Raw genomic sequence first — 56396 nt, 5'->3', positions numbered from 1 at the left:
GATGTGCCCGAGCTTCTCCGCCTGCTTCCGGTTGAGGATTTGAAGAAGTTTTACAGTTCCACGCTTCAAAGCCTCGCTGAAAAACAGCAGGAGGATCAAAGCCTGCTTCATACGCTGTCCGTCTATTTAGAAACACACTGCCAAATCTCCGAGACGGCAAAGCGTCTGTACGTTCATCGCAATACGGTCATCTACCGCCTTGAAAAATGTGAGGATCTGCTGGGCAAAAGCTTAAAAGATCCTGAAACGACGATGCGTTTGCGTCTGGCCTTACGGATGCAGCGGCTGATCAGCTAGCATCCGTCACATAATCTTACAAACTAAATCGTTTTTCGTCACTTCCAGCAATAATGCCTGTCTTTTTCAGCTACTGTACCCAATGACACCCAAAAATCAGCACGCTATCATGTTACTAAAGTTCACATACAAGGAGGGACTATGTTGAAACAAAGATCGTTTGCGGTGTTTTCTCTTGGCCTTCAGCATGTGCTGGCCATGTATGCAGGTGCGATTTTAGTGCCCCTGCTTGTCGGCAGGGCGCTGAATGTAACCTCTGAACAGCTGTCTTACCTGTTAGCGATTGACCTGTTAACGTGCGGCATCGCGACGCTTTTGCAGACCTTGCGCGGCGCACACATCGGCATCGGGCTTCCCGTCATGCTGGGCAGTTCATTTGTGGCCGTCACTCCGATGATCGCAATCGGCGCCAATTACGGCATTCACGCGGTTTACGGTTCCATCATTACAGCCGGTGTGTTCATCTTTTTGTTTGCGCGTTTTTTCGGCAAGCTGACCGTGTTATTCCCTCCTGTCGTAACAGGAACCGTTGTGACCTTAATCGGCCTTTCACTTGTTCCGGCAGGTGTGAAAAATATGGCCGGCGGCGAAAAAATAAACGGCAGCGCCAACCCCGAATACGGTTCGCTCGAAAACCTTCTTCTCTCTGTCGGCGTTCTTGTTCTGATCTTAGTCCTCAACCGCTTTCTCAAAGGGTTTGCCCGAACGCTGTCTGTTCTGATCGGAATCGCCGCCGGAACAACGGCAGCAGCACTCATGGGCAAAGTCAGCTTTTCTGCTGCTGCTGAAGCCCCGTTCTTCCAAATCCCGAAACCGTTTTATTTCGGAGCCCCTTCATTTGAAATCGGACCAATCTTAACGATGCTGCTCGTCGGAATGGTCATTATCGTCGAATCAACCGGCGTTTTCTACGCAATCGGCAAGATATGCGGCAGATCTTTAACCGAGAAAGATCTTGTCAAAGGCTACCGGGCGGAGGGAATCGCCATTCTCATCGGCGGATTGTTCAACGCCTTTCCTTATAACACCTTTGCGCAAAACGCCGGCTTATTGCAGCTGACGAAAGTGAAAACAAGAAATATCGTTGTTACAGCAGGCTGTATCCTTGTCTGTCTCGGGCTGATACCGAAGATTGCCGCCCTTGCTTCTGCCGTTCCTGCTGCTGTACTTGGCGGCGCAACCGTTGTCATGTTCGGCATGGTGATTGCCTCAGGCGTTAAAATGCTCAGCACAGCGGATCTCAAAAACCAATACCACCTCTTGACCATCGCATGCTCAATCGCACTCGGCATCGGCGCCAGCACGGTCCCCGGGATTTTTGCTGAATTCCCCGCTCCAATCAGAATTCTGGTCAGTGACGGCACCATCACCGGCAGCCTGACCGCCATCTTTTTGAATTTATTTTTCAGCCTGCGCGGCAAAAAAGAAAAAACAACACAGAAAACTGAACTTCCGGCATTAGATCATACACTCGCATTAGAAAAAGAGGTGTGAAAAAGATGAAGAAACATCAAAATGCCTTTCAGCTGGCGATACTCGGACTTCAGCATATGCTTGCCATGTATGCGGGAGCCATTCTCGTTCCGCTCATTGTCGGAGCGGCGATCGGGCTGAATGCGGGGCAGCTGACATATTTAATCGCGATCGATTTGTTCATGTGCGGGGCGGCGACTCTTTTGCAGCTGTGGAAAAACCGGCTTTTCGGCATCGGCCTCCCCGTTGTGCTCGGATGTACGTTTACCGCGGTCGGCCCGATGATTTCCATCGGCAGCACATACGGTGTCTCAGCCATATACGGCGCCATTATCGCCGCAGGGCTGATTATCGTCGCAGCCGCGGGCTTCTTCGGAAAGCTTGTCCGCTTTTTTCCGCCTGTCGTGACCGGCTCAATCGTCATGATCATCGGCATCAGCCTGATTCCGACGGCAATGAATAATCTGGCCGGAGGTGAAGGAAGCAAAGACTTCGGCTCACTGGACAATGTGCTCCTCGGGTTTGGCGTCACGGCTTTTATCTTATTGCTGTTTTATTTCTTTACAGGCTTTATCCGCTCCATTTCGGTTTTGCTCGGCCTTATCGCAGGTACAGCGGCCGCATTCTTCATGGGAAAGGCCGATTTTTCTAATGTCATGGAGGCGTCCTGGCTTCATATTCCGTCTCTGTTTTATTTCGGCATGCCGACCTTTGAGCTGCCGGCTGTTGTGACGATGGTTCTCGTTGCGATTGTCAGTCTGGTCGAATCGACAGGTGTTTACTTTGCGCTTGCCGATATCACAAACCGCAGGCTGTCCGAGAAGGATCTGGAAAAGGGCTACCGGGCGGAAGGCCTTGCCATCGTGCTTGGCGGCTTATTTAACGCGTTTCCCTACACAGCTTTCTCGCAAAATGTCGGTATTGTCCAGCTGTCAAAAATGAAAAGTGTCAACGTCATCGCCGTCACGGGAATGATGCTGATGGCAATCGGCCTGGTTCCAAAAGCAGCGGCACTGACAACAGTGATTCCAACCCCCGTTCTCGGCGGCGCGATGATCGTCATGTTCGGCATGGTCATTTCTTACGGGATCAAAATGCTTTCCAGCGTTGATCTCGACTCCCAAGGCAACCTGCTGATTATTGCCGCTTCCGTCAGCTTAGGGCTCGGCGCAACGACAGTTCCCGCGTTGTTTTCATCTCTTCCGGGAGCGGCTTCAGTCTTGGCAGGAAGCGGAATTGTGATCGGCAGTTTGACGGCCATTGCATTGCACGCTTTTTTTCATACCAAACAGCCGGATCACGCTGAAATAAAAACGTAAAGGAAGATGCCAATGTTCACTATCGATGACCTGAATCAAATGGAAAGACACACACTGACAGACACGCTGGGATCTATTTTCGAACACTCTTCATGGATTGCGGAGGAAGCTGCGGAATTACGCCCGTTTTCTTCCCTTTCTGACCTTCACCGCAAAATGGCCGGCATTGTAAAAGCCGCGGACCGCCAGACGCAGCTTGATTTAATCAACAAGCATCCCAGGCTCGGAACAAAGAACATAATGAGTGATGCCTCAGTAAGCGAGCAGCGAAACGCAGGGCTCAGCAAACTTGAACAAGAGGAATACGAGGAGTTTCTCAAGCTGAATGAACACTATTATGAACGCTTCGGCTTTCCTTTTATTTTAGCGGTAAAGGGGAAAACGAAACAGGACATTCACCGGGCCCTAGTGAAAAGGCTCGAGAACGAACAGGAAACCGAGTTCCAGCAAGCCCTTATCGAAATTTACCGCATCGCCCGCTTTCGGCTGGCTGACATCATCACTGAAAAAGGAGAGACGCAAATGAAAAGAACCATGTCTTACGGCAAAGGAAATGTATTTGCATACCGAACGTTTTTAAAACCGCTCACAGGAGTAAAGCAAATCCCAGAATCATCTTTTGCCGGGAGAAGCAATACCGTTGTCGGCGTTGATGTGACATGCGAAATTGGCGGAGAAGCCTTCCTGCCGTCATTTATAGACGGGGATAACACCCTCGTTGTGGCTACAGACTCAATGAAAAACTTTATTCAGCGCCATTTCGCTTCCTATGAAGGGACTACAATTGAGGGATTCTTACACGATGTGGCTCACCGATTTTTAAATACGTATTCTCATATGGACACGATTACTCTGACAGGCGAAGAGATTCCATTTGAAGCAATGCCCGCATATGAGGCGCAAGAGCTCCGCACAAGCCGGCTCGTTTTCAGAAGATCGCGCAATGAACGGGCTCGTTCTGTGCTGAAAGCGGAACGAATCGAGGATACCATAACGATTAAGGAGCAATACAGCGAAATCATAGATCTCCAGCTCGTCAAGGTGAGCGGCAACTCCTTCGTCGGCTTTATTCGCGACGAATATACGACTCTCCCCGAAGACGGCAACCGCCCGCTGTTTGTCCATCTAAACATTGGCTGGCATTATGAAAACACAAATGACGCATACGCTTCTGATCCCGCCCGCTACGTCGCCGCTGAACAAGTCCGCGACTTGGCAAGCGCCGTATTTCACGAGCTTGAAACCCCTTCAATCCAAAATTTAATCTATCATATCGGCTGCAGAATTTTAACGAGATTCCCGCAACTCACTGAAGTCAGCTTCCAATCTCAAAATCACACATGGGACACAGTCGTGGAAGAAATTCCGGGGTCCAAAGGAAAAGTCTACACCGAACCGCGCCCGCCATTCGGCTTCCAGCGTTTTACCGTGACAAGAGAAGACGCCGAGAAAGAAAAACAGAAAGCCGATGAAGCCTTAGGGAGCCTGAAGGCTTGATGGGAAAGCTGACGACCCATATCTTAGATTTAACCTGCGGCAAACCCGCGGCGAACGTAAAAATCGAATTGAAGCGGCTGGGCGGCGGAGGCTTTAGGAAAGAGGCATACACTAACGATGACGGCAGAGTCGATGCGCCGCTTCTCGCAGGTGAAGAGCTGGTGTCCGGAGAGTATGTGATGGAGTTTCATGCAGGGGACTATTTCGCGAGTAGAAACGTGAACACAGCCGCTCAGCCGTTTTTAACCATCGTCACCGTCAGGTTTCACATTGCAGATTCTGATGCGCATTATCATATCCCGCTTTTGCTGTCGCCGTTTGGTTATCAGGTGTATAGGGGAAGTTAATTAAAAGGAAGCCCGCCGGTGAGGCGGGCTTCTCCAAGTATGTCTTACACTCTTTTTACTTGGCGGCATTCACAGCTACAAGGAAAGAGATGTATTCACTGCTGTTTGTGCATGAATGAAAGCCGTATCAAATAATGGCACTTCAGAATCCTCGGCTTTTACTAATAATCCAATTTCAGTACATCCGAGAATAATCCCTTCTGCACCTCGATCCACCAAATGATTGATAATCTTCTTATACATGGTTTTAGACGACTGTTTGATTTCGCCTAAACACAGCTCCTGATAAATAATATGATTGATTACTTCTCTTTCCTCATCAGCAGGCACAATGACATTGATATTGTGAGACTCAATACGTGATTTATAAAAATCTTGTTCCATCGTATACTTCGTTCCAAGTAAACCTACTGAACGAATACCTTGTCTTGTGATTTGATCGGCAGTTGCATCTGCAATATGTAAAATAGGGATGGTGATCATTTTCTGGATATAGCCAATCACTTTATGCATGGTATTTGTACATATGACGATAAAATCTGCACCGGCTTTTTCTAATGATCTCGCAGCCTCCCCCAAAGCTGCACCCGCCTTATCCCAAGCCCCTTCAGACTGATAGTGTTCAATCTCTTTAAAATCAACACTGTATAAAACGCATTTTGCAGAATGCAGCCCTCCTAGTTTCTTTTTTATCTCTTCATTGATCATTCGATAATATTCAGCCGAAGATTCCCAGCTCATTCCGCCAATAAGGCCGATCGTTTTCATATCACCACTCCTGAATTTTTCTCAGAATATAATCAATTATTCTAAAGTATCGATTAGTCTTATACAATTATTGATTTTCAGAAATGGCCTGCGGGGAAAATATCCCGAAGTTTTTTAGATACTAAAAGTCCGCTCTTAACAGCCGAACTCCCTTTTCCCTCTGTTGAGCTCTCTTCTAATCCTCCAAGCCGACCGCATAATTCCGCCATACCCGGTACACCGGCACAAATTCCCTGCCAGCCCTTCTTCTATGTCTTCATCTGTGGGATGCGGGTTTTCTTCGAACAATGCTTTAAGCGCAATGATCATTCCCGGCGTACAGTAGCCGCATTGGAAGCCGCCTTCTTCCAGGAAAGCGGTTTGGCACATGTCCAGCTCTTCTTTTTGAAGCCCCTCGATGGTTGTGATGGAATGGCCGTCTGCTTGATAGGCCATCGTCATGCACGCATTGGCAAGCTTCCCGTCAATTAAAATGGAGCATGCTCCGCAGCGGCCGATTCCGCAGGACACCTTTGTCCCGGTCAGCTGAAATTCCTTTCTAAGCAAATCACTCAGACGTGCCGTGGGAATGGCTGAAATCTCCCGCTCCTGCCCATTTACGGTCATTTGGTACTGTCCCTTTTTTACAGGAAGTGATCCAGCTTCTTTTACGTCCATTGCTTCAGCCCCTTTCTGTCTATCGCTTCAAGCAGCTCTTCTCTTGAAATCGGCAGCTTGTTTATCCAGCAGCCGACCGCATCATGGACAGCCTTTACAATAGCGGGAGTGATAGCGATCGTTCCGATTTCGCCAACTCCCCTCGGGCCATATGCGTCTCCCTTCATCAGTTCTTCTATTGCGATCACCTTCATGTTAGGAACATCTTTGACGACAGGGATTAAATAGTGATCGAGATTTTCCGCGGCATAACGGCCGTCCGTCATTTTGGCCTCCTCCATCAGCGTATAGCCGAGAGCCATGGCGGCGCCGCCTTCAATTTGGCCCCGATAACCCTGCGGACTGACAATCGGCCCTGCCGCAATAGCATGCTCACAATCTATCACTTTGACATCACCTGTTAACAGATCCACCTCCACTTCAACGGCGGCTGCTCCGAATGAGTAGAGAAAATGTCCGCCATCCACAGGATCAGGCGTTGTCGGAAAGTCAAATGCCGTTTCCTCTGCCAAAGGGCCTTTTTCAGCCAGCTCCTTATACGTCACCATGAGTGCCTCTGTGTGTTTGTCACGCAAGCCTTTAGCGCCGGGAATAAGGTTTTCCGCTGAACAGCCGCTCCATTCTGCCGCCCGTTTTTTCAAGCGGGAAAGAAACGGCTTCTTCAAACGCTGAATTGCGTGCCATACCATGCTTGTGCCGCGGGATGCCGTGGAGGAGCCTGACTTCGGCACCTTTGCGGTATCCCCGATCACAATGGAAATATCCTCTGCGGCACAGCCAAGCTCCTCTGTGACGATATGTTCAATCGCGGCCAGAATGCCCTGTCCGCATTCTTCAAATCCGAACGAAGCTGTGATTTTGCCGTCACTTGAAAGGGACAAACGGCCTCCCGCCGCATCCATTCGGCCATACCCCAGCCCGCCGCCGTGCATTGTTATTGCCGCTCCCGTGCCGCTCCGTATATACCCGGAGTACCGGCTTTTTCTTGTGAGAATGGGAGATTCAGAAATGGCATTTAACACCTTTGCCGCTCCGTCAGTCGGTGCAATCCGATGCTCCAGCGGCCCTAAGTCATACGGTTTTCTGATATTTTTTCTTCTCAGCTCCAACGGGTCGATACCAAGCCTATCACTGAGACGGTCGAGATGGGTTTCAAGGGCAAATGTGATTTGATTGCCGCCAAAGCCCCGGAATTCTCCCGCCACCCCGTTATTCGTAAACACAGATATCCCTTCCGTCCGGATATTCGGAATACGGTACGGCCCCGCGGCATGCTCGACAGAAAAATCAAGAACAGCGGGCCCAAGTGTGGCGTAAGCACCTGTGTCCGCTACAATTTTCACGTCATGAGCCAAAAGCTTTCCTGTTTGATCAGCTCCCGTTTTTATTGTCACCTTCATCGGATGGCGCTTAATGCCAGAACGTACAGATTCCTTTCTCGTCTGATGAATTTTGACAGGGCGTCCGCTTTTCAGGGCCAAAAGCGCGGCATACGGCTGGATATTCAGCTCATCCTTTCCTCCGAACGAGCCGCCCATCGGACTCGACACCACCCTGATCTTCTCTTCAGGAATGTCAAAAATACGAGCAAGCTGGAAACGGTCTTTATAGCCGTGCTGTGTTCCTGAATACATCGTAAAGCTCCCATCATCCTCCGGAACGGCTGTGCCTCCTTCCGTTTCCATATACGTATGCATCTGCCGGGGCAGCTCATAGGTTTCTTCAAGAACTGTGTCACACACCCGAAACCCTTCTTCCGCATCACCGTGTGCAAAACATGCACGGTGCAGAATGTTGCCGTCCTCGTGCAGTTTATGCGCGTCCGGCAGAAGCGCTTTTTCCGGTGAATCAATGACCTCCAGTTCTTTATATTCAACGTGAATCAGCTCCAGCGCAGCCTCCGCGATTTCCTCCGTTTCCGCAGCCACGGCGGCAATCGCATCCCCGACATACCGTACTCTGTCCTCGCATAAAACCGGCTGATCAGGGATGACTATGCCAAATCGGTTTAATCCGGGAACATCTTTATGAGTGACGACAGCCCGCACACCTTCCATTTCTTCAGCTTTCATGGTGCAAATCGACACAATCTCCGCATGAGGATAAGCGCTTCTTAACACCTTGCCATGCAGCATTCCGCGAAAGCTGAGATCGGTCATATATTTCAGTTCCCCTGTGACCTTTTCTCTTCCATCCGGCCTGACTCTTGACGGTTTGTTGATCATCATTTATTCCCCTCCCTCAGCCATCAGCTCTGACATAATGACGTTAGCAGCCGCTTTTTTTCTGTATGCCGCTGACATAAAAGCATCTGCGGAAAATGGCAGCTCATGGATAAGCGTTTCGTACAGCTCGTGCGGATCACACCCTGACGCCATCCGCTTCGCTTCACTTTCCAGTAATCTTTCAGGTGTAATATCGGCATGGCCGGCAGCGAGACGAATGCCGCCGTCTTTCAAAAAACGTCCGGCCACAACAGCAGCCGCTCCTGTAAAAGCCTGGCGCCTCCCAAGCTTGCGGTAAAACACACGCTCTCCCTCCGCACGCGGGATGATGACACGCGTGACGATAGCAGCTCCATCGTTTTCATTTGCGAGCCAATCGCCAAGCGGCAGTCTGATCAGCTCGTTTTGATACACGACAAGCTCCGCATCAAGCACGAGCAAGAGCGGAAGCAAATCGCCGATTTTACTCGCGATGTTTCCGCCAATTGTGGCCCGGCTGCGGACACCCGGTGCGGCGACGGCGGAAGCAGCGTCGCTGAAACAGCCAAGCGCACTTTTGATGAAAGGATGCTTTCTGCATTCATTCAGTGTCGTGAGCGCTCCGATCGACACGTGGGTGTCACTGACGCTGATCCCCCTCATCTCTTCAATTCCTTCCAGACTGACAAGGTGCTGTTTCGGAAGAATTCCCTTATCCCACTGAAGCTGAAGCAGTGTGCTGCCCGATGCGGCACACACATCCGGGGCAAACTGCTCTAGAAGCGAATAGGCTTCATCGAGCGCTGCCGGTTTCCATAATTGAATGTTCATCCTCGCTTTTGGCACTTGCCCGTTCATACCATCACCCTCCTCACCATCTCATATTCCTCCGGTGTATCAATATCGTTCAGCTCCGCGTCTTCCTTTGCCTCCAAAACGGCTCCTCTTCCAAGCTGCCCGTTTTTCAGAAGTCTGCGGGCCCCTTCATCTCCCTTTAGCTTCTTTATATAAGGAAAACACGCTGCTGAGAAATAGATTGGCGGGGCAGGAGCGCCTAAAGATGAAGACACGGCAAACGACTCAGGTGCCATTGCCACAAGGGCATTGAGATGATCAACGGAAAGCTGCGGCTGGTCGGCTAACAAAATGACAACGCCGTCCGCTCCCATGCTTTCCGCTTTTCTCACCCCGCTGCTGACTGAATGCCCTTGACCTTTTTCTGCGTCTCGACAAACATGCAGATTCCAGCGTTTTCGAAAAGGCGGAGCGTGATAGGGTGCTCCCATCCATTCAAGGGAAGCATGTTTTGTCCGCTCGACGATCAGCACGTGATCAAGGCCGGACAGAAGAGCCGTTTTCAAGGAAAGCGATCCGATGGTTTCTCCTTTTAGCGGCAAAGCCAGCTTGTTTCGGCCCATCCTTTCGCTTTTGCCGGCAGCGAGAAACACGCCGATCAGATAGGGGCTTCTCATACAACCGCCAGCCGTTTTCTTGTTTGAATGATTTCGGCAACAACGCTGACGGCAATTTCCTCGGGGCCTTCCGCACCGATTGACAGCCCGACCGGACTGTAAAAGTGAGCCGGCGGCTGTTTACCGTTCAGCAGCCGCTTCGTGCGATTCGCCGAACCCAACAAACCGATATAATGAAGGTGTTGAGAAAATAAAAAGTCGATGATCGCTTGATCGTGCTGAAAATGGTGGGTTGCCACAACGGCTGCATCCTGCGGTAAAAACTGAAATTCACTGAGCATTTGTTCCGGAAAAGCGGTGATCAGCCGATCCGCTTTTGGGAATAGAGAGGATGTGCAATAAGCGGGACGCCAATCTGTCACGATCACAGAAAATCCTGTATCAGCCGCCAAATTGGCAAGCGGCACAATATCCGGTCCCGCTCCGAACAGAATGAGGCGCGGCTTCGGTTCAATCCGCTGCATAAACAGGTTGGCAGATGGATCAAAATGAGGTAAATGAAGCGCAGAAACGGTACGTTGTATGTCTTCCAGAGGCGCGCCCGGCCAATTCCCGAAATGCCCGTTTTCCGTCAGAAATAAAGAACGGGAGGAGTCAATCTGCGTAACGGCTGTTACTGCTTTGCCAGCATGAAGGCAGTCTCGCACTCTTTCATAGTGCCGTCTTTTTTCCTGAGTGATTGCTTCCGCATGAATATGAATCATGCCGTTGCACCCTGCTCCCATGCCCCAGGAAAGATCGTCCTCCGCCCGCATATCATAAGAAATCAGCGCTGACGTCAGCTGATCACCCAGCTCACTGATTCTGTGGAATAAATCTTCTTCCACACATCCGCCGCTCAGCAGGCCGACCCTTTCCCCATTTTTCTTAAAGAGCATAGAGGCGCCTGCTTTTCGATATGCGGAACCTTCTACTTGAACAATGGTCGCAAGCACAGCCTCTTCCTGATCTTCCAGGAGCGCATCTACCATCATGTGCAAATTTGCCAATGCTGTATCCCCCTCTCTTACATTGCTGTGAGAATCAACAAGTTCAGCGTGATTTTATAGGTAACTTGTATAAAGAATAGATGATGGAAGAAAAAATGACTCATGCTTCGTCAGAAAATACAACACGGAGAAAGAAGATTTGTAAAAAGAGTCAAACGGAGAAAAACGGATTGGAGAAATAGCACATCATATGACTAAAAAAGCTTGCGGAGATTCCGCAAGCTTTTCTTTATACCGCCGCCTGACGGCCGGCGTTTTCATACACGTCAAGCGCCGCTTGGAGTGCCTTTCCCGCTTCGATCGCTGCACCATGCCTGAGCAGCACAGCCTCCAGCCCGGCAAGCACGAACAGCACATTTTCTTTTCTGCAGCTGTAGCCCATCGTGCCGATTCTCCAGATCTTTCCCGCCAGCGGACCGAATGAGCTGGCAATTTCGATGCCGAATTGCGCCAGCAGCATGCGGCGGACAGACTCGCCGTCAATGCCGTCCGGAATTTCTACACAGGTGACAACAGGCATTTTGCAGCTGTCATCTCCAAACGGATTCAGCCCCATGGCCTGAATCCCTGCCGCTAATGCGTTCTCATGGCGGCGATGGCGCTCAAAGCGGGCTTCAAGACCTTCTTCAAGCACCAGCCTGACACCCTCACGCAAGGCATAGAGCATCGTTGTCGCTTCTGTATGATGATTGAGCCGTCTTTCGCTCCAATAATCCTCAAGCTGGCTCAAATCAAAATAATTGCTTGTGATCGGCCGGTTTCCCGAAAGCGCTGCCCTGTCCGCTTGTGTCGCGATCCCGCGCTCCACCTTTTTACGAGCCGCAATCACATCCGCCACCCGCTCATTATATGTAATCGGCGCCATTCCCGACGGAACAGACAAGCATTTTTGCGTGCCGCCGATGGCCGCGTCAATCTTCCATTCATCCACCTTTACCTCGCAGCCGCCGATCGTCGCGACTGCGTCGACAACAAACAATGCATTGTGTGCGCGGCAGGCTTCGCCGATTGCTTTCAGCGGGTGGATCCTCCCTGTCGATGTTTCGCCGTGCACCATAGCCACGATTTTCGGCTTCACTTTTGTCATTTCCCGTATGATGTCCTCCGGGTCAAAAACCGTTCCCCATTCGCACTCAAGCGTATGAACATTTGCCCCGTACCGCTCGGCGATTTCAGTCAGCAAATAACCAAAGCGCCCGTAAATGGGGATGAGCACATCATCTTCAGGTTCAATGATACTCGCCAGCACCGCTTCGATTCCCGCCCGTGACGTGCCGTCAATCGGGTATGCCCAGCGGTTTTTTGTTTGAAACAGCTCCCGAAGCATTTCCATCGTTTCATTCATGATATCCGTAAACGCCGGATCAAATTGTCCGACAACAGGGGTGCTCATCACTCTTAATACACGCGGATCCACCTCAACAGGGCCCGGCGTCATAATCGTTCTTAACGGCGTGCATAATTCTTTTCTGCCTGACACAGCCATTCCTCCTTTATCAGTAAGCCAGTTTGTATAATAAATCAGTCAGTGCGCGGACGCCGATCTCAAGCTGTCTGGCTGAGGTATATTCCTTCGGTGAGTGGCTGATGCCGCTTCGGCTAGGCACAAACAGCATACAAGCCGGATGGCGCCGTCCGATCATTTGCGCGTCATGCCCTGCTCCGCTCACCATTTCCTCACAGCTGATGCCGTTTTCTGCCGCCGTTTCAAAAGCCGCATCCTTCAGCCTTTTATCCATCGGCACAGGTTCTATCCGCATATATTCATCAATCACGGTGTGAATTCCTTTTTGATGGCAAATTCGGTTGATCAAAACAGCCATGTCTTCATGAAATTGCTTCAGCACGCGCTGATTTTGATGGCGTATATCGATTGAAAACTGCACGCGCCCCGGGATGACATTGGCTACATTGGGTTCGGCCGTTATTTTTCCGCATGTCAGCCGGAGCTCATCCGGCTGCTCTTCCGCGCGCAGCAGCAGTTCATGAATGATGCGGCTGCCGGCTGCGAGCGGGTCCTTGCGCCATTTCATGGAGGTGGTTCCTGCGTGATTGCATTCTCCTTCGAGCGTGACGAGATATCGTCTCTGCCCCGCAATACTTGTCACGATGCCGAGATCCCGGCCTGACATTTCCAATGTCTGCCCCTGTTCAATATGCAGCTCAACAAATGCGCTGATATCTGTCCTATAGGCTGACTGAAACACACCTTTGCCAAAACCGCTCTCATGCATCGCTGTTTGGAGGGAGACTCCCGACTCGTCTCTTGGCTCTTTTGCATCTTGTTCTGAAAAAACACCCGTCATATTCCCCGACCCCCAATAGGTCATTGGAAAACGGCTGCCTTCCTCCTCACATAAGGAGACCGCCTCGAGCGTTTTTTTCGGCGCTCCGTATGTTTCCTTGAGCTGCTTTAACGCAAGCATTGCCGCCAGAACGCCATAGGCGCCGTCATACTTTCCCCCATTGATGACAGTATCAATGTGCGAACCGGTTACAATCACTTCATCCGGAGACTGGGTGCCCGTAAGCCTGCCGAAAACATTGCCGACGTCATCGAATCTTGTTTCAAGCCCGAATGAAGACATTTCCGTCTTCACTGCAAGCTGTGCGTCCATCCACTCTTTTGTGTACAAAAGCCTCGTTACACCGCCGTCTGCTGATGCGCCGTATTGGGCGAGCCATTCAATATAATCTGTGATGCTGTTTTTGACTGAAAGCTTCTGCTTCTCCATGTACTCCCCCCTCTGGCCGTTATGGTGACTTCATTATAGAAGGAGGAACACGACAGTTCATTGACAGATTAACCAAAAAAACGTTTATTTTTTGGTCACAGTATCTCATGTAAAGCCCAAAGAAAACACAGTAATCAGCCGCAATGAATGAAGGAACCAGCGAGAGGAAAAAAGGAGGACAAAAAACCTTTCATATGAACAAGCAAGCTTACAGGAGAAGCGCTGCGGAGATCGCGGGACGGATGAAAACAGAAATGCCGGCAGCTTGCCTCCCAACTGAAGCAAAAACCGGTCCTCAGGATATCCCCCAAAGGAACCAATTTACAATTTTAATGAAAAATATACAAAATGACACTTCTATCCTTTATATCAATTTTAGATAATAGATATGAGTTGATAAAAGGAGGGCAAGCGATGACAAAAAAAGCATGGTTTCTGCCGTTCGTCTGTGTATTACTGATTTCCGGATGGTTTGCGCCGGCAGCTTCAGCAAGCGCGCAAACCGCATTAAGCCTGAATGACCGATTGGCGTCTTCCCCTTCAGGAAAAATGAGCCTTCTCTCATTAGCCGCACCCGCAGCACCTTATACTGACATTGACACCTATTATGAAGGGGCTGACGGAAAAACAGGGAAATCGCTAAAAAGCGCCCTGCACCGCATCATCAGCGGACACACGATGCTGTCCTACAGCGAAGTGTGGAACGCACTGAAAGAAACCGATGAAGATCCGGCAAATCCGAATAACGTCATCCTGCTCTATACGAATGAATCACGGTCCAAAAACTTGAACGGCGGCAATGTCGGCGATTGGAACCGCGAGCACGTCTGGGCGAAATCCCATGGCAATTTTGGTACGGGCAAAGGACCCGGAACTGATATTCACCATTTGCGACCGGCTGATGTCCAAGTTAACAGCGCCAGAGGAAATATGGATTTTGACAATGGCGGCACTGAATATAAGAAAGCACCCGGAAATTATTATGATGGCGATTCATGGGAACCCCGTGATGATGTTAAAGGCGATATTGCCCGCATGCTGTTTTACATGGCTGTCCGTTACGAAGGTGATGACGGCTATCCTGACCTTGAGCTTAATAATAAGACAGGCAACGGCTCGGCTCCTTATATCGGCAAACAATCTGTCCTGCTCGACTGGAATAAACAGGACCCGGTTGACGACCGTGAGCGAAAAAGAAATGAAATCATTTATGAGAAATACCAGCACAACCGCAATCCATTTATCGACCACCCTGAATGGGCCGGCGACATCTGGCCGTAAGAAAAAGGTGCTCCTGAAAAGGAGCACCTCAGATTGGGTAACTGATCAAGTCGGTAATGTTAATTGAAAGAACAACATACCGCGAACTGGAACTCAAACAGCAAAAGGAACTCCTGAATAAAGTAAAGCATGATATGAATACACCTTTAACTGCTGTCAGACTGCACTTATTTTGCTTAGAAGAGTTTGCGCATTCATATATTGTAAAGGCAGAAAAAAGCTGACAAGTGATTCCGTCAGCTTTCTCTTGAATGTCAGGCTGCATCATCCCTTTGTCATGTCCGCTGAAGAATTCGATGCATGATCTCATGTTCAATCTGGATGAGTGTGCTGTCGGACAAGGAGCGGGGGCGTTTGGCGCGGATCGGGATGTCGAAACTGATTTCTCCGTCTTCGATCATGATGACGCGGTCAGAAAGGCGGACCGCTTCCTGCACATCGTGTGTGACGAGCACAGCTGTAAATCCATTTTGTTTCCATAGCTTTTCTATCAATTGCTGCATGTCGAGACGGGTGAGGGCATCCAATGCGCTGAGCAGTTCATCCAGCAGCAGAAGGGATGGCTTTCTGATGAAAGCACGGGCAAGGGCAACCCTTTGCTGCTGTCCGCTAGACAGCTTATACGGCCAAGCGTGGCGGCAATTCCACAATCCGACTGCTTTAAGCACTTCCTCTGCTTTTTCTGTAAGTTAGGGTTTTATACTCAAAGAAAAGGATGCAGGGATCCCCTGCATCCTAAGTACATTCAGAAAATTTTCAGCCTCTAAACATTAATTAATTTAGAAGAATTATTATTACTAATCAGTCGAAAACAAATATTAGCGTGTCCATTTACTTGAATTTACAGTTTGAAGTAGTTCCGAGTGTTTCCAGTTATTATAAAGTTTCACTTTTACACGAGTTGAAGCAGATTTTTTAGCGATATTTGTAAAAGTAACATTCAGTTTTTTGCCGTATGAAGCGTTACCGGAAGCAGTATCAATAGTCTTCCATGAACCGCTTGTATACCGCTGAAGGTACAATTTACAATAGGCTGCTGTCTCCCATGTACCTGATCTTCCTAATTCAATTGTGGCGTTTACATTTTTGTAGTTATCCGATGTATGTATATATGATTTTGCAGAAACAACTCCAGTATTGTAAGTAAAGCTCGTTGTTTTGCTTACTGCTTGCGCTGATTGACTGAATCCTATAATCAGGCCAAAAGTCATAATACCTGCTAACAATACTGCTACAATATTCTTAGTTTTACTCCTCACATTAAATCCCTCCATTAATAATCATACTTGTAAATAACAAGTCTATTATACATTATAACCTATATTTTCCGATTTTTAAAGACTAAATTCTTTTTGGTTGCATATATATATATCATTATTAAATTTCTAAAAAATCCCTAATTTTATAAGTCAATTTTCCGGTTATTAAACTTTGATATTTTTAATGCCATTTTCGGTAATTTTCTATATAAGCACAAGTAACAAGAGTCTATTTCATGACAGAGTTTATAATTAACTCAAAACAACGATAATGGTTGTGAGGATTTGCAACAAAAAGTTTATACTGGAAATTCACTAAACATTCAATTATTGCAACTGAAAAATTGTCTGATATGTTTAAAGGATGCCACTTTGTGCCGTATGCTACATTGAGAGCAGCATTTCCTTCAGCAGTCTACTATATTTCGACCGCAGCTCCGGAAAGTTTATCCGACTGTTTGAATCAAGATCGCAATTAAAATTGGTCGGCATACGAGCAAATAACCGGCTTCCTAGCCGCAGGATTCAGTGATAGTGCAGACTTATTAAATCCAGTTGCCAGTTGACCTGATTATATCGAGACGTTATTGACATAAACATTCGCTAAATTACTCTGCACGGAACAGAAAACAAGACAAGGCAACTTCTGATAGGGACACTAGCATCCGCCTCACATGGGAAAACAGTCCATTTTGCTCAAATGGAATCAACAGGATCCAGTCGACAGTGAGGAAAAAACGGCGGAACGAGATCATTTACGATGACTATCAGCATAACCGCAACCCGTTTATTGAACACCCGGAATGGGCGGGCGAAATCTGGAAATAGCGTCATCAGACATGAAAAGGGAGCCCCGATCACCAGGCTCCCTTTTTTAATATACGGCGTTTTCAGTTTCGGCATCAAAAAAGACGGCCCTGTCCATATTAACCGCAAGCTGAATGGCATCACCGGGTTTCACCTGTGAAGCGCCGTCAAGTCGGATCGTCAGACGTTCATTCCCGCTTGCCGCATGAACATACATCTCTGCGCCTAAGTTTTCACATACTTCCGCTACAGCGCCGCACACCGCCTCATCCAAGTGCTCCGACCGCCCGGCAAGCGTCAAATGCTCCGGGCGCAGCCCCGCTGTCATCTCTTTGCCGCTGTATCCTTTTTGTACAAGAACAGCCGCTTTTTCTTTCGGAATGGGTAAACGAACGGATGAACCGGTAAAATACCACTGCCTGTCACATTCCTCAATGACTCCTTTTAAAAAATTCATACTCGGAGAACCGATAAAACCCGCTACAAACATATTGGCCGGATAATGATAAATCTCATGAGGGCTTGCGGCCTGCTGAATATCCCCTTCATTCATCACGACAATCCGGTCGCCCATTGTCATTGCTTCCGTCTGATCATGCGTCACATAAACAATGGTCGCTTTTAGGCGCTGATGAAGCTTGCAGATTTCGGCGCGCATCGTCACACGCAGCTTCGCGTCCAAGTTGGAAAGCGGCTCGTCCATCAGAAACACCTTCGGCTCCCGCACGATCGATCGGCCAAGCGCAACCCGCTGCCGCTGTCCGCCTGAGAGTGCCTTCGGTTTTCGCTTAAGCAGATGCCCAATTTCCAAAATATCAGCCGCAGCCTGGACACGTTCTGCAATTTCTTTTTTCGGCAGCTTTCTGAGCTTCAAACCGAACGCCATATTCTCAAACACCGTCATATGTGGGTACAGCGCGTAATTCTGAAAAACCATTGCGATATCGCGCTCCTTCGGGGGCAGATCATTCACCGCGTCTCCATCGATATAAAGCTTCCCCTCAGAAATACTCTCAAGTCCGGCAATCATTCGGAGTGTCGTAGATTTGCCGCAGCCCGAGGGACCGACCAGCACCAGCAGTTCCTCATCTTTTACATCCAAATGAAAATCCTTCACCGCCGTCGATTGGGTGCCGTATGTTTTTTTGATATGGTCAAATGTTAATGATGCCATTAGAAACCTCCTCCAATACTGGAAACCGCCCTATCTTTCTGTTATGTTAAAAATGTTCGGGGTTTCTGACAGATTCATAATAAAAAGCAAATTTGTATTATAACGTCATAATACATATAATAATACTAAGACGCGACAAAGGAGGTCTGTCCCATTGTTAAATAACGGGAGCTCAAAACCTTTATATATTCAGCTGAAACAAATTATTGCGGACGATATCAAGAAGGGCGTTTATTCGCCGGCTGTGAAACTGCCGACTGAAAATGAGCTTTGCGAAACGTACAATGTCAGCCGCATAACGGTCAGAAAGGCCATTCTCGATCTTGTGGAAGAAGGCTGGCTCGTCCGGCAGCAGGGAAAGGGAACGTTCGTTAAAAGTCCTAAACTTAAGCGTGAGCTCATCGCGGTCAACGGCTACTCTGAGTTTATGGAATCAACAGGAAAAAAACCGAAACACCAGGTTCTTTCCCATGAAACCATTGGAGCGCCTAAATCCATCGCCGAAAAGCTTCGCATCGCTTCCGAAAGTCCTGTTCTTGAATTAAAACGCATTTTGTTTCACGACGACCAGCCGCTCTCATTCGAAATCGCCCACTATCCGCTCAGTTTATTTCCCGATATCGGAAAGCATATCAAAAACGGCGTTTCAATGCATGACATTTTGAAACAGCACTATCAGGTGGTACCCACCTATAATACGAAGCTGTTAAATGTCGTATACGCCAAGCAGGAAGAAAGCCGCTATCTGGCTTGTGATATCGGGGATGCGCTTTTTGAAATTGATAAAACCGCTTTTATGTCAAAAGACCAGCCGATTTACAGTTCGCTGTTTTTAATGCATACGGATCGCGTCACGTTTACCATTAACAGTCCCTACGCATAACAGGCATAAAAAACGAGACAATGCTTATCGTATTCTCGTTTTTTCACTGCTTTTCCCGCTGTCCGGCCTGTAGGGATGTCCGTAACCAAACGCTCCGAATCCTCCGCATGTTTTGGCAGCCATCCCGGCGGCCGCGGTTAGCGCTCGCCGAATATTCTGGTGCTCGAAAAAATCGGTGAGAAACCCGGCGATAAAAGAATCTCCCGCACCCAACGTATCTATTATATCAGCTCTCACAACCGGCTGATGATAGACGCGCTCCCCATCCGATAACACCGCGCCATATTCTCCCCTTGTCAGACAGATGATTTTCGCTCCGAATCCGCGGGCTTTTTCGGCAAGCTGCACACATTCACTTTCACTCAAATCACTCCCGGAAAAAAATGCATATGTCACATACGGACAGACCGCCTCTAAATAGGCTTCGTCACGTTTTACGGAGAAGTCAAAGGAAATCGGCACATGGCCGCTCAGCATTGGAAGGTCACGTTCTATCCTGCTGTACACGCTCGTATGCAGCAGGTCATGTCCGGTGATAAATGAGATGTCTTTCTCATGAAAAGCGAGCGTTAGACGCGATTGCACGCCGCCCTTATTTGATCCGGCAAATATCCTGTCTCCCTTTTCATCAAGAGTGACGACTGCCATCCCATTTTCTCCGTATGCCCGGCGGATCAAATCGGTATTCACCTTTTCCAGTTTCAGCACGTTTAATACATGGTCCGCTGCTTCATCACTGCCCAGAATCCCGATATAAGAAGTGTCATGTCCTAAGCGCCGCGCAAGCACGGCCACATTTAACGCATTCCCGCCCGGGTAAAACGTCTCCTGATCCTGATAATAATCCACTACATTATCTCCGGCCGCTATCAGTTTCATCTTTTCATCCCCCTTATCCTTTCACGCTTCCCGCTGCAATGCCGCGGATAAAATATCTCTGCATCAATAAAAAAAGCGCTATGATCGGAGCAGCCGAAATCGTCAGCCCGGCCAGCAGCACGCCCCAATCAGTCTGCAGTGCATCTCTGAACTGCATCAGCCCAGCCGGAATCGTCCGTAAATTTTCATCATCGATAAAAATAATCGCAAACATAAATTCATTCCACGTATGGTAAGCCGTCAAAATGCCTGACGTCGCCAGAATCGGCACACTCATAGGCAAGAATATTCTGAAAAATATTCCGATGCTTGTGCATCCATCCAGGTAGGCAGCTTCCTCAAGCTCTTTGGAAATCGACAAAAAATAAGAACGAATCAGAATAACGGTAAACGGAATACGATAGGCTGCGTACGGAAGAATCAAAGCCCAATACGTATTGTACAATCCCAATGACTGGATAATGGAGTACAGCGGCACAAGACTGACCTGCGGCGTCAGCATCAATCCGCCCAGACAAATGATAAGCACAAATCCTTTTCCTTTAAAATGAAAACGGGCCAGCCCGTATGCAGCCAAAGCACTCACAAATACGGTTATAAAGCAAGTCAGAACGGTCACAATGACGCTGTTCATAAAATAAGCAGAAATCCCTTGGTTCCATGCGGAGACGAAGTTTTCGGGATGCCAAACAGACGGCAGCGACCAGCTGTGCTCAAAAATCTCATCCGAGCTCTTAAAGGCGCTGACCGCCATCCATAACAGCGGATAAGCGATGACAATGAGGTAGATTAAAAGAAACAGCCATACAGACGTTTCCCCGATATACCATTTTCTCGGCTTTCCGGCTGTTCTGACGGTCTGCCGGGAATGATGCAAATCCGTCCTTTCAGGAAGCATCGGCTACCCCTCCTTTCCGGTCTTAAAGAATTTCATCTGAATAAGCGACAGAGCAAGCGTCAGCAAAAGCACCACCGTCGCGATCGCAGAAGCGTAGCCCATCATATCTTTTGTAAAAGCGCTCTTATATAAAAATGTACTCAGCACTTCTGACGCATTGCCCGGTCCTCCGCCGGTCAGAATATACGGTTCATTAAATACGGTAAACGCGCCGGTCAGCGTCATCACCACGGCAACAAACGACATTTCTTTCGTCTGCGGCACCGTAATGTGAAAGAACTGCTGGATTTTGCCGGCTCCGTCCAGCTGCGCCGATTCATATAATTCAGCGGGAATGCTCTGAATTGAGACAATGTACAGCATGGCGATGTAACCGACTGACTGCCATTGAGACACAAAAATGACAGACAGCATAGCTGTGTTTTCATCGCCCAGCCACGCACGGGTCAGTTCATTAAGCCCAACGGCTTCCAGCAGCTGATTCAAAAGCCCGATTTCCGGGTTATAAATAAAATCAAACAACAGCGCAATGACGGTCATGGAAATGACAACCGGGAGAAAAAATACTGTGCGGAAAAACGGCGACCATCTCCTTACCAGCCTGTCTTCCAGCACGGCCGCCAGAATCAGCCCACCGCCTACCTGGCAGATTAGCGATACGGCCGCATACAGCACATTATTGCGGAGTGCTGTGAAAAACACGGGATCATGAAACAGATCAATATAATTTTTAAAACCGATAAACGTCTTGCCGGGCTGAAATGAGCTCCATTCAAACAGACTGAAAAACACATTTTCAAAAATCGGAATATAAACGAAAAGCAAGAAAATCAGCGCGGGCGCGAGAAACAGATACGGAATGAAACGTTTTCGGCTGACCAAGGAAATCCTCATCTCCTTTCTCATGAAATCTGTTCTATTCAGATGACGCTTTGACTTGACGCGCAGCTTTCTGCACGGAATTCATCACCTCGCGCGGTGTCATTGTGCCGCCGAGCATCTGCTGAACGCCTGCCGCATACACATCGGCGATTTCAACGTCAACATCCATATCGAACCATGGCACCATGGATTCGGCGCGGACGATATCCTGCACGGCTTCGCGCTGGATCGGCGTGGAATTGTTCTCTGTCGCCGTTCCCTGAACCGCGCTGTATTTACCGACGTCTTTTATCAGCTTCTCTCCCATTTTTTTCGATGTTAAAAACTGAAGAAATTCCATTGCTTCTTTCGGGTGCTTCGTTTTTGAGGAAATCATAAACCCTTCAGGAGATCCTGTCAGCGCCCGGGGAGATCCCTTTTCGCCGATGATTTTCGGGAAGGGAAACAAGCCCAGGTTGACAGGTTCGACGAGCTTAATTTCCGCCGTTTCCGCATAAATCATCGCCGCTTTGCCGCTTGTAAACTGCTGCCGAACGTATTCGTGATCGACGGAGTTCACATGCTTTGTAAAGTACGGTAGAAGCTCCTGAAGCTTTTCAAGTGCTTTGACATAACCTTCATCGGTAAACTCCCCGGTTTTCGGACTGTAATCCTTTGCCCGCGTTTTTTCATCCACCATACGCTGGTTCAGCGTCCCGATATAATGAGAAATCGTCCAAGGCGCCTTTGTGCCGAAACTGATCGGGATGTATCCGTTCTCTTTCAATTTCTCAGAGACCGTGATCAGTTCATTCCATGTCGCCGGGGGCTTCAGATGTAATTTGTTAAAAATATCTTTATTATAAAAGAATGATTTAGCGTCCATTTGCCACGGAACACCGTACTCTTTTCTGTCATGCGTAAAGGGTTTGATTTGTGACTGTACAAGCTGTGAGGACCAATCTTTATTCTTTTGATAGTAAGACGACAGATCGAGGGCTTTATCTCCTTTGATGAATTTGTAGGCAAACCGGTCGCTCCACGAAAAAAAAATATCAGGGGGACTTGTCGTTCCGAGCATGACTTTCACCTTGTCTTTATAGGAATCGTTTAATACCGCTTCCGTTTGGATGTGAATGTCCGGATGAGTGGCTTCGAATTCTTTAACCGCTTCTTCAAAAAAGCTTCTTTCCGGCTCTTTCGGCCACCTGTGAAAAAACTTCAGGTTCACTTTTCCATCATTGGAACTGCTTTGGCTTGAACAGGCAGCGGATGACAGACATACGGCTAACAGAACGAACAGGCAGATGAGCTTTTTCAGATGCTATTCCTCCTTTGTCACCGGACTATAACGTTATATATCATTATAGTCCGGTGAAAAATAATACGCGTTCTTAATACTCAACTTTCCACATGTATCTTCTATGAGATAAAGGATGATTTCTCGCCTCTGCCAGCTCGTCTGCGTAGCTTCTCAGCACACGGTTGAGGACGAGCGGGGCAAGGTAGCCTTTAACTGAATCGTCAATTGCAGTGAAATCATAAGATGCGGCATCAAGCACAGTGAGCTTTCTGCCATACTTTTTCGAGAAGGAAAGCGCCCGCTCTTCAAGAGGTCTTGTTTCGTCTAAGCCGAGCAGGATAATAAATGGAACGGATTCATCAATGATTTCAAATGGTCCGTGAAAATATTCTCCGGCATGAATGGCGTGGGAATGAATCCATTGCATTTCCATGAGAATGCAGATGCTGTAGGAGTAAGCGACACCGTAGTTTGCACCGCTTGCCATTGTGTAAATGATGCTTTCTTTTTCATGAGCTTTTGCGAATTGCTGTGCGTTGTCAGCTTCCTGCTTAAGGGCTCCTTCATACACAGCCTGTAATTGGTCTAAGCCTTCAATTGCCTGCTCAAATTTCGTGTTTTTTTCTAAAACTTGCAGGGTGCCGAAAACGATTTGATACAAAACGCCATAGTTCGTATTGATCGCAAGCGCCTCATCACCCCAATCGTACTGGGCAACATATTGCGCTTCCTGTGCTAAAGGAGACTCCGGTTTATACGTCATCGCAATCGTAAGTGCGCCTTTGCCCCTTGCAAACGCGGCAGCTTTAACTGTTTCCGGGGTATTTCCCGAATGCGAGCACAAAATAACAAGAGACTTTTCACCAAGCTGAACAGGGTTGCGCTGAATAAATTCGTTTGAGCTGTAAAGGTCTGAGCTGATTGATTTTGACTCCCTGTCAAACACATATTTACTCGGATACATAATGGCCGAAGACCCTCCGCAAGCGACAAAGAAGACATGATCAATGGTTTTCCCTTTCAAATCCTGCAAGAAAGCTTGAACCTCACGATTTACTTTTGCTGTGGCCTGACTCAAATCCTTCACTCCTTATTTTTATTATATAACGTTATATAACATTATATATTGTTATATTAATCGCAATAAAGGTGTGTTGTCAATTATATTTTCTGAAATTTCTAAAATATAAAGCAGGATCGCCTTATTTCCCGCACTCTCTTGACCTGACCCTTAGAGACACGTTTAGAATAAAAGCAGGGAGTGATGCAGAATGAATATAAAAGAAGCTGCCCGGCAGACGGGTCTCACGAAAAAAGCCATCAAATATTATGAGCAGGAAGGTTTAATTACCGTCAGCAAAAACCCTGATAACGGATACCGTGAGTATTCCGCAAAGGATGTAAATACACTGAAAATGATTGCCGCCCTTCGAATGCTGGCACTGTCCGTAAGCGATATTAAAGCGTTTCTCTTAGAGGGCAGCAGCCTGCATGAGATACTGCAGCAGCAGCATCAAAAGCTCAGCCGGCAGATTGAAGGGCTTGAGCAGGAACGGAAACTCACCGAACTGCTGCTCAAACGCGTGGAGGGTGCAGAAAATGTCGATTCCATTTTACATGACATCGGCGAAGTCCAAATAGACGAACCGAAGTATATGGGGCTTCAGCTGAAAAAACTGTTCCCGGGAGATTTCGGAAAATTTATCGCCGCGCTGTTTGAACCGTTCCTCGACTTTTCTATTGATACAGATGAGAAAAAAACGACATGGGCGGAGCTTATTAAAGTATTGGATGATATGGAAGAAGTGCCGGCCGCACACCCGATCATGCAGCTGGTCGGCAGGGAGGATCCGGCTCAGCTCCAGCAGCACAAAGCCCAGCATGACCAATTCATCGAGCGGATTTTGGAGAGAGACCCCGCTACTTGGGACACTCATAAAAACACAATCATTCAGCTCGTAAAAAGAGTGCAGACAGATGAAGAATACAGAGAAAACCTGATTAAGGTCGGGGAATCCGCTTCGGATCTGCCGGCGCTTAAGGCGGGTTCGCCTTTCAGCAATCTCCTTCAAAAGCTCAGTCCGACATATGACAAATACGTGCGCCTTCAGCTTGAACTGAAAAAAGAAGCCGACGAGGAGCTCGGCTTTGATTCAGAGGCATATTTAAAAGAGATGCTGCAAATAAAAAAACGCTAAGGCCGTTTTCCTTAGCGTTTCTTTCTTCAGCTTCAGTGCTGCGCATTAATGCGGTCCACGACATTAGCGATGAGCTGCTCTTTGCCTAAGTCGGAATCTTCGTCAACGCTTGCTACTGTCAAAATGATCGCCGCTACCGCAAGAGCGATCGTCTCAATGGCGGCTGCCGCGTTTAAAAACACCCAAACTGCCGTTGCGCATTGGCCGATGGCCGTTGATTTTCCTTTGTCCATGCTTTTTTTGTCAAATTCTTCTTTCAGCACTTTCGCCATAATCTGCGAACCTTGATCAATGACGCTGTTCACTTTCTCATAATCGCCGCTGTAGACCGCGGCTTTTAACTTTTTAAAATAATCCGGCGATGACTTTTTAATATCAGCGATCACCTGATCGGAAACTTGCTTTAATTCATCCTGATTAATCTTTTTGACAGCTTTGGTATCCCATACCTCGGGAAGAAGCTTTGCGACCTCACCTTGTCCAAAAAAGATGCCGGAAAAAATGTCTTCACCCGAATAAGAGACGGCTGGCTTCGTTTTCGCTGTGGCATGCGGGCCGACTAATGCGACCATTAAAACAAACACCAGCAGCATGGCGGCAGCTGACCTTTTACTTTTAACCATATAATTTCCTCCTTTTCCTTTTATTGAGAAAATTGTATCTGATAAAATAGGGATTGTAATGGTTCAAAGCTACTGTTTTCTCTGCCGGCACCAAAAACAGGACCAAAATACCAGACACTGTAATGGAAAATGAGGTAAGCCCAAGCATGACAGCAAAAATTTCATGCATAAAAATGGATATAAACAAGATCAGGCGCCAATATTTTTTCGGAGCGAACAAAGCGCAGAACATAATGGTTTGCACAATGAGCGTGCCCCAAGTCGGGATGATGACAAGCTTTGACTGCAAGATAAAGTCAAACAGACTGTGAAGCGCATCCGGCAGCCCCAGCATCGGATCGTTCAAATAGTAATAAACGGCGGTGCCGTTCTGCCACTCTTCTTCCATCAGTTTGGCAATGACGGAGTTAAAGTACAGCATCGCGACCTGTATTCTGATGATTGTCAGTGTCGCCCAGCATAAGGAACGGTAATAAGGCTCAAGCGGCCTTTTCTCAAAAGACGCTTCGTACGGAGACCAGTGCCACTTCCGCGGATCAGTTAATGTCAAGGGGAGCAGCAGCAGCGTAAAGACGGCAGCCACCTGATCTCCCCCATCAAGGGTAACGGCGGAGTTTTGGAAGCTGTATGAAATCCACCAGTGAAAAAAACCTGTTAGGCGGGGCCGCCAGCCAATGACAACCAGAATTAAAATACAGATACAAACGGCTTTGACGACCTCAATGTAACGGAATTCGGGAAACAGCAAGAACAGGCTGAACGTATCGGAAAAGCTGAGCATTTGATTTTGCGTTTTAAAGAAGACAGACGCCGGATTGAACAGCAATGTCAGAAGCGTGCCGAGCGCGATTAAACTTCTGGCAAGCCCGTACACATTTGTCCAAGGCGGATTCTTCATCATCCATAAGGTGAGCTGCTTTTTTGCATCCTGAATCAATTGACATCCACTCCGATGTATTTTTTGATGGTTCGTTTCGTTTCAGTATGGCTGCTCCATGCCCATGGGGTAATGCGTTCATATGTAATGATCATTTTTCCTTTCAGCCTTGGGGAGGGAGACTCATTTTTCACCTTCAAAAATGTGGTATCCTTAAAGTCCTGGCCGGCCGTGAAGTCGTTCCACTTTTCTTTGGAAGGCAGCTTTTCCAGCATAAGGCCGAGCTCTATCCCTTGCGTCCGTCCGTAGCGGTTTAAGCCGATCACGTTTTTCAGAGAATTATTCGGCCATCTGAGCTCCTCCCCGGCATCAAGAAGATAGATGTTCAGGCTGTCTTCTCTCGGATCTTTACTGAAAAACCCCCAGCTTTGCGGATAAATCATAGAAACGGTTTTGGATTGATGTTTGGTTAATTGGATGGCGGAGCTTGGCAGTGCCGCGATAACGGTTAAAAACAAAACGATGATCCAGGCGGCCATGATAAAAAGAAAGAATGAAAACATGCCGGTTTGCTTCTTGTCAGTCAATCGAAACCCTCCTATTGTTTGGAAATTTCATTGACATGATTATACACCATTCAACAGGTAAAATATTGATAAATTAGATTTTTCGGACTAATATACTATTATATGTAAAAAAGGAGTGTTCATATGTTTTTGATGAATGATAAGGTGCTGTGGGGAGCGGTGGCTCTCGCCTTTATTCTTTCGATTGTGTTTTATCCGTTGCTTCCTGCTGATATGGCCATTCACTATGACGTGTCGAACCGTCCGAATACATCAATCAATAAAACGGCCGGCGTCCTGATTTTTCCTGTGCTCATGATTATCTGCATGTTATTCAGAAAAAAGGTCGTCCAGCTATTCCTCGTCGTTTACTGTCTGCTGATCGTGCATATTGCAGTGATGTGGCTGGCACTGTAAACATAAAGAAAACCGGAGCCCTTAAGCTCCGGTTTTTCTTATTTATAAAATACTTTCTCAATGTTGTATTTTGACTGAAGGGTATTGATCGCGTACGTTTCGTAAATCTCCCTTTCCATCGGATCATTGACGACACATACTTCAATTTTATACACTTCGTCCCTGTGATGTTTAACAGGCGACACATTGTCTTCAAAATGCTTTTTGATTCTTTGTCTTAATTTACGGGCTTTCCCGACAAACAGCAGCTCATCATGAATGTTATAAAACATAAAGATGCCGCCTTTGTCTCTTGGAATTCGGTGAAAATCAATGAAACCGTAAATCGCTTTAATCGCCGGTTCATTTTCCGACTGTGACTGCTGCCGTTCCGTAATCGTTACATCAGGAGCAGGAAGGTTTATTTTTATCAAAATGGGTCACGTCCTCTTATTCATTAAAGCTCCATCCTATCATAAGAATGCGCCAAAAGCTATTTTTTATTCAAGCGCCCCGGCCGGATCATAAAGGCTCAAATCAATTTCTGTCTGCTGACCGAGCGCGAGTTTCGCCAGTTCAGCCCCCAGATACGGCCCGCTCGTCAGCCCTGAGGCGCCCAGCCCGTTGGCAACGAGAAGTCCGCTGATATTCGGCAGTCTGCCGATGACGGGAAGAAAACCGGGAGTAAACGGCCTGAAACCGACTCTTGTCTCTATCACAGTACTGTCTGAAAGCCCCGGCGCCACAGTTAATGCTTTGTCAAAAATCTCGCGGAGACCGCCGGCCGTCACCCGCAAATCCATGCCGGTATCGTTTTCATGAGTCGCGCCCGCTACAATCCGGCCGTTTGCAAACGCGAGAATGTATTGATCATTTGGAGGCATGACGACCGGCCAGCCGCCCGTATCCTCATCCTGAAGTTCTAAATGAACGATCTGCGCCTTTTGGTACGATACTGAAAAGCGGATGCCGAGCGGCTCAAGCAGCTCTCTCGCCCAAGCGCCGGCCGTTACGAGAACCTGATCGGCCAAAAGCCTGCGTTCTGCGGTTTTCACACCGATGACGGCACCGTCCTCTGTCAATATTGACGCCTCTTCCTTGTAAACAGCAGCGCCGTGCTTAACGGCAGCGTTTAACAGCGCCTTACGAAGCGCCCTGCCGTTCACCCGGGCCGCACCGCTGATATGAACCGCTCCGTATTCCTCCGACAGCGCAGGAAACAATGCCTTCGTTTCTGCCGGAGTCAGTCTTGTAATGACACCGATTTCAGGAGCGTCCTCTCTTCTTTTATAAGCTCTTTCCTCCATTTGGCTGAGCTTTTTTTCATCCGTATGGAGACTGACGGCACCGACCTTTTGATAACCGGTGTCCGTTTCTCCGTCGGCTTCAAGCTGCTGTATCAATTGGTTATAATAACGGGCTCCGCCTTTTGCGATCGCATACCATGCCTGGTTGCGGCGCTGTGACAGCCACGGGCAGACAATTCCAGCCGCAGCGTCAGTCGCCTGCCCCTTATGTTTCCGGTCAATGACCGTTACATCCGCACCGGCCTTTGCGAGATGATAAGCCGCTGACGCACCGAGAATGCCGGCTCCGATAATGATATAAGACTTCATGTGTAACACCTTTTCTATCTGTTTTGTCTTATTTATTTTAACAAATGGAGCGCCCGGTTCCTACCGGAGTCCTGACGGCAATGATGAGTTTCGAAAACGGAAACGTATAATAAAAGGAATAAGTTCTTGTCTGGAAGCCGTTTTCCTCAAGAAGCTTTCTATATTGAGACGTATTTTTTATATCTGATACAGCCAATGTGCCGCCAGGTTTCAGCACTCGCGCCATTTCCGCTATCTCCCGTTCCCTCTCTTTTCTGCCTGAAATGTTGTGTACGACAAAATGTGAAATGACAAGATCAAATGTTTTATAAGGATCGCAAGTAAGATAAACCCAAAAGCCCATAGGGTGTATCAATTCCGTATCGTGTTGTCGTACCGTCAAACCCTTTCAATATTTATCCAACCAGTGTACCATATTATTTTAGCAAAAGCCGAAAGGAGAGAGGACAATATGAAACGCGGCATTACCTTTGACATCCCAAATCAATTCGGACGGTTTGCGGCAGATATATTAAAACCGTTCCCCATCTCTTCCTATACGTGGTTTATCGGTGATGGAGAGGCGTATACTGAGTTCAAAAAAGACACCGGTACAGACCTGTTTCCGCAAAATCAGCGCATCATTGAGGGTCAAGAACTCCGTCAGCGTCTGGAAGGAAACCCTTATTATATGATTTTTGCTGAATTGAAAGCTTTCCCGAGCGGGAGGGTAACGGAAATCAATACGTACGAGGAGTATGTGGAGAGTTCCTGTGAACTTGTGCTTCTCATCGCGGATTGCTCGTATGTAACGTTATATTGCAAAGATCCGGACATGCTCGAAGCTCTTTTTCAGCAGGCTGTACAATGCGGGTTTCACCGCGTTGACTATGTTACAGATGAGAATGATGCGAGAACGGGATTGTCTGTCTGATGAAGATGCGTTCTTTTTATGAAGCGCCGGATAGGGCTTATGATTCAAAATATTGACAAATCCGTGTGTTTTCAACAAAAAAACAACCCCCTCATGTATACTGAGTGCGTAACTTACATATGAAAGGGGTATGACCATGAAAATCAGGTTGAAGAAAAAAGCAGGTTTTTGGAAGAAGACGGCGGTTTCATCTCTTATTTTTACCATGTTTTTTACCCTGATGATGAGCAGTACGGTTTTTGCGGCCGGGCTGAATAAGGATCAGAAGCGACGGGCGGAACAGCTGACCAGCATCTTTGAAAACGGCAAGACGGAAATCCAATACGGCTATGTTGAAGCGTTGGATGACGGAAGAGGTTACACCTGCGGCCGGGCTGGCTTTACAACGGCTACCGGAGATGCGCTGGAAGTAGTCGAAGTATACACGAAAGCGGTGCCGAATAACAAATTGAAAAAGTATTTACCTGAATTACGGCGTCTTGCAAAGGACGAAAGTGATGACATCAGCAATCTGAAAGGATTCGCTTCTGCCTGGCGCTCACTTGGCAATGATAAGGCCTTCCGCGCTGCCCAGGATAAGGTAAATGACAGCTTGTATTATCAGCCGGCGATGAAACGTTCAGAGCAAGCCGGACTGAAAACGGCATTGGCAAAAGCGGTGATGTACGATACGGTGATTCAGCATGGCGACGGCGATGATCCAGACTCCTTCTATGCCCTGATTAAACGTACGAACAAAAAAATGGGCGGGTCACCGAAAGACGGAACGGACGAGAAGAAATGGTTAAATAAATTTTTGGATGTGCGCTATGACGATCTGATGAATCCGTCAGATGAAGATACCCAAGATGAATGGAGAGAATCGGTTGCCCGTGTCGACGTTTTCCGCGATATTGTCAAAGAGAAGAACTACAATTTAAACGGGCCGATTCATGTCCGGTCAAGCGAATACGGAAATTTCACTATTCAATAAAACAAAAAAAACCCCGCCGCATGGCGGGGTTTTACTATTAACCGATGGAGCCTTCCATTTCGAACTTGATCAAACGGTTCATTTCAACTGCGTATTCCATCGGAAGTTCTTTTGTGAACGGCTCGATGAAGCCCATAACGATCATTTCTGTTGCTTCTTCTTCAGAAATACCGCGGCTCATCAAGTAGAAAAGCTGTTCTTCAGAAACTTTTGATACTTTCGCTTCGTGCTCCAATGAAATGTTGTCGTTCAGAATTTCATTGTAAGGGATTGTATCAGAAGTTGATTTGTTATCCATAATGAGCGTATCGCACTCGATGTTAGAACGGGCGCCGTCCGCTTTCCGTCCGAAGTGGACGATTCCGCGGTACGTTACTTTTCCGCCTTGCTTTGAAATCGATTTTGATACGATTGTGGATGACGTATTCGGTGCAAGGTGAATCATTTTCGCACCTGCGTCCTGATGCTGTCCTTTGCCCGCAAGAGCGATAGAAAGCGTCATGCCGCGCGCGCCTTCACCTTTCAGAATGACAGCCGGATATTTCATCGTCAATTTAGAACCGATGTTTCCGTCAACCCATTCCATTGTTGCGTTTTCTTCACAAACCGTACGTTTCGTTACAAGGTTGTAAACGTTGTTCGCCCAGTTTTGGATTGTTGTATAACGGCAGTAGCCGCCTTTTTTGACGATGATTTCAACAACCGCGCTGTGAAGTGAGTTTGTCGTGTACACAGGAGCCGTACAGCCCTCTACGTAATGAACGCTTGCTTCTTCGTCAACGATGATCAGCGTGCGTTCGAATTGGCCCATGTTCTCAGAGTTGATACGGAAGTACGCTTGAAGCGGTGTTTCAACCTTCACGCCTTTAGGCACGTAGATGAAAGATCCGCCGGACCATACAGCTGAGTTCAGCGCCGCAAACTTGTTATCAGTCGGCGGAATGACTTTCGCCCAGTGCTCGCGGAAAATGTCTTCATTTTCTTTCAGCGCGCTGTCTGTGTCTTTGAAGACGATGCCTTGCGCTTCAAGGTCTTCTTTCATGTTGTGGTACACAACCTCAGATTCGTACTGTGCAGAAACACCGGCAAGGTATTTTTGCTCAGCTTCAGGAATACCGAGTTTGTCGAATGTCTGTTTAATTTCCTCAGGCACTTCATCCCAAGAACGCTCTGAACGCTCAGACGGTTTTACGTAGTACGTAATTTCGTCAAAGTTTAAAGAGTTTAAATCCCCGCCCCACTGCGGCATCGGCATGTTGTAGAAATGCTCAAGAGATTTCAGGCGGAAATCAAGCATCCATTGAGGCTCTTCTTTCATGCGTGAAATTTCTTCTACGATTTCTTTTGTCAATCCGCGCTCTGAACGGAAAATGGAAACGTCCTTATCGTGAAAACCGTACTTGTATTCACCAATTTCAGGCATTTTTTTAGCCATCCATTTTCACTCCAATCTTTTAATTGCCGCCTTTTTCGCCAGCGACTCCTTTTTCAAGTGCTTTCCATGAAAGGGTGGCACATTTAATCCGGGCCGGGAATTTCGAAACGCCTTGAAGGGCTTCTATATCCCCGAGATCTATTGAGTCGTCATACTCTTTCCCTTGCATCATATCTGAGAAAATCTTAGACATGGAAAGGGCGGTATCAATATCTTTTCCTTTAATCGCCTGCGTCATCATGGAAGCTGAAGCCATGGAGATGGAGCAGCCTTCCCCTTCAAACTTCGCTTCCTGAACGGTATCGCCGTCAAGCTTCATTGTCAGTCTGATCCGGTCGCCGCAAGTCGGGTTGTTCATATCGACGACGATGCTGTCATCCAAAACCCCTTTGTTGCGCGGATTTTTGTAATGATCCATGATCACTTGTCTGTATAATGTATCTAAATTTGCATTAAAAGACATTTGTAAAGTACTCCTTTGTCTTTTGGAGAGCTTCCGCGAGCTTATCGATCTCTTCCTCTGTATTATACAGATAAAAACTCGCTCTCGCAGTAGCAGATACATCCAGCCATTTCATGAGCGGCTGGGCGCAGTGATGGCCGGCTCTGACCGCAATGCCCTCAGCATCAAGGACAGTCGCGACATCATGAGGGTGAACCTCATCAAGGTTAAATGTCACAAGGCCCGCCCGCTCTTTCGGTCCGTATACCGTCACGCCGTCGAGCTGTTCGAAACGGTCAAGCGCATAGGCCGCAAGCTTATGCTCATGCCGGGAAATCTCGTCGAGTCCGACCTCTTCAAGAAAATCAATCGCGGCTCCCAATCCGATCGCGCCTGCAATAATCGGCGTGCCTGCTTCAAACTTCCACGGAAGCTCTTTCCAAGTTGATTCATAAAGCCCTACAAAGTCGATCATCTCGCCGCCAAATTCGGCCGGCTCCATATTCTCAAGCAGTTCTTTCTTGCCGTACAGCACGCCGATTCCCGTCGGGCCGCACATTTTATGGGAAGAAAGCGCGAAGAAGTCGCAATCCAGATCCTGAACGTCGATTTTCATGTGCGGTGTGCTCTGCGCGCCGTCCACCACGATGACCGCGCCATTATCATGAGCGATTTTGGCGATTTCTTTAATCGGGTTGATCGTACCGAGCACGTTTGACACATGAGCGACCGCCACGATCTTCGTATGGCTTGTGACCGTCTGCCGGACGTCTTCCAGCGAAAGCGTGCCGTCTTCCTGCATCGGGATATACTTTAAAGTCGCGCCGGTTGCTTTTACAGCCTGCTGCCACGGGATGATATTCGCATGATGCTCCATTTGGGTGATGACCACTTCATCACCGGGTTTTAAGCTGGCGCGGGCATAGCTCAACGCCACCATATTCAGTGAAGTTGTCGTGCCTTTTGTGAAAATGACCTCAGCCATTGACTTCGCATTGATAAACTTACGGACTTTTTCACGCGCTCCTTCATAGCCGTCTGTCGCTCTTGTGCCAAGAGTATGAACGCCTCTGTGAACATTGGAGTTGTATTTGTTGTAATACTGATCCACTGCTTCAATGACTGACCGCGGCTTCTGAGAAGTCGCCGCGCTGTCAAGGTACACGAGGTCATGTCCGTTCACTTGCTGATGAAGGATCGGGAACTGTTCACGAATATCAGTGATATTCATTATTTTACTTTCCTTTCGATGACGGAGACGAGCTGTTTCTTAACTCCTTCAATCGGAAGTTCTTTTACCACCGGAGCAAGGAATCCGTAAATGACTAAGCGTTCTGCTTCTTCTTTCGCAATTCCGCGGCTCATCAGGTAGTAAAGCTGAATAGGGTCCACACGGCCGACAGATGCCGCATGTCCTGCAGTTACATCGTCTTCATCAATTAAAAGAATCGGGTTTGCGTCGCCTCGCGCTTTTTCACTCAGCATCAGGACGCGGGATTCCTGTTCAGCGTTTGCTTTAGACGCGCCGTGCTCAATTTTGCCGATGCCGTTAAAGATGGAAGATGCGGCATCTTTCATGACTCCGTGCTTCAGGATATAGCCTTCGGAAGCTTTACCGAAGTGGATGATCTGCGTCGTAAAGTTTTCCGTCTGTTCTCCTCTTCCGACAACCACGGTTTTCGTATCGCCGTATGTGCCGTCTCCGTAGAGGTTTGTCGTGTTTTCAGAAATCGTGTCGCCGTCGTTCATCAGACCGAGCGCCCACTCGATTTTGCTGTCGCGTCCGCGCGCGGCTCCGCGGCGGTTGACGTATGTTGTGACGCCTGCTGACAAGTTGTCAACGGCACCGTACGTCACGCTGGCATTATCACCTGTGATTACTTCACTGATAATGTTGAATACAGCTTCTTTCGGATTCACTGTGCTGATATAGTTCTCAACGTAAGTGACGGAGCTGTGGTCTTCAGCGACGATCAGCACGTGGTTGAACAATGCCGTGTCATTGCTTTCATGAACGTAAACGGCCTGAACAGGCGTCTCCACCTGAACGTTTTTAGGAACATAAAGGAATGCCCCGCCGTTCATTAATGCCGCATGAAGCGCAGTCAGTTTATGCTCGTTGACCTTTACGCCGTCTTTCATGAAGTATTTCTCAACGAGGTCGCTGTGCTCACGGGCAGCCGTTAAGATGTCCGTGAAAATAACGCCTTTATCTTTCAGCTCTTTAGAGAGAGACAGGAATGCAGGCGTTTGGTCACGCTGCACATATAACGTTTTGTCTTCATTTTCAATATCGATCAGCGCTTTTGCTTCATCAGCTAAATCTTCCAAAGAAGCAAGCGGCGCGTTTTCTACTGTATGCTTGTTGAACTTTGTAAAGTTCCAATTTGTGATTTTTGTTTTATCAGGCTTAGGCAGCGGCAGATCTTCAGCTTTTTCAAGAGCCTGTAAGCGCAGGTTTTTCAGCCAGGCAGGTTCTTGATGCTTTTCGGAAAAGCCTTTGACATATTCCTGATCTACGGATAGTTTCGTTTCCAATGTCATGTTAATCCCCCTAACGCTTACGCTTCTTGGCCTACAGTTTCGTCTTCAATGCCGAGTTCTTGTTTAATCCAGTCATAACCTTCCGCTTCAAGGCGCTGTGCAAGCTCCGCACCGCCTGATTTCACTACGCGTCCCTGCATCATAACGTGAACGACATCCGGCGTGATGTAGTTCAGAAGGCGCTGATAGTGAGTGATCATTAAGCAGCCGAAGTTTTCGCTGCGCATTTTGTTGATTCCTTTAGAAACAACTTTAAGCGCATCGATATCAAGACCTGAATCGATCTCGTCAAGAATGGCGATTTTCGGCTCGATCATCATAAGCTGAAGGATTTCGTTACGTTTTTTCTCTCCGCCTGAGAAACCTTCGTTCAGGTAACGCTGCGCCATTTCAGGGTCCATTTCAAGGAACTCCATGTTTTCGTCCATTTTGCGGATGAATTTCATAAGAGAAATTTCATCGCCTTCTTCGCGGCGTGCGTTAATCGCAGAGCGAAGGAAGTCGGCATTCGTCACACCGCTGATTTCACTTGGGTACTGCATCGCAAGGAAAAGACCCGCCTGAGCGCGCTCGTCCACTTCCATTTCCAGTACATCCTTGCCGTCAAGCGTGATGCTGCCTTTAGTGACTTCGTATTTCGGATGTCCCATAATCGCTGCAGAAAGCGTTGATTTACCGGTACCGTTCGGCCCCATGACAGCGTGGAATTCGCCGCCTTTTATTTCAAGGTTTACACCTTTTAAGATCTCTTTTCCTTCGATTTCAACGTGAAGATCCTTGATCGTTAATGTTGAAGCAGCCATATCTATACCTCCAAAAATATATAATCATTATTCTCAATTTATTCTCATTCTAATTTTATAACAAATGAAAAGTAAATACAACTTTTTATATTACCCGGAACATTCCTAAAGTTTATCAAAGAACCGGACGTAGTTAAAGCTGTTTGAAACAGAAAAAGGGCGGAATTCCACCCTTTTTTACTGACCGATTTTCTCATTAAACTGCGCTGCGAGGAACTTGCTTTTTTGGTACTCAAGCTCCCTCTGCCGTTCGACTTCCATCCTTTTTGAAAGACGCCGTCCGTATTCCTCGTAGCCGATGCCGTGTGATTTCTGCATCGCTTTTTCCATTTCAGGCGTATAGTCAAGGTCCAGTCTCTCGTGGCTGGTGCAGATAATGAATCAATCCCTTCATCTATTTGCTTCTATTGTAACAATGATCCTCTGCTCCGGCCAAAGGGAGTGTGCCCCTGAATCCTTTCGAATGTGCCGGTAACCGGCGCTGGCTTTATCTGAAAAACGGTATTCATACGATTGCTCTTTCTAATGCGTCGTATGTCCGAATTCCTGAATACACTGCTGCACGAGGGTTACTCCCTGACTGAGAGCCGCGCCTCCCCCGAATGCCGCCGCAACGCTGATGACCTCAAGGATGTTTTCCTCTGTCGCGCCCTGATCAAGACAGCCTTTCGTGTGATAAATCATGCAAAATTCATCTTGAGCGCTGATGCTGATGCCCAGAGCGATTAATTGTTTCTCTTTTTCAGTTAATGAATCCGCTGAAAAACACTGTTCAGTAAATTCATTAAACTTCCGCCCCATCATCGGCATTTTTTGCTCGAATATGCCTAAACCTTCTTTATATTGTTTCAATGCGTCATGCACGCTGTTTCCGTTATCCTGGTATTGAGCCACTGCCATTCCCTCCAATCGTTAACCTTCCTTTTTATTATGGACAGTTCTCCGATTAATACCCGAAAAAAACCCCGGATGATCCATCCGGGGTTTTTGCTTTATTCAGATACAGGAAGCACGGCTCCGTCGTATTTTTTCTCAATAAAGTCTTTGATTTTCTTAGAGTGAAGCACTTCCATAAGCGCTTTGATTTTCGCTGATTTTTCATCACCTTTGCGTACGGCGATGATGTTTGCGTACGGGTTGTTTTTCGTTGATTCTACTTGAATCGCATCTTTTAACGGATTCAGTTTGTTTTGAATCGCATAGTTGACGTTAATGAAGACTGCATCGCCTTCTTCTTCATTATATGCTTTCGCCGTTAATTCAGGGGCGATTTTTTTGAATGTCAGGTCTTTCGGGTTTTTCGTAATGTTTTTCGTAGTGGCGTCAATTGTTTTTACCTTCGGATCAAGAGTAATCAATCCGGCTTTTTCAAGCATCGCCAGCATCCGGCCTTGTTCAGCGACGTTGTTTGTCATGATGATGGTCGCGCCTTTAGGCAGGTCTTTCAGTGATTTGTATTTTTTCGTATAAATACCGAACGGCTCAAGGTGAACGGCTCCGGCATTCACGAGTTTGTAATCTTTATTTTCTTTCATTTCCTGTTCAAGGTAAGGAACGTGCTGGAAGTAGTTCGCATCCACTTCTTTATCAGCTAGCGCTTTGTTGTACATTTTGTAATCGTTCAGCACTTTTACTTTTAATGTGTAGCCTTTTTCCTTCAGGAGCGGCTCCGCTTCTTTTAAGATTTCAGCGTGCGGCGTCTTTGTCGCAGCGACGACGATTTCCTTTTTATTTGATCCGTTTGATCCGCAGGCGGCCAAAACTCCCGCGAACACAAGCAGCAGCGCACTTAGTACAATCTTTTTCAATGTAAATCCTCCCTTATCTTTTGTCTATTATATTTGTAATCACATCACCGATGATTTGAATGATAAAGACGATGATGAGTATAAATACAGTTGCTACAAACGTTACATCCGTATTATTGGACTGGTACCCCTCTACATATGCAAGGTTTCCGAGTCCGCCTGAACCGATGGCGCCGGCAATGGCGGTAGATCCGATCAGGGCGATGGCTGTAACGGTGATGCCCGAAATTAACGCAGGCATTGATTCAGGAATCAGCACTTTGAAGATAATCGTCGATGTCTTTGCTCCCATTGATCTGGCAGCTTCGATGACTCCTTTATTGACTTCCCGCAGCGCGATTTCAACAAGCCGGGCATAAAACGGCGCGGAGCCGATAATCAGCGCCGGCAATGCCGCGTTCGGCCCTAAAATTGACCTGACCAAAAACTTAGTAAAACCGAGAAGCAGAATAATTAAAATAAGAAACGGAATAGACCTGAAAATATTAACGACCGCCGCAATCACAGTGTTAATGATTTTATTTTCCCATAAGCTTCCCTTGCCCGTTAAAAAGAGCAGAAGACCGAGAATCGCTCCGATGACAAACGAAAAGGCTAAGGCGATGACCGTCATATAAAGGGTCTCGTATGTGGCCGTCCACAGCTCGGTTAAATCAACGTTCGGGAACCATTTTTCAAACATTTGTGATCACCTCTGCTTCTACCTGTTTGTCTTTGATGAACCGGATCACGTTTTCTACTTCTTTTTCCTGACCGTCAATATGGATGAATAAAGAACCGTAGGCTCCGTCCTTCGTCTGTGAGATTTTCCCCTGCAGAATATTGACGTCCACATCAAAGTTTCGAATCATCTCCGTAATGAGGGGCTGCTCGGCGGCCTGCCCGACAAATGAAAGCTGAATCGTTTTTCCTGTCGCGGTTTCCTGCAGAAAATGCTGGATGGTTTCTTTCGTCTCCTCCGGTTCTGTCACCTGCTGAACGAAACGCTTGGTCATCGGTTCGCGCGGGTTTCTGAAGACTTGGAGCACTTCGCCTTCTTCAACGACTTTCCCGTTTTCCATAACGGCGACTCTGTTGCAGATTTTTCGGATGACGTGCATTTCATGGGTAATGAGCACGATCGTCAGACCGAGTCTGTCATTTATATCGGATAAAAGATCCAAAATTGAATCGGTCGTCTGCGGGTCGAGCGCTGATGTCGCTTCATCGCACAGAAGGACTTTCGGATTATTGGCGAGCGCCCGGGCGATGCCGACACGCTGCTTTTGACCGCCGCTCAGCTGTGACGGATAAGACTTTTCTTTCCCCTCTAATCCGACCAGTTTAATCAGCTCATCGGCGCGGCGGACCCGTTCGCTTTTTTTCACGCCTGCGATTTCCAGCGGAAACATAATGTTCTCCCGGACGGTGCGCGACCACAAAAGGTTAAAATGCTGGAAAATCATGCTGATTTCCTGGCGCGCTTTTCTCAGTCCGCGGCTGCTTACTTTATTTAATTCCGTCCCCGCAACTTCCACGATGCCTGACGTCGGCTTTTCAAGGCCGTTCAAAAGACGGATTAAGGAACTTTTACCAGCTCCGCTATATCCTATAATTCCAAATATTTCGCCCTTTTTGATATCAAGAGTGACATCTTGGACAGCATTGACATCCCCATGCTTCGCTTTGTAAATTTTTGAAACATTTTGAAGATGGATCAAAGCAATCACCTGCCTTACACTATTCTAAGAAATCTTCCGGTTTTCTACGCAAAAGAAAAGCCTTTCTGCAAAAATGAGCAGAAAGGCTTATTGAAAAAGGCCTTTCTCTCATCTTTCAAAGCAGACCGCTTTGAGTGAATTGGCACCATTTCAACATCGTTGATGGTTGCCGGGCTTCATAGGGCACTTCCCTCCACCTCTCTTGATAAGAGAAAACATATCGTATTTTCGTCCGGAAATTCTTACTGTAGAATAGCACGGCGAATGATAAAAAGTCAATAAAATAAATAATGGAAGCTATTGTCACATAGTAGATTGGCAGTTTACGGCCGTTTGCTGATCGTCTGAAAAAATCCGTTTGTCAGCCAGAGGATGGCCTCCAGCTTCAGCAGGGCTCGGAATGATCCTTTCACTTTGAGTTTTCCGCTTTGGATGAGCTTCTGCAAAGAGACATCACCGTGCAGGAGATGGATGATTTCCGTCTGGTTTCCGTAAAAGGTCAAATTAGATTTTTCCTTTGAAACCGCCGTTTTTCTCATTTCTCCCTGTCCGTTAATTGAGACCGTTAAGGCTTCTTTTTCTCCCTGGAATGTAATCAGCAGCGTTGAGGCGTTTAATAGCGGTTTCAAAAACAGATGCTGTCCGTCATTCTCCAAAACTTCTATTTTCTCCACTCGTATAACCTCCCGTTTTAATGGCCATACATACACTTTCTCTTTTTAACGGACAGAACCCTTTATAAACCGCACGACATTTTCCTGTAAAAATTGTCACATCGGGAACGTTTGCGATGTTTTTTGTTTAATCAGCTCATATAAATAGGAAACGGAGCGGAAGGCGTATCCTTTCTCAACAAGCTCTCCGCCTTTAAACAGCAAAAAGCACGGAACGCTCTCAATCTGATAGGCTTTGGCGAATGCGGGGGAATAATTCACGTTGTTTTTATAGAAGGCGGTGCCGGGCAGCATTTCTTCGACGACAGAAAGCATCTTGGACGCCAACTGGCATGTGCCGCAAAACGGGGTGTACAAATACAGGAGATAGATGTCATCCTGAATCAATTCGAGTTCATTTTCTTGGAGTTCTTTCATTTTGATTATCACCTCAGGTCGTTCTTTTTCAAAAATACAGGGTCTGCATCAAGGCCGGCTCTGATCAGCACGGATGCGAGATGATGGCCCGGGCACGACTCGACTTGCCTGTATGTTCTGTCTATATAGATATGGCGCGCTTCGGGAAGCTCCCGTTTCAGCTGTTTTCTTAATTTTTCTCCGGATTCATCCGCGTCCGTTAATATAAACACGTCTCTGTCAAACAGGCGGTCCGCCAAATCTTCCAGTTCGGTTTGGCCGATCGTCCCGTTTGTGCAGACGATTTCCGCGGGTTCGATGAGCACTTCTCTGACTTTGATTTTATCCGATTTTCCTTCTACGATGATCACCTTTTCATCTCCGTTGAACATAAGCGCATCACCTGCCGATTGTTTTAGCGTCAGATTAAAAAAGAAGGCAGTGAAATTCACCGCCAACTGTTAACACCAGCCGTTCTCATAATCGCAATCCACATATTTCGGATCACTGCCGTTTATGACATCGGCTGTTTTATAAAATTTTTGATTCTCAAATGAAAAGCCCTGTTTGAGCTCGTACTGGTTCATGCCTGTCATCTCGCCGATGGCTTCATTTTCATGAAACAAGGAAAACCGGCCGTTTTGAAAGCGGCCCGTGACGTTCTCCGTCACATCGACCTTTTGTTTATCAAAAGCCATATTAGACACCTCCCGTTACAGATAGAATGTCCAAATGGCCCTTTGGCTATCCGATCAGTCTTCCTGTGTCATTTCGTCATATTGCTCGGAAGTCATGAGGTTTTCGATTTCTTCAGCATCAGCCGGTTCCACGACGATCATCCACGCTTTTTCATACGGAGACTCGTTTACGAATTCAGGGCTGTCATCAAGGTCTTCGTTCACTTCCGTCACCGTTCCGTTAATCGGTGCGTACAATTCGGATACGGTTTTGACAGATTCTACGCTGCCGAATGGCTCGTCCGCTTTAATTTCAGCGCCGACTTCCGGAAGCTCGACAAATACGATATCGCCAAGTTCGGCTTGCGCAAAATGTGTAATCCCGATACGGGCTTTTCCGTCCTCAACTTTGACCCATTCGTGCTCTTTGGAATAACGCATATCTTTCGGTGTGCTCATCTAAATCCCTCCAATTTTTTCTTATAATAAGAAGATACCATAATTCTTTGAACGCGGCATTACATCCAATATTTTTCGAATTGGTCTTCTTTGAAGCCGACAGTGACTTTTTCGCCGTCTGTCGTAATCGGGCGTTTCAGGAGCATACCGTCAGATGACAGAAGGTCAAGCTGTTCATCCTCTGACATGTGATACAGTTTTTCCTTTAGGTTCAGCTCGCGGTATTTCATGCCGCTCGTGTTGAAAAACTTTCTCAGCTCAAGTCCGCTCTTTTCATAGAGGTCTTTAATTTCTTCTTTCGACGGAGTTTCCTCCACAATATGTATTTCGTTTATTTCCTTACCGCGGTCTTCCAGCCATTTTTTCGCATTACGGCACGTTCCGCATTTAGGGTACCAGTAAAAATTCAACGACATCTTCTTCACCCCTTGTAAATGATCGTCGTTATTTTAACACAATCACTTGTAAAAACCTATAACGTTGCTTCATGAAAAAGCGCTCCGGATGAAGGAGCGCTTACAGCATGTGATCAGACGATATATTTTTCTTCACGGAAGACAGCGGCCGCTGCTTCACGTTTTTTCTGAATCAGATTTTTCGGTGTCAGGCGCGTCAGTTTGCGCAGCACGGAAAGCATCATGCGGAGGGAATCTCCTTCCTCCATGGCGATCAGTGATTCTTTGGCATGCGCTTCAATATTCTGAAGGGCTTCCTGGGCAAAGATTTCCGTATATAACAGCTTTTGCGCGGCTTTTTCGGCACCGTCCGCCGCAATCGCTTTTTCCGTTCTGAGGACGGCAGATTCCAAAGCGTACACCGCGCTGACGATATCAGCGATGTTTACCATGATTTCCTGCTCGCCTTCGATCTCTTTCCCGTATTTCTGCGCCGCGAGCCCCGCTGTCAAGAGGGCAATCTTTTTCGCCTGTCTGACAATGTATTTTTCCTGTTCAAGAGGCTCTGAGCCCGGCTCTTCAGGCATCAGCATCATGAGCTCTTCCTGGAGCGCCTTCGCTTTTTCAAAGAGCGGAAGCTGCCCTTTTACGGCTTTTTTCAGGAACGTGCTCGTTACGATCAGGCGGTTGATTTCATTTGTGCCTTCAAAAATTCTGTTGATTCGCGAGTCACGGTAGGCGCGCTCCACTTCATATTCCTGCATAAACCCGTAACCGCCGTGAATTTGAACGCCTTCGTCGGCAATGTAATCAAGCGTTTCAGATCCGCACATTTTGTTGAGCGAGCATTCAATGGCGTACTCGGCGATCGACTTTGCGACTTCGCGTCCGTCTTTTTGCGCTTCTTCCGTCAGCCTGCTCATATTATCTTCGAATAAGCCCACTGTCCTGTATACAGAGCTCTCCATGGCGTAAAGCCGTGCCGACATTGTCGCAAGCTTTTCCTGAGTGAGCGTGAAGCTTGAAATCGGTGTTTTAAATTGCCGGCGCTGGTTTGCGTAAGCGGCAGACAGCTCAATCACCCGTTTAGAAGCGCCGATTGTGCCGACGGCAAGCTTGTAGCGTCCGATATTCAGGATATTAAAGGCGATGACATGGCCTTTTCCGATTTCGCCGAGAAGGTTCTCTTTCGGCACTTCCGCCTGATCTAAAATCAGCGTTCTCGTCGATGAACCTTTAATCCCCATTTTTTTCTCTTCAGGGCCCGTTGACACGCCCGGATAATTTTTCTCTACGATAAATGCGGAAAACTTATCTCCGTCCACTTTTGCGTAGACGACAAAGACATCTGCAAAGGCGGAGTTAGTAATCCATTGCTTTTCTCCGTTTAGAATATAATGTGTGCCCGCTTCATTCAAAACAGCCGTCGTTTTCGCGCCGAGGGCATCTGAACCTGAACCGGGCTCAGTTAAGGCGTATGCCGCGATTCTTTGTCCTGAAGCCAAGTCCGGCAAATATGTTTTTTTCTGTTCTTCAGTTCCGAAGAACACGATCGGCAATGAGCCGATACCGACGTGAGCGCCGTAAGATAGCGAAAAGCTGCCGGCACGTGAAAATTTTTCCGTAATGAAGGCTGAACTGATTTTATCCAAGCCGATGCCGCCGTACTCTTCTGGCACATCTGCTCCGAGGAGGCCTAAGTCTCCGGCTTTTCTGAGCAGTCTGACTGAATGCTCAAACTGATGGTTTTCAATTTCATCAATATAAGGAAGCACATCGTTTACGACATAGTCTTCTGTCGTTTTGCCGATCATTTTATGTTCGTCTGTAAAGTCCTCCGGAGTGAATATTTGATCATATCCCGTCTCCTCAATCAGAAAGCTGCCGCCTTTTTTGACGTTGACCGTTTCCTGTTTCATGTTTGTTTCCCCCTTTGTTTAAATGAGCTCAAATACGCCGGCAGCGCCCATGCCGCCTCCGATGCACATCGTCACCACGCCGAATTGCTCGTTTCTCCGTTTCATTTCATGAATGAGTGACAAGGTCAGTTTCGTCCCCGTGCAGCCGAGCGGATGTCCGAGCGCGATGGCACCCCCATTGACGTTCACCTTTTCTTCATCTATTCCCAGCGATCTGATGACTTGAATGGCCTGTGAAGCAAAGGCCTCATTCAATTCAAATAGCCCGATATCCTGTAATTCGAGTCCGGCAAGCTTGAGCGCCCGCGGAATGGCTTCAATCGGACCGATCCCCATGACCTCAGGGGGAACGCCGCCTACGGCAAAGGAACGGAATTTGACTAGCGGCGCCAACCCGAGCGACGAAGCTTTTTCGCGATCCATCAGCATGACAGCCGCGGCGCCGTCACTCGTTTGTGAAGAGTTCCCGGCCGTCACGGTTCCCGTTTTAGAAAAAGCCGGACGGAGCTTTGCCAATACGTCAGCCGATGTGCCGGGGCGCACGCCTTCATCTTGAGAAAAGGTAAATTGTTTTTTCCGCGGCTTATGATCATCCCCGACTTCTGTCAGCGTTACTTCAACCGGCACGATTTCATCATTAAATTTCCCTTCTTTAAGGGCTTTCGCGGCATTCTGATGGCTGCGGACGGCAAACGCATCCTGGTCTTCTCTGGATACGCCGTACGTTTCGGCGACCTGCTCCGCTGTGTGCCCCATGCTCATGTAATACTCAGGCGCATGCTCCGCCAAAGCGATATTCGGGCGGGTCACATGTCCCATCATCGGAACTTGCGACATGGATTCCGCACCGCCGGCGATGACGGTGTCGCCCGCGCCGAGCATAATTTTTTCCGCACCGTAAGCGATGGATTGGAGTCCGGAAGAGCAGTAGCGGTTCACCGTAATGGCCGGCACCGTATGAGGAAGCCCCGCCAGCGCACCGATATTCCGCGCCATATTTAATCCTTGTTCGGCTTCTGGTGTTGCACATCCGATAATTAAGTCATCGATGTTTCCTTCATATCCGCCTGCCCGTTTCAGCGTTTCTTTCACACAAAGCGCGCCTAAATCATCAGGACGAACGGCTGCAAGCGACCCTTTTTTCGCTTTACCGACCGGAGTTCTCGCACCGGCCACAATGACTGCTTCTCTCATAAACACCCTCCTAGTTCCGTAAAGGTTTGCCTTTGACCAGCATATGCTGCATTCTCGCTTGAGATTTCGCCTCGCCAGCGAGGCTTAAAAAGGCTTCTCTTTCAATCTCGAGTAAATATTCTTCTGAAACCTCCGTGCCGAACGGGACTCTTCCTCCGGCAATGACATGGGCCAGCTTCTTCGCAATCTTCATATCATGATCTGATAAATAGCCGGATCTTCTCATTTGGTCTGCTCCGAGCAGTAACGCGGCACAGCCGGTTTCCCCGGTCACTTTTACTTTTTTGCGGGCAGGCGGGCGGTATCCGCTGTCATATAAATAAGCAGCCAGCTGTTTCGCATCGTGCAGCAGGTGATCCTGATTCATGCTGACACGGTCTGCCGCAGACAAAATCTTCATATCACGGGCTTCGTGCGCCGAGCCGGACACCTTGGCAAGCGCAATTGTTTCAAAGGTTTTAATGGCAGCGTCCATCAGTTCACTTCCGCCGTTCAAATAATTCATGTACAACTCTTTATTTCCTCCGCCGCCTGGAATAAGGCCGACGCCGGTTTCGACAAGACCCATATACGATTCGCTCGCCGCCTGAACGCGTGCCGCCGGAAGACAGACTTCCGTTCCTCCGCCGAGTGTCATTCCGAACGGCGCCGCCACAACAGGTTTGGCGCTGTATTTGATGTTCAGCATCGTCTGCTGAAAACGGCGGATGACAAAATCGACTTCCATGAAGTTATCATCCTGAGCTTCCATTAAAATCATCGCAAGGTTTGCTCCCGCGCAGAAATGTCTGCCTTGGTTTCCGATGACAAGACCTTTATAATTCCGCTCCGTTTCCTCAAGCGCATTGTCAATTATCTGAATAATGTCTAAGCCGATCGCATTGCTTTTCGTATGAAATTCCAGCAAAGCGATATCATCGCCGAGATCAATCAGACTGGCACCGCTGTTTTTGCTGATCACGCCCTTTGTTTCCTTTACCGTTTGCAGGCTGATCCGTTTCGGATTTTCTTTCACAGCTCTGTATTGGCCGTCTGAATAGTAAAACGGTCTTCCGTTTTCCTTCATATAAAATGTTTCATGGCCCTCGTCAAGCATTTCTTTCACCCAGCCGGGAAGTTCTGCGCCTTCTTGTTCAAGCCGCTCTGCTGATGTTCTGACACCGATGGCATCCCATATCTCAAACGGGCCGAGCTCCCAGCCGAAGCCCCATTTCATGGCGTCGTCAATCGCTTTGATATCATCAGCGATTTCACCTAAAAGCCGGGCTGAGTATAAGAGGGTTTGCGACGTGATATTCCAAAGCAGGCGGCCGGCGCGGTCATCAGAATATATAAGCGCTTTCATTTTCCCTTTGGCACCCTTTGCCTGTTTGGCGGCTTCTAAAGCGGGCGTCTTCATTTTCGAACGCTCGCCGTATGTCATGGTAAGCGGATCGAGCTCATATATTGTTTTACCTTCTTTTTTGTAAAAACCTTGGCCTGATTTGCTGCCCAGCCAATTGTTTTTCAGCATGTCATTCATAAATTCCGGCAGCTTAAACATGTCTTTTTCAGCGCCGTCGGCTTTGTCATAAACATTTTTTGCCACATGGGCGAATGTATCAAGCCCCACAACGTCAAGGGTTCTGAAGGTCGCGCTTTTCGGTCTGCCGATCAAAGGCCCGGTCACCGTGTCTACCTCGCCGATGCGGCAGCCGGAGGAAAGCATTTCCCTTACCGTGACCAACAGGCCGTACGTACCGATGCGGTTGGCGATAAAGTTAGGCGTGTCTTTTGCGATGACGACACCTTTTCCGAGTGTATTTTCGGCAAATGAAGTCATAAATTGCAATACGTCAGGATCTGTTTCCTGAATCGGAATGATTTCCAGAAGCTTCAAGTAGCGGGCCGGATTAAAGAAATGGGTTCCTAAGAAATGAGCTTTAAAATCGGCAGATCTGCCTTCCGCCATTTTTGTGACGGAGATACCGGACGTATTGCTGGACACGATGCTTCCCGGTTTCCGGTATTCATCAACAAGTGAGAAAATCTGTTTTTTCACGTCAAGATTTTCGACGACGACTTCAATAATCCAATCAGCATCTTTCAACCCAGCCGCGTCATCTTCCAAATTCCCCGCCGTTATATAATCGAGATTGGCAGCTGAAGTCAGCGGCGCCGGTTTTTGCTTCAGCAGCTTTTGCATGGCCGATCGGCTCAGTCTGCTGCGGACCTCCGGGCTTTCTAATGTCAGCCCCTTTTTCACCTCATCCTTTGTCAGCTCGTTTGGCACAATATCAAGCAGCAGGACGGGAATTCCGATGTTAGCCAAGTGCGCGGCAATTCCGGACCCCATGACGCCTGACCCGAGAACGGCTGCTTTCTTTATAAACTTGTGCATGAGTCATCCCCCTTGAACTTTGAATGAATAGTCATTCATTTTTTCGGCAAAAAAAATGAAACCCTTTTCTTCTTTCATCTTAAAAGATTTTCAGGATGACTTCAATAGCAAATATGGAATTTTTTTAAATTTTTTGGCTTCCGCATGTTCCGTGCCGCAGGCGGGAAACTTAAACCCGGAGGTGAAGGGAATGGTGCGAGGGAGAAAAGATCCGTCTTCCGGCGCAGTGAGCGCGGCAAGCATGAAAGGAAATGCGGGACCGAAGCAAAAATACGGCGGCGGCAAGCGGACAAGCCAAAATCAGCAATATAAAAAAGACAACATGGAGTAACAGACTGCGGCTGCTTTTTTAAGGCAGCCGTTATTTTTTGAAGATTCCTTTCAGCACAAACGCCGCATTTGCCGGACGCTCGGCAATTCTTCTCATCAGGTAGCCGTACCAATCGGTTCCGTACGGGACGTACACCCTCATCCTGTATCCTTCTTCGGCAAGCTTCTTCTGCCGCTCCGTTCTGATGCCGTACAGCATTTGGAATTCAAACTGCTCCCGGGGAATCTGATGCTCGCTGATGAGTGTTTTCGTATACGAAATCATGTCGTCATCATGTGTCGCCACCGCTGTTTCATGCCCGCTCAAAAGCTGCAGCTTGATCAGCTGCTGGAAATGAAGATCGGTCCCTTTTTTATCAGGAAACGCAACGGACGCTGATTCTTTGTATGCGCCTTTTACAAGCCTGAGCCGCGGTTTGTATGGCATCAGGCTGCTGATGTCTTCAGCCGCGCGGTACAAATAAGCCTGAATGACGGTGCCGAGCATCGGAAAATCCGGTTTGCACCGCTTATACAGATCAAGCGTGCGGGCGCATCTGGAATAGTCCTCCATGTCAATCGTGACGGGGACGCGGTGTTCTTTTGCCTCCGTCAATATGTCTCTGATGTGCTGTTCGGCGAGATTCTCAGATATATCCAGACCGATGGATGTTAATTTCAGCGACAGCTCACAGTCCAATTGATTCTCGGCGATCGCCCTGATTGCTTTTTTACATTCTTCGGCCGTCCTTTTGGCATCCTTCCGGGACCCAGCATATTCACCTAGGTAATCTATCGAGGCCGACAGCCCGTTTTGGTTCAGCCGCTTCACCGTTTTTACTGCTTCTCGAAGTGTTTCCCCCGCAACGAATCTTCCCGCGCCGAAGCGGAGGCCGTAAGCCTGGGCGAATTTCGTAAGCATTTTATTTTTCGACAAAAATAAACATATGCTCCGCAGCAAGGGCGAACTCCCTCCTTTTTCTTTTATTCGTGTATGAAATCCCGGTCGCAGAGAAAGCTAAGAAGAACAGAATTGAAGGAGGCGTTTATATGAATAACCAGGAGCAGCACGGACATTTGCCGCCTGCCGTCATCTCAACGAAAGACCATTTGTATCTTGAAGACATGCTGAACTGGAATCTGCTTGCCATGAAAAAAGCGCATTTCATGGCGGAACACTGCCAGAATCAGACGTTAAAACAAGAGCTTGAACAAATAGGCCGGATGCACCACAAACATTATCAAAACATTTTGGGTCACCTGAATCCCGCTCAAGGCGGACAGACAACAACAGGCTATATGCAATAGGAGGACAATACATGGAACAGCAAAATCAAAAAATCACTAACCCGCAAACGCCCGTGCCCGATACGGCGCAAATGAATGACCGAGACTTGGTGAATGAACTGCTGACGACGGAAAAGTATATCACGTCTTCATATTGCACAGCCCTGCACGAGTTCAGCCACGAGTCTCTTTATCAAGATATTCAGGCGATTTTCGATGAGTCACAAAAAGCGCAGAGAAGATTATACGATGTAATGTTTCAAAATGGCTGGTATTCCATTGAAGCGGCCGACACCCAAAAGCTTCAGCAATCGTATCAGAAGTTCCAGCAGACCATTCAGCAGCAGTCTCCCTACCAGCAGTAACATAAGAAAGGATTTGATGTTTTCACTAAGCATCAATCCTTTTTTTATTTTTGCACAAAAGGATTGACTTATCTTTAATCCTTATTTATATTTAACTAATGTTAATTATTTTCCCGAAGAACCAGATGAGGAGGAGTTATGAAAAACGCGGATCAATATGTGTCTGACATCCAAAAATCCCTTCAGACGCTGCTGCAAAACATACAGCCGGAAATGATGGAAAGCATGGCAAAACATGAGGTGACTCCTGCCCAATTATTTGTTTTAGCCAGCTTAAAAAAACAAGGGAGCTGCAAAGTTTCCGAAATTGCGGAGCGCATGGAAGTAAAGCCGAGCGCAGTGACGCTGATGGCCGACCGCCTTGAGCAAAAAGGACTGATCGTCCGCAAACATAATCAGCAGGACAGACGTGTCATCGACATCAGCCTTACCGAAAAAGGCGAGAAGAAATTCGAAGATGTCGTGGAAGGAAGAAAAGCGATATTAGCGCGAAACCTGTCCGTTCTGACTGACGATGAACTGATTCAGTCCGTGAACATCATCCGCAAAGTAGCGGAAGCCGCCGAGAAATACGCGGCTGACCAAAAAGAAAACGAATAGAAAAGAGGAGCTGCCGAAGCATGAGCATTGAACAGAAGGATCCAAAACGCACACTATTAATAACGGGCTTAATTATCGCTATGTTTTTCTCAGCCCTTGACGGCACGATCGTAGGAACGGCGATTCCTAAAATCGTGGGTGACCTCGGGGGATTAAGCATGATGACGTGGCTGACCACGGCATATCTTTTAACTTCGACAACGATCGTCCCGATTGCGGGGAAACTTGCAGATTTATTAGGGCGGCGCGTCGTATATGTATCAGGTTTATTGATTTTCATGGGCGCTTCCGCACTGTGCGGAATGGCCAGCAACATGACGGAACTGATTATTTTCCGCGGACTTCAGGGAATCGGCGGCGGTGTCATGATGCCGATGGCCATGATCGTCATCGGAGATTTGTTCACAGGGAAACAGCGTGCCAAGTTCCAAGGGCTTTTCGGGGCGATTTACGGGCTGGCTTCTGTTATCGGCCCGCAAATCGGGGGCTGGATTGTTGACTCTTTAAATTGGAAATGGGTTTTCTATATCAACCTGCCTGTCGGAATCTTAGCCGTCATCTTTATCGCAAGAGGACTTCAAGGCAGAAAACAGACCGGGCCGATTAACTTTGACATCGCCGGGATTTTCACAATGATCGTCGGAATCGTCAGCCTCCTGCTCGCACTCAGCTTCGGAGGAAAGGATTATGCATGGGGGTCTTGGCAGATTCTCGGTCTCTTTGCGCTTGCGCTTGTCGGGATTGTCGGATTCATTTTCGCTGAAATCAAAGCAAAAGAGCCGATTCTGCCGATGTACCTGTTTAAAAACAGAACGTTTACCGTACTGAATCTGATCGGGTTTTTCATGAGTATCGGCATGTTCGGCGCCGTTACGTTCGTTCCTTTCTTTATGCAGGGAATTATCGGAGTCAGCGCTACCGCGTCCGGAACGATTATGACACCGATGATGGTATCTATGATCATCACAAGTATTATCGGAGGCCAGCTGGTTTATAAGATCGGCATTAAACCGCAAATCATGATCGGCATGCTGATTATGGCCGTCGGCTTCTTCTTATTAACGACTTTGCAGCTGGATACAAGCAAGCTCGCGGCTACATGCTATATGGCCGTGATCGGTCTGGGAATGGGGCTCGTCATGCCGCTTCTCACACTCGCTCTGCAAGAAACGTTTTCAAAAGAAGAGCTGGGTGTGGTGACTTCATCAAGCCAATTTTTCCGGATGATCGGGGGAACATTCGGCATTACGGTGCTCGGCGCTGTCATGAATGCCAGATCAGGAACCCTTCTAACCGACAGACTGGTGCCTTACTTAGATTCACTGCCGAAACAGGCAAGTGCCTTTGCCGACCAGTTTAAAGGCATGATTGACAAGAATCCTGAAGGGCTGCTTCAATCCTTGTTCAGCCAGGAATCGATTAAGCAGATTCCGGCGGCATTTTCTTCCCATATCGTGCCGGTTTTAAAAACGTCACTGATGGATTCGCTTCACAGCGTGTTTTTCACAGGTCTGGCCTTTATCGCTGCCGGATTAATCCTCACGCTGTTTGTTAAATCAATTAAACTGACTAACAAAAAAACAGGCAAACAAGAAGAAAAGGCGAAAGCCGTTTAATAGAGAAAAATCCCGCGGATCCCGCGGGATTTTTTTATATCATCTGGGCCTCTCCGTTTCCGAATGACCAGTCTTCCGCCGCATTGCCTTTAGAGGACGATAAACACATCTTCTTTTCTGACGCCCAGCTTTTCGTGCAGCCGGAGTACCTACCCCGCAACAAGTGAATAGGAAATGGGGGTAAAAACCCTAGTGATGGAACCCTTTAATAAACCTTAAACATTTCATCGTTATCTTTATAGTACGACATAATAAAGTCACGAAAATTTCTTACCGAAGAAGATAACAGCTTATGTCTCATCCAAGATAAGCCGACTGGATATGAAGCAGAGTGATCAGTCACTTTTATAAAATTCAGCCCCAATGTTCTGCAAACTGAAATAGGAAGCAACGCAACACCTCGATCCAGCTTTATAATCTCGACCAGTAAATGAGAATCCGCCTCAAATGCAATATTTGGGGTGAAACCAGCTTTCTCACAAAGCGAGGTTGTAAAACCTCTATACTCCTCATTATTAGCAAGGGTAATAAATGGTTCAGCGGCGACAAGACGTAAAGAAATTTCTGTTTTACCCGTAAATCGGTGGTTTGAGGGTAAAGCCAGAACAATATCTTCATTTACCAGCACACAACTCTCTATCTCTTCATCTTGAATCGGATGACCTGTTATTCCTAAATCAATGTCCCCTTTTTTTAAACTTGTGATGATCTCGCTTTTAACTCCGATTGCTTGGAGAATTTTTGATTGAGGAGAGCGGTTGATATATTCACTCATCAGTCCTGCAAGGAATCTTGGATTGGAAATAGATATTCTTATGGTGTCAGAAATTTGATGTTCCTTCAATTGAATTTCCATTTGTGCATTTTCAATTTCAGTAAAAATCCTGTTTACATGTTTTAAAAGAATTTTCCCTGATGAACTCAGCTTAATATTTCTGCCTTTTCTCTCAAACAAGGCTGTTCCCAGTTCATTCTCAAGTCTTTTTATAGTAAGACTTAAAGAAGGCTGGGCAATCTTTAAGTGTTCTGCTGCTTTAGAAATATGCTCAGTATAGGCAACTGTCTGAAAGTATTTTAGCTGCAGCAATTCCATCTGTCTGCATCCCCCTTATTTATTTCAATAAATATACATATACCTTATTATGTATTAGATTAAATGTAAATGCGGATGTAAGATAATAGCATAGTTAAAGAAAAGGAAAGGGTGTCATTCAATGAAAATTGATGTGAAAGATATAGCAAAAAATTTAAATACGCCGCTAACGGCTCCTGCTTATCCTATCCCAAATTATAAATTTGTTAACCGTGAATATTTAAATATTATTTACCGAACGGATGAAAAAGCGTTACGTGCGGCAGTGCCAGAACCTCTTGAAATTACTGAACCCTTAGTGAAATTCGAAGTGATGTGGATGCCCGATGTTTCCGGACTTGGTGCCTATACAGAGGCAGGACAAGTCATCCCTGTCAGCTTTAATGGTGAAGAAGGGGATTATGTACATTCTATGTATGTAGACAATTTTCCAGCTATCGCAAGCGGACGGGAACTTACTGCATATCCAAAGAAATTGGGTGCCCCTAAGCTGTATATAGACTCTGATACTCTTGTCGGCACACTGGATTATGGCAGTCTTCGCGTGGCAACTGCGACTATGGGATATAAACATTTCGAAATGGACAAGGAAAAAGCGAAAAGGGAAATTTGCCGACCTAATTTTATGGTTAAGATGGCTACTGATTACAATGGTGATTTAAGGGTTTGTGATTTGGTGCGAACGCAAATAACGAATATAGAAGTTAAAGGTGCCTGGACTGGACCCGCGCGGCTTCAATTATTTGAACATGCTCTGGCACCTCTTGCAGACTTGCCTGTATTAGAAGTCGTTTCAGCATCTCATATCCTTACAGATTTAACCTTAAATGCTGCTCAGCCGGTTTATAACTACTTAGAGGAAAAATAAGGAGACGTTTACAATGAGAATTGCAATTTTAGGAGCAGGTTCTTTAGGAACCATAGTGGGAGCATATCTGTCTGCTGGCGGAATGGATGTCGAATTGATTGATTCATACAAAGAACATGTAGATACTCTAAATCAAATAGGTGCTAAAGTAGTTGGTACAACGGAATTCCAAGCAAAGGTGAAAGCCATTACCCCTGAAAATAAGTCAGGCAAGTATGATTTAATATTACTTCTGACGAAACAATTATATAATGACTCCATTCTTAAAGAGTTACTGCCTTTTTTAAAGAATGACAGTGTTGTATGTTCCTTGCAAAACGGTATACCTGAACAGAAAGTTGCTTCGATCGTTGGTGATGAACGTGTTATTGCAGGTTCTGTTGAATTTGGTGCTACGTTTATTGAACCAGGCGTATCCAGACTTACAACTGAGTATACTCAATTTAAAGAGTACGCTTTTCAAATTGGAGAATTAAATGGTGAAACAACAGAAAGAATCCAGCGTATTAAATCGGTTTTAGACCTTATCGGCGGAACACATATTTCCGATAATTTAGTTGGGACGAAGTGGTCAAAATTACTTATCAATAATGCATTCAGTGGTTTATCGGCAGCATTAGACGGAGAATACGGAGACATTCTTGACCATGAAATCGGCATTGTCAGCGCAGTTCATATCGCAGATGAGACGATTAAGGTTGGACACGCCAATGGTGTCAAATTTGCGAAAATGGGCGGCCTTGATTTAGAATCTTTGGAATTAAGAAGCGAAAATGATATTCCTGAACGTATCCAGACATTTAGGGCAGCCATGGCACCATCTAGGCTGCTAAGAGCAAGTATGCTCCAGGATCTTGAGAAGAAACGTAAAACTGAAATTGATTATATTAATGGAGTTATTCCCAAAATGGCAGAAGGTACTGGAATTTCAACACCTTTTAATGATTTGGTTGTAGCACAAGTCAAATGTGCCGAAGAATCTCAAACAGTGCCCAATTTTGATACAAATATAAAAGCATTTGAAGAGTTATTAAGTATCCGAAAGGAAATGTGATATATAGGAAAGAGAGGGATTGCTGCGGCGGTCCTTTTTTCTTGGTTCAACAAGCGGAAGAAATGTACGTAAACAAACGGGGGCGTTAGTTAAATTAAAGCTTCGCTATGAATTGAACGGCGCCTTTATTGATTCCTTTTCAGCAAAAAAAGCTTCCGGCACCTCTCTTTGATGCCGGAAGCTTTTTATTGTTTTTTTCTGTGCTCTTCATTGAGCTGTTTAATGTGCTGTATCGCGGCTTTGATGCCCTCTTTGGCGTCCGGGTAGGATTGGTTCCAATGCTTTACGAGCGGAGGCATGCTTTTTGCGATATGTGTATACAAAATCCATTGCCTGACTTCTTCCTTTAGTTCCGGGGTTGTTTCGCCAAGCAATAGTTCCGTATATTTTTCAAGCAGGCCGTCCAGCTGCTGCTGCAGTTTTTCTTCCATACCGTTCCCTTCCCTTTTTCATGATTATGACAATCGGGCGGTGAGAGCCGCTTCCTGCACGATGCATCTCCCGCGCCCGTGCGGAATGCAAAGCGGCGTGCCGAACAGCGGGTCCTGCGTGACTTGGCAGTTCATCGCAAATACCTGCTGCACAAGCTCGCAAGTGATGACTTCTTCGGGACGGCCCTCCGCATAAATCTGTTTATCCTTAATGGCGACAAGATAATGAGCATAGCGGCATGCGAGATTAAGGTCGTGCAGCACCATGACGATGGTCCGTTTTTCTTTTTCATTTAATTCAAACAGCAAATCAAGTATTTCAATTTGATGCGTCATGTCGAGATAGGTTGTCGGCTCGTCGAGCAGAATGATATCCGTATCCTGAGCGAGTGTCATCGCAATCCACGCGCGCTGGCGCTGTCCGCCTGACAAAGAATCCACCGTACGGTCGGCCATTTCCTCAAGCTTTGTCGCCTTCAGCGCTTTTGCCACTGCGTCTTCGTCCTCTTTGGACCATTGCTTCAGCCAGCTTTGATAAGGGTATCTCCCCTGTTTTACAAGCTGATGCACGGTCAGGCCTTCGGGAGCTGACGGGCTCTGCGGCAAGATAGCCAGTTCTCTGGCGACTTCTTTCGTCGGCAGCTTAGCGATGGCTTTTCCTTCCAAAAGCACAGAACCGCCC

The 56396-nt window shown here is 47.2% G+C and carries 59 protein-coding genes, 7 pseudogenes and 1 riboswitch (2 of these 67 running past the window's edge); of the genes and pseudogenes, 20 read left to right on the top strand and 46 right to left on the bottom strand.

Translation table 11 applies throughout. The features are described from left to right. The 5 genes from pucR to uraH form a co-directional block, all read left to right on the top strand. On the top strand, positions 1 to 297 hold the 3' end of the coding sequence (gene pucR, locus ACH32G_RS09040) for a purine catabolism transcriptional regulator PucR (protein ID WP_448814232.1). 1299 nt of this gene lie to the left of the window's left edge; only the last 297 of its 1596 coding nucleotides appear in the window; the start codon falls outside the window, past its left edge; its stop codon occupies positions 295 to 297. A 144-nt stretch (positions 298 to 441) separates the two neighbouring features. Next, on the top strand, positions 442 to 1791 hold the full coding sequence (locus ACH32G_RS09035) for a nucleobase:cation symporter-2 family protein (protein WP_448814231.1): 1350 nt from the start codon (positions 442 to 444) through the stop codon (positions 1789 to 1791). A 5-nt stretch (positions 1792 to 1796) separates the two neighbouring features. Beyond that, entirely contained in the window at positions 1797 to 3089 is a 1293-nt protein-coding gene (locus ACH32G_RS09030; RefSeq protein WP_448814230.1) for a nucleobase:cation symporter-2 family protein, read from the top strand. Positions 3090 to 3101: 12 nt separating this feature from the next. Further along, positions 3102 to 4586 carry a factor-independent urate hydroxylase gene (gene pucL, locus ACH32G_RS09025; RefSeq protein ID WP_188154490.1) on the top strand — a complete coding sequence of 495 codons (1485 nt, stop codon included), beginning with the start codon at positions 3102 to 3104 and terminating at the stop codon, positions 4584 to 4586. After that, positions 4586 to 4933: a hydroxyisourate hydrolase gene (uraH, locus tag ACH32G_RS09020; RefSeq protein WP_016938050.1), complete on the top strand. Its 348-nt coding sequence runs from the start codon at positions 4586 to 4588 to the stop codon at positions 4931 to 4933. Before pucL ends, uraH begins: the two co-directional genes overlap by 1 nt. Before the next feature lie 75 nt (positions 4934 to 5008). On the opposite strand, the gene ACH32G_RS09015 is transcribed toward uraH, so the two are convergent. The 8 genes from ACH32G_RS09015 to allC form a co-directional block, all read right to left on the bottom strand. Beyond that, positions 5009 to 5701, bottom strand: coding sequence for an aspartate/glutamate racemase family protein (locus ACH32G_RS09015; protein WP_045926034.1), 693 nt, complete (start codon positions 5699 to 5701; stop codon positions 5009 to 5011). A gap of 135 nt (positions 5702 to 5836) precedes the next feature. Further along, entirely contained in the window at positions 5837 to 6358 is a 522-nt protein-coding gene (gene pucE, locus ACH32G_RS09010; RefSeq protein WP_016938048.1) for a xanthine dehydrogenase subunit E, read from the bottom strand. Next, positions 6349 to 8586 carry a xanthine dehydrogenase subunit D gene (pucD, locus tag ACH32G_RS09005; protein ID WP_448814229.1) on the bottom strand — a complete coding sequence of 746 codons (2238 nt, stop codon included), beginning with the start codon at positions 8584 to 8586 and terminating at the stop codon, positions 6349 to 6351. Before pucD ends, pucE begins: the two co-directional genes overlap by 10 nt. After that, complete coding sequence (pucC, locus tag ACH32G_RS09000) at positions 8587 to 9420, bottom strand: xanthine dehydrogenase subunit C (protein ID WP_016938046.1); 834 nt, start codon at positions 9418 to 9420, stop codon at positions 8587 to 8589. Beyond that, positions 9417 to 10034 (bottom strand): xanthine dehydrogenase accessory protein PucB, encoded by a 618-nt coding sequence (pucB, locus tag ACH32G_RS08995; RefSeq protein WP_016938045.1) that lies wholly within the window; start codon positions 10032 to 10034, stop codon positions 9417 to 9419. Before pucB ends, pucC begins: the two co-directional genes overlap by 4 nt. Next, entirely contained in the window at positions 10031 to 11023 is a 993-nt protein-coding gene (locus ACH32G_RS08990; RefSeq protein WP_016938044.1) for an XdhC family protein, read from the bottom strand. Before ACH32G_RS08990 ends, pucB begins: the two co-directional genes overlap by 4 nt. A gap of 229 nt (positions 11024 to 11252) precedes the next feature. Further along, positions 11253 to 12503 carry a (S)-ureidoglycine--glyoxylate transaminase gene (gene pucG, locus ACH32G_RS08985; RefSeq protein WP_174228612.1) on the bottom strand — a complete coding sequence of 417 codons (1251 nt, stop codon included), beginning with the start codon at positions 12501 to 12503 and terminating at the stop codon, positions 11253 to 11255. Between the two features lie 16 nt (positions 12504 to 12519). Beyond that, positions 12520 to 13758: an allantoate deiminase gene (gene allC, locus ACH32G_RS08980; protein ID WP_448814228.1), complete on the bottom strand. Its 1239-nt coding sequence runs from the start codon at positions 13756 to 13758 to the stop codon at positions 12520 to 12522. Between the two features lie 414 nt (positions 13759 to 14172). On the opposite strand from allC, the gene ACH32G_RS08975 reads away from it, so the two are divergent. Together ACH32G_RS08975 and ACH32G_RS08970 are read left to right on the top strand one after the other, a co-directional pair. Next, a complete protein-coding gene (locus tag ACH32G_RS08975; protein ID WP_064778658.1) occupies positions 14173 to 15039 on the top strand; it encodes an endonuclease I family protein in 867 nt (288 codons plus the stop codon). 41 nt (positions 15040 to 15080) lie between these two features. Then, a pseudogene (locus ACH32G_RS08970) lies at positions 15081 to 15221 on the top strand (two-component sensor histidine kinase); the annotation flags it as partial. Positions 15222 to 15314: 93 nt separating this feature from the next. On the opposite strand, the pseudogene ACH32G_RS08965 reads toward ACH32G_RS08970, so the two are convergent. Together ACH32G_RS08965 and ACH32G_RS08960 are read right to left on the bottom strand one after the other, a co-directional pair. Then, positions 15315 to 15710, bottom strand: a pseudogene (locus ACH32G_RS08965) (ATP-binding cassette domain-containing protein); the annotation flags it as partial. A 147-nt stretch (positions 15711 to 15857) separates the two neighbouring features. Then, the gene (locus ACH32G_RS08960; RefSeq protein WP_448814227.1) at positions 15858 to 16298 is read right to left on the bottom strand and encodes a hypothetical protein; all 441 of its coding nucleotides are present in this window, start codon (positions 16296 to 16298) and stop codon (positions 15858 to 15860) included. Between the two features lie 668 nt (positions 16299 to 16966). Here ACH32G_RS08960 and ACH32G_RS08955 point away from each other — a divergent pair. Continuing rightward, positions 16967 to 17126: pseudogene (locus ACH32G_RS08955) on the top strand (endonuclease); the annotation flags it as partial. Positions 17127 to 17172: 46 nt separating this feature from the next. On the opposite strand, the gene ACH32G_RS08950 reads toward ACH32G_RS08955, so the two are convergent. Beyond that, positions 17173 to 18279 (bottom strand): ABC transporter ATP-binding protein, encoded by a 1107-nt coding sequence (locus ACH32G_RS08950; RefSeq protein WP_448814226.1) that lies wholly within the window; start codon positions 18277 to 18279, stop codon positions 17173 to 17175. Between the two features lie 154 nt (positions 18280 to 18433). On the opposite strand from ACH32G_RS08950, the gene ACH32G_RS08945 reads away from it, so the two are divergent. Beyond that, positions 18434 to 19162: a GntR family transcriptional regulator gene (locus ACH32G_RS08945; RefSeq protein WP_095241378.1), complete on the top strand. Its 729-nt coding sequence runs from the start codon at positions 18434 to 18436 to the stop codon at positions 19160 to 19162. A 24-nt stretch (positions 19163 to 19186) separates the two neighbouring features. Here ACH32G_RS08945 and ACH32G_RS08940 read toward each other — a convergent pair whose 3' ends face one another. The 5 genes from ACH32G_RS08940 to frlB form a co-directional block, all read right to left on the bottom strand. After that, positions 19187 to 20041: a PfkB family carbohydrate kinase gene (locus tag ACH32G_RS08940; RefSeq protein ID WP_049627313.1), complete on the bottom strand. Its 855-nt coding sequence runs from the start codon at positions 20039 to 20041 to the stop codon at positions 19187 to 19189. 13 nt (positions 20042 to 20054) lie between these two features. Beyond that, the gene (locus tag ACH32G_RS08935) at positions 20055 to 20939 is read right to left on the bottom strand and encodes a carbohydrate ABC transporter permease (RefSeq protein WP_095241377.1); all 885 of its coding nucleotides are present in this window, start codon (positions 20937 to 20939) and stop codon (positions 20055 to 20057) included. Positions 20940 to 20942: 3 nt separating this feature from the next. Further along, complete coding sequence (locus ACH32G_RS08930) at positions 20943 to 21833, bottom strand: ABC transporter permease subunit (protein ID WP_438263508.1); 891 nt, start codon at positions 21831 to 21833, stop codon at positions 20943 to 20945. 22 nt (positions 21834 to 21855) lie between these two features. Further along, positions 21856 to 23121: an ABC transporter substrate-binding protein gene (locus ACH32G_RS08925; protein WP_095241376.1), complete on the bottom strand. Its 1266-nt coding sequence runs from the start codon at positions 23119 to 23121 to the stop codon at positions 21856 to 21858. A 73-nt stretch (positions 23122 to 23194) separates the two neighbouring features. Next, positions 23195 to 24181 (bottom strand): fructosamine deglycase FrlB, encoded by a 987-nt coding sequence (gene frlB, locus ACH32G_RS08920; protein ID WP_016938024.1) that lies wholly within the window; start codon positions 24179 to 24181, stop codon positions 23195 to 23197. Positions 24182 to 24374: 193 nt separating this feature from the next. Between frlB and ACH32G_RS08915 the strand changes: the two genes are divergently transcribed. After that, the gene (locus ACH32G_RS08915) at positions 24375 to 25301 is read left to right on the top strand and encodes a MerR family transcriptional regulator (RefSeq protein WP_448814225.1); all 927 of its coding nucleotides are present in this window, start codon (positions 24375 to 24377) and stop codon (positions 25299 to 25301) included. 32 nt (positions 25302 to 25333) lie between these two features. Here ACH32G_RS08915 and ACH32G_RS08910 read toward each other — a convergent pair whose 3' ends face one another. The 3 genes and pseudogenes from ACH32G_RS08910 to ACH32G_RS08900 form a co-directional block, all read right to left on the bottom strand. Then, positions 25334 to 25924: a sporulation delaying protein family toxin gene (locus ACH32G_RS08910; RefSeq protein WP_064778650.1), complete on the bottom strand. Its 591-nt coding sequence runs from the start codon at positions 25922 to 25924 to the stop codon at positions 25334 to 25336. Positions 25925 to 26008: 84 nt separating this feature from the next. Next, positions 26009 to 26825, bottom strand: a pseudogene (locus ACH32G_RS08905) (sporulation-delaying protein SdpB family protein); the annotation flags it as partial. 32 nt (positions 26826 to 26857) lie between these two features. Continuing rightward, the gene (locus ACH32G_RS08900; RefSeq protein ID WP_016938020.1) at positions 26858 to 27388 is read right to left on the bottom strand and encodes an SdpA family antimicrobial peptide system protein; all 531 of its coding nucleotides are present in this window, start codon (positions 27386 to 27388) and stop codon (positions 26858 to 26860) included. Positions 27389 to 27511: 123 nt separating this feature from the next. Here ACH32G_RS08900 and ACH32G_RS08895 point away from each other — a divergent pair, with 123 nt between their 5' ends. Continuing rightward, positions 27512 to 27784 carry a DUF1648 domain-containing protein gene (locus ACH32G_RS08895; RefSeq protein WP_016938019.1) on the top strand — a complete coding sequence of 91 codons (273 nt, stop codon included), beginning with the start codon at positions 27512 to 27514 and terminating at the stop codon, positions 27782 to 27784. A gap of 38 nt (positions 27785 to 27822) precedes the next feature. Here the strand turns inward: ACH32G_RS08895 and ACH32G_RS08890 are convergent, their stop codons facing one another. From ACH32G_RS08890 to ACH32G_RS08880, 3 genes and pseudogenes are all read right to left on the bottom strand, one after another. Beyond that, a complete protein-coding gene (locus tag ACH32G_RS08890) occupies positions 27823 to 28197 on the bottom strand; it encodes a nucleotide excision repair endonuclease (protein WP_016938018.1) in 375 nt (124 codons plus the stop codon). Positions 28198 to 28263: 66 nt separating this feature from the next. Next, positions 28264 to 29379, bottom strand: coding sequence for an NAD(P)/FAD-dependent oxidoreductase (locus ACH32G_RS08885; RefSeq protein WP_448814224.1), 1116 nt, complete (start codon positions 29377 to 29379; stop codon positions 28264 to 28266). A gap of 37 nt (positions 29380 to 29416) precedes the next feature. Then, positions 29417 to 29692: pseudogene (locus ACH32G_RS08880) on the bottom strand (class I SAM-dependent methyltransferase); the annotation flags it as partial. A 138-nt stretch (positions 29693 to 29830) separates the two neighbouring features. On the opposite strand from ACH32G_RS08880, the gene ACH32G_RS08875 reads away from it, so the two are divergent. Beyond that, entirely contained in the window at positions 29831 to 30292 is a 462-nt protein-coding gene (locus ACH32G_RS08875; protein WP_448814223.1) for a DUF2691 family protein, read from the top strand. 136 nt (positions 30293 to 30428) lie between these two features. Further along, entirely contained in the window at positions 30429 to 31265 is an 837-nt protein-coding gene (gene csn, locus ACH32G_RS08870; protein WP_095241371.1) for a chitosanase, read from the top strand. A gap of 37 nt (positions 31266 to 31302) precedes the next feature. Here the strand turns inward: csn and sufB are convergent, their stop codons facing one another. The 19 genes from sufB to ACH32G_RS08775 all read right to left on the bottom strand — a co-directional run bounded on the left by sufB (position 31303) and on the right by ACH32G_RS08775 (position 48091). Further along, entirely contained in the window at positions 31303 to 32700 is a 1398-nt protein-coding gene (gene sufB / locus ACH32G_RS08865; protein ID WP_003151878.1) for a Fe-S cluster assembly protein SufB, read from the bottom strand. 19 nt (positions 32701 to 32719) lie between these two features. Next, positions 32720 to 33163: a Fe-S cluster assembly sulfur transfer protein SufU gene (sufU, locus tag ACH32G_RS08860; protein ID WP_003151877.1), complete on the bottom strand. Its 444-nt coding sequence runs from the start codon at positions 33161 to 33163 to the stop codon at positions 32720 to 32722. After that, positions 33153 to 34373, bottom strand: coding sequence for a cysteine desulfurase SufS (gene sufS / locus ACH32G_RS08855; RefSeq protein ID WP_047477634.1), 1221 nt, complete (start codon positions 34371 to 34373; stop codon positions 33153 to 33155). Before sufS ends, sufU begins: the two co-directional genes overlap by 11 nt. Further along, a complete protein-coding gene (gene sufD, locus ACH32G_RS08850) occupies positions 34373 to 35686 on the bottom strand; it encodes a Fe-S cluster assembly protein SufD (protein WP_448814222.1) in 1314 nt (437 codons plus the stop codon). Before sufD ends, sufS begins: the two co-directional genes overlap by 1 nt. A 17-nt stretch (positions 35687 to 35703) precedes the next feature. Continuing rightward, positions 35704 to 36489 carry a Fe-S cluster assembly ATPase SufC gene (gene sufC / locus ACH32G_RS08845; RefSeq protein ID WP_003151872.1) on the bottom strand — a complete coding sequence of 262 codons (786 nt, stop codon included), beginning with the start codon at positions 36487 to 36489 and terminating at the stop codon, positions 35704 to 35706. 177 nt (positions 36490 to 36666) lie between these two features. Further along, positions 36667 to 36819, bottom strand: coding sequence for a hypothetical protein (locus tag ACH32G_RS08840; RefSeq protein WP_016938011.1), 153 nt, complete (start codon positions 36817 to 36819; stop codon positions 36667 to 36669). A gap of 192 nt (positions 36820 to 37011) precedes the next feature. Continuing rightward, positions 37012 to 37389 (bottom strand): carboxymuconolactone decarboxylase family protein, encoded by a 378-nt coding sequence (locus ACH32G_RS08835; protein WP_448814290.1) that lies wholly within the window; start codon positions 37387 to 37389, stop codon positions 37012 to 37014. 92 nt (positions 37390 to 37481) lie between these two features. After that, on the bottom strand, positions 37482 to 38297 hold the full coding sequence (gene metQ / locus ACH32G_RS08830) for a methionine ABC transporter substrate-binding lipoprotein MetQ (RefSeq protein ID WP_448814221.1): 816 nt from the start codon (positions 38295 to 38297) through the stop codon (positions 37482 to 37484). A 13-nt stretch (positions 38298 to 38310) separates the two neighbouring features. Continuing rightward, the gene (locus ACH32G_RS08825; protein ID WP_047477629.1) at positions 38311 to 38979 is read right to left on the bottom strand and encodes a methionine ABC transporter permease; all 669 of its coding nucleotides are present in this window, start codon (positions 38977 to 38979) and stop codon (positions 38311 to 38313) included. Next, the gene (gene metN, locus ACH32G_RS08820) at positions 38972 to 39997 is read right to left on the bottom strand and encodes a methionine ABC transporter ATP-binding protein MetN (protein WP_016938008.1); all 1026 of its coding nucleotides are present in this window, start codon (positions 39995 to 39997) and stop codon (positions 38972 to 38974) included. The genes ACH32G_RS08825 and metN overlap by 8 nt, the downstream gene beginning before the upstream one ends. 105 nt (positions 39998 to 40102) lie before the next feature. Next, a riboswitch (SAM riboswitch) is annotated at positions 40103 to 40209 on the bottom strand. Positions 40210 to 40320: 111 nt separating this feature from the next. After that, a complete protein-coding gene (locus tag ACH32G_RS08815) occupies positions 40321 to 40671 on the bottom strand; it encodes an SCP2 sterol-binding domain-containing protein (protein ID WP_016938006.1) in 351 nt (116 codons plus the stop codon). 96 nt (positions 40672 to 40767) lie between these two features. Next, positions 40768 to 41088 (bottom strand): thioredoxin family protein, encoded by a 321-nt coding sequence (locus ACH32G_RS08810; protein WP_342007042.1) that lies wholly within the window; start codon positions 41086 to 41088, stop codon positions 40768 to 40770. 8 nt (positions 41089 to 41096) lie between these two features. Further along, a complete protein-coding gene (locus ACH32G_RS08805; RefSeq protein ID WP_095241367.1) occupies positions 41097 to 41459 on the bottom strand; it encodes a toprim domain-containing protein in 363 nt (120 codons plus the stop codon). A 69-nt stretch (positions 41460 to 41528) separates the two neighbouring features. After that, positions 41529 to 41765, bottom strand: a complete 237-nt coding sequence (locus tag ACH32G_RS08800) for a YusG family protein (RefSeq protein WP_016938003.1) — start codon at positions 41763 to 41765, stop codon at positions 41529 to 41531. Between the two features lie 54 nt (positions 41766 to 41819). Beyond that, a complete protein-coding gene (gene gcvH, locus ACH32G_RS08795; RefSeq protein ID WP_003151844.1) occupies positions 41820 to 42203 on the bottom strand; it encodes a glycine cleavage system protein GcvH in 384 nt (127 codons plus the stop codon). Between the two features lie 59 nt (positions 42204 to 42262). Next, positions 42263 to 42619 (bottom strand): arsenate reductase family protein, encoded by a 357-nt coding sequence (locus tag ACH32G_RS08790; RefSeq protein WP_016938002.1) that lies wholly within the window; start codon positions 42617 to 42619, stop codon positions 42263 to 42265. A gap of 113 nt (positions 42620 to 42732) precedes the next feature. Beyond that, positions 42733 to 44517: an acyl-CoA dehydrogenase family protein gene (locus ACH32G_RS08785; protein ID WP_045926008.1), complete on the bottom strand. Its 1785-nt coding sequence runs from the start codon at positions 44515 to 44517 to the stop codon at positions 42733 to 42735. A gap of 18 nt (positions 44518 to 44535) precedes the next feature. Then, a complete protein-coding gene (locus tag ACH32G_RS08780) occupies positions 44536 to 45711 on the bottom strand; it encodes an acetyl-CoA C-acetyltransferase (protein WP_049627327.1) in 1176 nt (391 codons plus the stop codon). Positions 45712 to 45721: 10 nt separating this feature from the next. Then, positions 45722 to 48091, bottom strand: coding sequence for a 3-hydroxyacyl-CoA dehydrogenase NAD-binding domain-containing protein (locus ACH32G_RS08775; protein WP_448814220.1), 2370 nt, complete (start codon positions 48089 to 48091; stop codon positions 45722 to 45724). 190 nt (positions 48092 to 48281) lie between these two features. Between ACH32G_RS08775 and ACH32G_RS08770 the strand changes: the two genes are divergently transcribed. After that, complete coding sequence (locus ACH32G_RS08770; protein ID WP_076982541.1) at positions 48282 to 48422, top strand: YuzL family protein; 141 nt, start codon at positions 48282 to 48284, stop codon at positions 48420 to 48422. 30 nt (positions 48423 to 48452) lie between these two features. Here the strand turns inward: ACH32G_RS08770 and ACH32G_RS08765 are convergent, their stop codons facing one another. Further along, positions 48453 to 49361 (bottom strand): proline dehydrogenase family protein, encoded by a 909-nt coding sequence (locus ACH32G_RS08765; protein ID WP_045926005.1) that lies wholly within the window; start codon positions 49359 to 49361, stop codon positions 48453 to 48455. A gap of 89 nt (positions 49362 to 49450) precedes the next feature. Between ACH32G_RS08765 and ACH32G_RS08760 the strand changes: the two genes are divergently transcribed. The 4 genes from ACH32G_RS08760 to ACH32G_RS08745 all read left to right on the top strand — a co-directional run bounded on the left by ACH32G_RS08760 (position 49451) and on the right by ACH32G_RS08745 (position 52268). Next, complete coding sequence (locus ACH32G_RS08760; protein WP_016937996.1) at positions 49451 to 49708, top strand: hypothetical protein; 258 nt, start codon at positions 49451 to 49453, stop codon at positions 49706 to 49708. Positions 49709 to 49719: 11 nt separating this feature from the next. Then, entirely contained in the window at positions 49720 to 50052 is a 333-nt protein-coding gene (locus ACH32G_RS08755; protein ID WP_045926004.1) for a spore coat protein, read from the top strand. A 138-nt stretch (positions 50053 to 50190) separates the two neighbouring features. Next, a complete protein-coding gene (locus tag ACH32G_RS08750) occupies positions 50191 to 50652 on the top strand; it encodes a MarR family winged helix-turn-helix transcriptional regulator (RefSeq protein ID WP_045926003.1) in 462 nt (153 codons plus the stop codon). 20 nt (positions 50653 to 50672) lie between these two features. Next, entirely contained in the window at positions 50673 to 52268 is a 1596-nt protein-coding gene (locus ACH32G_RS08745) for an MDR family MFS transporter (protein WP_016937993.1), read from the top strand. A 34-nt stretch (positions 52269 to 52302) separates the two neighbouring features. Here the strand turns inward: ACH32G_RS08745 and ACH32G_RS08740 are convergent. Together ACH32G_RS08740 and ACH32G_RS08735 are read right to left on the bottom strand one after the other, a co-directional pair. Next, positions 52303 to 52411: pseudogene (locus ACH32G_RS08740) on the bottom strand (tautomerase family protein); the annotation flags it as partial. Between the two features lie 62 nt (positions 52412 to 52473). Next, positions 52474 to 53361, bottom strand: a complete 888-nt coding sequence (locus ACH32G_RS08735) for a LysR family transcriptional regulator (RefSeq protein WP_448814219.1) — start codon at positions 53359 to 53361, stop codon at positions 52474 to 52476. Between the two features lie 121 nt (positions 53362 to 53482). Here ACH32G_RS08735 and ACH32G_RS08730 point away from each other — a divergent pair, with 121 nt between their 5' ends. Both ACH32G_RS08730 and ACH32G_RS08725 read left to right on the top strand, forming a co-directional pair. Continuing rightward, positions 53483 to 54229: an acetoacetate decarboxylase gene (locus tag ACH32G_RS08730; protein WP_016937991.1), complete on the top strand. Its 747-nt coding sequence runs from the start codon at positions 53483 to 53485 to the stop codon at positions 54227 to 54229. A 13-nt stretch (positions 54230 to 54242) separates the two neighbouring features. Then, positions 54243 to 55283, top strand: coding sequence for a ketopantoate reductase family protein (locus tag ACH32G_RS08725; protein WP_448814218.1), 1041 nt, complete (start codon positions 54243 to 54245; stop codon positions 55281 to 55283). A gap of 185 nt (positions 55284 to 55468) precedes the next feature. Here ACH32G_RS08725 and ACH32G_RS08720 read toward each other — a convergent pair. Continuing rightward, positions 55469 to 55736 (bottom strand): annotated as a pseudogene (locus ACH32G_RS08720) (YusU family protein). 2 nt (positions 55737 to 55738) lie between these two features. After that, positions 55739 to 56396: the 3' portion of an ABC transporter ATP-binding protein gene (locus ACH32G_RS08715; protein ID WP_016937987.1), read on the bottom strand. Its footprint extends 167 nt past the window's final position; 658 of the gene's 825 nt are visible here — the last part of the coding sequence; the start codon falls outside the window, past its right edge; it ends in the stop codon at positions 55739 to 55741.

The organism is Bacillus sp. CIS52, from assembly GCF_053545315.1.
This window is presented reverse-complemented; position numbering and strand designations above follow the sequence as displayed.

Coding starts and splice junctions, on each gene's coding strand:
- pucE (WP_016938048.1), bottom strand. CDS start 6,358: ATGGACGTAAAAGAAGCTGGATCACTTCCTGTAAAAAAGGGACAGTAC.
- ACH32G_RS08745 (WP_016937993.1), top strand. CDS start 50,673: ATGAGCATTGAACAGAAGGATCCAAAACGCACACTATTAATAACGGGC.
- ACH32G_RS08975 (WP_064778658.1), top strand. CDS start 14,173: ATGACAAAAAAAGCATGGTTTCTGCCGTTCGTCTGTGTATTACTGATT.
- ACH32G_RS08910 (WP_064778650.1), bottom strand. CDS start 25,924: ATGGTTAAAAGTAAAAGGTCAGCTGCCGCCATGCTGCTGGTGTTTGTT.
- ACH32G_RS08885 (WP_448814224.1), bottom strand. CDS start 29,379: ATGAAGTCTTATATCATTATCGGAGCCGGCATTCTCGGTGCGTCAGCG.
- ACH32G_RS08755 (WP_045926004.1), top strand. CDS start 49,720: ATGGAACAGCAAAATCAAAAAATCACTAACCCGCAAACGCCCGTGCCC.
- sufS (WP_047477634.1), bottom strand. CDS start 34,373: ATGAATATCACTGATATTCGTGAACAGTTCCCGATCCTTCATCAGCAA.
- ACH32G_RS08875 (WP_448814223.1), top strand. CDS start 29,831: ATGAAACGCGGCATTACCTTTGACATCCCAAATCAATTCGGACGGTTT.
- ACH32G_RS08935 (WP_095241377.1), bottom strand. CDS start 20,939: ATGCTTCCTGAAAGGACGGATTTGCATCATTCCCGGCAGACCGTCAGA.
- gcvH (WP_003151844.1), bottom strand. CDS start 42,203: ATGAGCACACCGAAAGATATGCGTTATTCCAAAGAGCACGAATGGGTC.
- sufC (WP_003151872.1), bottom strand. CDS start 36,489: ATGGCTGCTTCAACATTAACGATCAAGGATCTTCACGTTGAAATCGAA.
- ACH32G_RS09015 (WP_045926034.1), bottom strand. CDS start 5,701: ATGAAAACGATCGGCCTTATTGGCGGAATGAGCTGGGAATCTTCGGCT.
- ACH32G_RS08810 (WP_342007042.1), bottom strand. CDS start 41,088: ATGAAAGAACTCCAAGAAAATGAACTCGAATTGATTCAGGATGACATC.
- pucB (WP_016938045.1), bottom strand. CDS start 10,034: ATGAGAAGCCCCTATCTGATCGGCGTGTTTCTCGCTGCCGGCAAAAGC.
- ACH32G_RS08940 (WP_049627313.1), bottom strand. CDS start 20,041: ATGAAACTGATAGCGGCCGGAGATAATGTAGTGGATTATTATCAGGAT.
- ACH32G_RS08835 (WP_448814290.1), bottom strand. CDS start 37,389: ATGGCAGTGGCTCAATACCAGGATAACGGAAACAGCGTGCATGACGCA.
- sufU (WP_003151877.1), bottom strand. CDS start 33,163: ATGTCTTTTAATGCAAATTTAGATACATTATACAGACAAGTGATCATG.
- ACH32G_RS08915 (WP_448814225.1), top strand. CDS start 24,375: ATGAATATAAAAGAAGCTGCCCGGCAGACGGGTCTCACGAAAAAAGCC.
- ACH32G_RS08725 (WP_448814218.1), top strand. CDS start 54,243: ATGAGAATTGCAATTTTAGGAGCAGGTTCTTTAGGAACCATAGTGGGA.
- ACH32G_RS08840 (WP_016938011.1), bottom strand. CDS start 36,819: ATGGAAAAAGCGATGCAGAAATCACACGGCATCGGCTACGAGGAATAC.
- ACH32G_RS08760 (WP_016937996.1), top strand. CDS start 49,451: ATGAATAACCAGGAGCAGCACGGACATTTGCCGCCTGCCGTCATCTCA.
- ACH32G_RS08775 (WP_448814220.1), bottom strand. CDS start 48,091: ATGCACAAGTTTATAAAGAAAGCAGCCGTTCTCGGGTCAGGCGTCATG.
- ACH32G_RS08750 (WP_045926003.1), top strand. CDS start 50,191: ATGAAAAACGCGGATCAATATGTGTCTGACATCCAAAAATCCCTTCAG.
- csn (WP_095241371.1), top strand. CDS start 30,429: ATGAAAATCAGGTTGAAGAAAAAAGCAGGTTTTTGGAAGAAGACGGCG.
- ACH32G_RS08805 (WP_095241367.1), bottom strand. CDS start 41,459: ATGTTCAACGGAGATGAAAAGGTGATCATCGTAGAAGGAAAATCGGAT.
- uraH (WP_016938050.1), top strand. CDS start 4,586: ATGGGAAAGCTGACGACCCATATCTTAGATTTAACCTGCGGCAAACCC.
- ACH32G_RS08800 (WP_016938003.1), bottom strand. CDS start 41,765: ATGGCTTTTGATAAACAAAAGGTCGATGTGACGGAGAACGTCACGGGC.
- ACH32G_RS08895 (WP_016938019.1), top strand. CDS start 27,512: ATGTTTTTGATGAATGATAAGGTGCTGTGGGGAGCGGTGGCTCTCGCC.
- ACH32G_RS08950 (WP_448814226.1), bottom strand. CDS start 18,279: ATGGCATCATTAACATTTGACCATATCAAAAAAACATACGGCACCCAA.
- ACH32G_RS08930 (WP_438263508.1), bottom strand. CDS start 21,833: ATGAGGATTTCCTTGGTCAGCCGAAAACGTTTCATTCCGTATCTGTTT.
- ACH32G_RS08730 (WP_016937991.1), top strand. CDS start 53,483: ATGAAAATTGATGTGAAAGATATAGCAAAAAATTTAAATACGCCGCTA.
- ACH32G_RS08785 (WP_045926008.1), bottom strand. CDS start 44,517: ATGAAACAGGAAACGGTCAACGTCAAAAAAGGCGGCAGCTTTCTGATT.
- ACH32G_RS08780 (WP_049627327.1), bottom strand. CDS start 45,711: ATGAGAGAAGCAGTCATTGTGGCCGGTGCGAGAACTCCGGTCGGTAAA.
- sufB (WP_003151878.1), bottom strand. CDS start 32,700: ATGGCTAAAAAAATGCCTGAAATTGGTGAATACAAGTACGGTTTTCAC.
- pucD (WP_448814229.1), bottom strand. CDS start 8,586: ATGATGATCAACAAACCGTCAAGAGTCAGGCCGGATGGAAGAGAAAAG.
- pucL (WP_188154490.1), top strand. CDS start 3,102: ATGTTCACTATCGATGACCTGAATCAAATGGAAAGACACACACTGACA.
- ACH32G_RS08825 (WP_047477629.1), bottom strand. CDS start 38,979: ATGTTTGAAAAATGGTTCCCGAACGTTGATTTAACCGAGCTGTGGACG.
- ACH32G_RS08790 (WP_016938002.1), bottom strand. CDS start 42,619: ATGTCGTTGAATTTTTACTGGTACCCTAAATGCGGAACGTGCCGTAAT.
- ACH32G_RS09030 (WP_448814230.1), top strand. CDS start 1,797: ATGAAGAAACATCAAAATGCCTTTCAGCTGGCGATACTCGGACTTCAG.
- sufD (WP_448814222.1), bottom strand. CDS start 35,686: ATGACATTGGAAACGAAACTATCCGTAGATCAGGAATATGTCAAAGGC.
- allC (WP_448814228.1), bottom strand. CDS start 13,758: ATGGAGAAGCAGAAGCTTTCAGTCAAAAACAGCATCACAGATTATATT.
- ACH32G_RS08735 (WP_448814219.1), bottom strand. CDS start 53,361: ATGGAATTGCTGCAGCTAAAATACTTTCAGACAGTTGCCTATACTGAG.
- ACH32G_RS08770 (WP_076982541.1), top strand. CDS start 48,282: ATGGTGCGAGGGAGAAAAGATCCGTCTTCCGGCGCAGTGAGCGCGGCA.
- pucC (WP_016938046.1), bottom strand. CDS start 9,420: ATGAACGGGCAAGTGCCAAAAGCGAGGATGAACATTCAATTATGGAAA.